This is a genomic window from Pandoraea sputorum, from assembly GCF_000814845.2.
In the GTDB taxonomy this organism is placed as follows: Bacteria; Pseudomonadota; Gammaproteobacteria; order Burkholderiales; family Burkholderiaceae; genus Pandoraea; species Pandoraea sputorum.
Genome location: NZ_CP010431.2, coordinates 4,429,837 through 4,487,507 on the forward strand (window position 1 = coordinate 4,429,837; position 57,671 = coordinate 4,487,507).

Sequence of the window (57,671 nt, forward strand, 5' to 3'; positions counted from 1 at the left end):
AGCCGATGTGATCGTCGAAGGGCTAAACGGTCCAAACCGTTCGAACGGTTCGAACGGTTTGGCGGCGGGTGACGGTGGCATCGAGGGGCCGTCGCAGACCGTCGCCGATGCCCTGACCGCCCGCTTCGCCCCGCTAGGATTGCGGTATGTGCGAGTGCTCAGGGTCACGGGCGAAACTCAGTCTTCGTGAGTGTAGTCGGCGAACAGCATGCCCTGCTTGTCCTTGTCCGAGACGATCGGCGTGATGCCGTCCAGCGGCCAGGGAATCGCCAGCGTCGGATCGTCCCAGCGAATGCAGCGCTCGAATTGCGGCGCCCAGTAATCGGTGGTCTTGTACAGCACCTCGGCCGTCTCCGACGTCACCACAAACCCGTGGGCGAAGCCCGCCGGAATCCACAGTTGTCGCTTGTTCTCGGCGCTCAGCACTTCGGCGACCCACTTGCCGAACGTCGGCGATCCTTCTCGAATATCGACGGCGACGTCATAAATCTCACCTTGCAGCACACGGACCAGCTTGCCCTGCGGCTGCTTGACCTGATAGTGCAGACCGCGCAGCACGCCGCGCGCAGAGCGCGACTGATTGTCCTGCACGAACGTGAGCGTCTCGCCAAGACCGTCGTTGAAATTACGCTGGTTGAAGCTTTCGAAGAAATGACCGCGCGAGTCGCCGAACACCTTGGGTTCGATCACGCGAACGGCCGGAATGGCGGTGGGAATCACTTGCATATTGAGGTACCGGTAAAAATCTGAGACGGGGAACTGGGACAGAAGCGCGCCGAGCTTAGAACACGCGCTCGCGCAGCATGGATAGGAGGTACTGGCCGTAGCCCGTCTTCGCCAGCGGTTGCGCCAGCTTTTCGATGGCCGCCGCATCGATCCAGCCCCGGCGGTACGCGATCTCCTCCGGACAGGCCACCTTGAGCCCCTGACGCGATTCGATCGTTTGAATGAACGTGCTCGCTTCGAGCATCGACTCGTGGGTCCCGGTGTCGAGCCAGGCGTAGCCGCGTCCCATGATCTGCACGTTCAGCTTGCCGCGCTTCAGGTACTCGTTATTCACGTCGGTAATTTCCAGCTCGCCTCGTTTCGACGGCTTGATCGAGCGCGCGATATCGACGACGTCGTTGTCGCAGAAGTACAGCCCGGTCACGGCATAGCGCGACTTCGGCTCCGTCGGCTTCTCGACGAGTTCGATCGCCTTGCCGTGTTCGTCAAACGTGACCACACCGTAGCGTTCGGGATCGTGCACCGGATAGGCAAACACCGATGCGCCGTCCGTTTGCGCGTTGGCGGCCGAAAGCAGTGCAGCGAAATCGTGTCCGTAGAACAGGTTATCGCCGAGCACGAGCGCGCACGGATCGTTGCCGATGAAGTCGGCACCGATCAGAAAGGCCTGAGCCAGACCGTCCGGCGAGGGCTGAACCGCATACTGGAGATTCAGGCCCCACTGGCTGCCGTCGCCCAGCAGTTGCTCGAAACGCGGCGTGTCCTGCGGCGTCGAAATGATCAGCACGTCCCGGATCCCCGCGAGCATCAGCGTGGTCAGCGGGTAATAGATCATCGGCTTGTCGTAGACCGGAAGCAGTTGCTTCGAGACAGCCAGCGTCGCCGGATACAGGCGCGTGCCGGACCCGCCTGCCAGAATGATGCCCTTACGTTTGATACTCATACGTTGCCTCAGTCGTTCTTCTGATAATGCGTTTCGATCCAGCGCTGGTACTCGCCCGATTGCACCTGACGCACCCACTCGCCGTTGGCCAGATACCACTGCACCGTCTTGCGCATGCCGGTCTCGAACGTTTCCGCCGGACGCCAGCCCAGTTCGCGCTCAAGCTTGCGGGCATCGATGGCGTAACGGCGATCGTGTCCCGGGCGATCCGTCACGAACGTGATCTGATCGACATACGACTTGCCGTCGGCGCGCGGCGACAACTCGTCGAGCAACGTGCAAAGATGCTTTACGACCGACAAGTTGTTCTGCTCGTTCCAGCCGCCCACGTTGTAGACCTCACCCAGCACGCCCTTGGCAAGCACTTCGCGAATGGCCGAGCAATGGTCACCAACGTACAGCCAGTCGCGCACATTGCTGCCGTCGCCATAGATCGGCAGCGGCTTACCGGCGAGCGCATTGGCGATCACCAGCGGAATCAGTTTCTCGGGGAATTGGTACGGACCGTAGTTGTTCGAGCAGTTGGTCGTGAGGACCGGCAGACCGTACGTGTGGTGATACGCGCGCACCAGATGGTCGGAGCCTGCCTTCGAGGCCGAATACGGGCTGTTCGGGGCGTAGGGCGTGGTCTCGGTGAACGCCGGATCCGTCGGGCTCAGCGAACCGTAGACCTCATCCGTCGACACATGCAGGAAACGGAAGTTATCGCGCGCTTCGCCGTCGAGCGCTCCCCAATAGGCACGGGCCGCTTCGAGCATCGTGAAAGTGCCAACGATGTTCGTCTGCACGAAGTCGCCCGGGCCGTGAATGGAGCGGTCGACATGGCTTTCTGCCGCGAAATGCAGCACAGCACGCGGACGGTGTTCAGCGTACAGCTTGTCGAGCGCTGCGCGATCGCAGATGTCGACTTGCGCGAAATGGTGACGGGGGTCGCGCTCAAGGCTCGCCAGATTCGCCAGATTGCCTGCGTAGGTGAGCTTGTCGATCGTCACGACCGGTTCATCGTGTTGCGCGAGCCAGTCGAGAACGAAGTTTGCGCCGATGAATCCGGCGCCGCCAGTCACGAAGATCATAGGTATCGAAGTTTTGTGAGAAGTAGGTTTAACGGGTGCGAGGCACGCGCCCCATCAAGAAGAATTCGTCGTTAGGCCGCATCGAAATGGCATTGGCGATCCGGTTGGACATGCCGAAGAACGCCGTAATGGACGCAATGTCCCAGACATCTTCGTCGTTCAGCCCGTGGCGGCGCAGCGTAGCGTAGTCCTCGTCGCTCACTTCATGCGAGCGCTCACAGACCTTCATCGCGTACGCCAGAATCGCCTTTTGCCGTTCGGTCAGGTCCGCCTTGAGATAGTTGACAGCCACCTGATCGGCCAGCAACGGCTGCTTTTCGTAGATGCGCACCAGCGCACCATGCGCGACCACACAATACAGACATTGATTCGCCGCACTGGTTGCGACCACGACCATCTCGCGCTCACCCTGGCTCAAATTGCCATCTTTGAGCATCAAGGCATCGTGATATGCAAAAAATGCGCGAAATTCGTCCGGACGGTGCGCAAGCGTGAGGAAGACGTTGGGGATGAAGCCAGCCTTTTCATGGACCGCGTCGATGCGCGCACGAATATCGTCCGGCAACGCGGCGAGGTCCGGCACGGGAAAACGACTGATCGGCGGCTGGCTCATCATAGTCTCCTCAAATCCTCAAATGCAGGGGTATGCGATGTGGGGCATGACGTTGCGCCACCGCAGTGGCGCGCGTCAGGTCACGCTTCCTGCTGCTGTGCGTACTGAATGCGGTGCAAATGGGCGTAAAGGCCATTATGCGCCACGAGTGCCTGGTGAGATCCCTGCTCCGCTATGCGGCCGTGCTCGAGCACGACGATACGGTCGGCGCGTTCGATGGTCGACAGGCGGTGCGCGATCACCAGCGTGGTACGGCCTTCCATCAGCACTTCGAGCGCCGCCTGCACATGACGCTCGGATTCCGAATCCAGTGCCGACGTCGCTTCGTCCAGAATCAGGATCGGCGCGTCCTTGTAGATCGCGCGGGCAATCGCCAGACGCTGACGCTGGCCACCCGACAGGCGCATGCCGTTGTCACCCACCAGCGTGTTCACGCCATCGGGCATGGCAGCGACCGCATCGGCCAGATTGGCAGCACGCAGCGCTGCCTGCACGCGCTCGGCGTCGACTTCCTGACCGTAGGCGACGTTTGCCGCAATGGTGTCGTTGAACAGCACGACGTCCTGACTCACGAACGCAATCTGACGACGCAGGTCAGCCAGACGGAGATCATTGAGTGGAATGTCGTCGAGCAGAATGCGCCCGCCGGTCGGATCGAAGAAGCGCGGCACCAGATTGACCATCGTCGTCTTGCCGCTGCCTGAGGGGCCAACCAGCGCGATCATCTCACCCGGTGCAACCTCCAGCGAAATCTTGTCGAGCGTCGGACGCTCGCTCGCGCCGTAGTTGAAACTCACCTGATCGAACGTCACACGGCCCTTCGCACGCTCAAGCCTGCGCTCGCCACCGACCGGCTCGACTTCGACGTCCATCACTTCGAAGATCAGCTCGGCGGCCGTCACGCCGCGTTGCAACGGCTGATTGACGTCCATCAGATGCTTGAGCGGCGACACAACCAGCAGCAGTGCCGTGACGAACGCCGTGAAACCGCCCACGGTCATCTCGCCCGACGACGACTCGATCATCGCGACGGTAATCACGATGGCCAACGCCAGCGAGGCCAGCGCCTGCGTGACCGGCTGCGCGAGACCGCCCGAGACCGTCACGCGCATTGCGTAGCCGCGCAGCGTGCTGGTCATCTTGTCGAAGCGGTTCTTCTCGTACTCTTCGCCGTTGTGGATCTTCACGACCTTGTAGCCACCGACCGCCTCTTCGACCACGTACGACAGCGCGTTGGTCAGCGTCTGCTGCTCACGATTGAGGCGGCGCAAGCGGCGGTTGATCTTGCCGACCAGCCAGCCGATCAGCGGCAGAATGACGGCCACGACCAGCGTCAGACGCCAGTTCAGATAGAACAGATAGCCCAGCAGGCCGACGACGGTAAGCGAATCGCGCACAAGCGTGATCAGCACCGTAGTGAGCACGCCGAGCACCTGATTGACTTCGTAGACGATCGCATTGATGAGCGTGCTGGTCGTCTCGCGCTGGTAGTAAGCGGCCGGGGCGTGCAGCAGGCGCTCGAACATCTTCACGCGCAGGTCGAGCAGCACGCGGTTCGAGACCCACGACAGCATGTAGTTGGCCGAATATTGCGCCAGCCCCCGGATCACGGCCAGGCCGATCACGGCGGCCGGGACATACCAGAGCTTCCACGGATCTCCGCCCGAAAAGCCCTTGTCGAGCACCGGCTTGAGGACTGCCGGGATGGCCGCTTCGGTGGCCGCCACCAGCGCCATGGCGAGAACGGCCAGCAGGCCCATGTGCCAATATGGCTGGAGATAGCCCAGCAGACGTCGCAGAATCGGTCCGGTGGGCTTGTGCGGTGCGCTCATGTAAGTCGGGGACAGCGGGAAAACCGCTATTCTAACGTACCGGCCGGTCCCGTCGGGACGTGTCCGACGCGGACTCGGACCGCGCCCCAAAAATCGCCCTAACGCCGGATTTCCGGGGCTGTTGGCACGCCGGACGCCGGGTGGAACCGGTATACTCCGGCGCATGGCAAGCGCACTCGAAGTTCTCCGTACCGTATTCGGCTATAACGCATTCCGTGGCGATCAGGCCGCCATCGTCGACCATGTGGCCGACGGGGGCGATGCACTCGTGCTCATGCCCACGGGCGGCGGCAAGTCACTGTGCTACCAGATCCCTGCGCTGTTGCGCCCGGGCATCGGCATCGTCGTCTCCCCGCTCATTGCTCTCATGCAGGATCAGGTCGACGCTTTGCTGCAAGCCGGGGTCCGCGCCGCCTATCTGAATTCCAGTCTCGCCTTCGACGAAGCGGTCGATATCGAACGCCGCGCCGCGCGAGGCGAACTCGATCTGCTGTACGTCGCGCCCGAACGGCTGCTGACCGACCGCTTCCTCAATCTGCTCGACCGGCTCGACGAACGCGGGCAACTGGCGTTGTTCGCCATCGACGAGGCCCACTGCGTCTCGCAATGGGGGCATGACTTCCGTCCCGAGTACATCCAGCTCTCGGCGCTGCATGAGCGTTATCCGCGTGTGCCCCGCATTGCGCTCACGGCCACGGCAGACGCCGCGACGCGCGAGGAAATACAGACGCGGCTCGGCCTGACCGACGCGCGCTTATTTGTCTCCAGCTTCGACCGACCGAATATCCGGTACGAAATCGTCGACCGCGACAACCCGCGCAAGCAGTTGCTGGCCTTTCTGAGTCGGCATCGCGGCGAAGCGGGCATTGTCTACTGCCTGTCGCGCAAGAAGGTGGAAGAAACGGCCGCGTGGCTGGAAACGCAAGGCATTCCGGCGCTGCCGTATCACGCGGGGCTGGACGCCGAGGTGCGCCGCACGCACCAGCAGCGTTTCCTGCGAGAGGAAGGGCTGGTCATGGCCGCGACCGTCGCCTTCGGCATGGGCATCGACAAGCCGGACGTGCGCTTCGTCGCCCATCTGGACTTGCCCAAGAGCCTCGAAGCCTATTATCAGGAGACAGGACGCGCCGGGCGCGACGGCGAACCGGCCGAAGCCTGGATGACCTACGGCCTGAACGACGTGGTGGTCCACCGCAGCCGGATCGACGAGTCGAACGCGCCGGACCTTCAGAAGCGCATCGAGCGCCAGAAGCTAGACGCCCTGCTCGGCTACTGCGAAGCCCCGCGCTGCCGCCGCACGGTGCTCCTGTCGTACTTCGGCGAGTCGAGCGAGCCATGCGGCAACTGCGACGTCTGCCTGAATCCCCCGGAAGTCTTCGACGGTACGATCGCGGCGCAAAAGGCGCTGTCGGCGATCTTGCGTACGGGCCAGCGCTTTGGCGCAGGCCATCTGGTCGACCTGCTGCGCGGACGCAGCACGGACAAGATTCGTCAGTTCGGCCACGAAAGCTTGCCGACCTTCGGGGTGGGCGGCGAGATGGACGATCAGGGCTGGCGGGCGGTGTTCCGTCAATTGATCGCCCACGGCATCATCGAACCGGACAGCAGTCAGTACGGAGCGCTCACGCTTAATGCGGCGGCGCGTCCGGTGCTCAAGGGCGAGACGGTCGTGTCGCTGCGACGCCAGCGTCCCACGGCGGGCAAGAAGAGCCGGTTTGCCGGATATGCGTCGTCGCAGGCCATCGAACTGGATACGGCCGATCAGCAGTTGTTCGAGAAGCTTCGCACATGGCGTCAGGAAATGGCGAAGACGCAGGCCGTCCCGGCCTACGTTATCCTGCACGACCGTACGCTGCGAGAGCTCGCTCAGCGCCGCCCGCGTCACCGCGAAGGACTGGTCGATATCACCGGACTCGGAGAAGCGAAGATCGAGCGTTACGGCGAAGCGCTCGTCGAACTGTTGAACGCCTGAGGCCCACGCTCGCTTATGCCTACATTACCGCTGACCGTCACGATCCTCACACGCAACGAGCGTCACAACATTGCCGACTGCATTGCATCGGTGAAAGCGCTCTCCTCGCAAATCGTGGTGGTCGATAACGCGAGTACGGACGGCACCGCCGATATCGCGCGCGCCGCCGGAGCGGAGGTCCACGTCACGCCCGACTGGCCGGGCTTTGGGCCGCAGAAGAATCGCGCGCTGTCGTTCGCGACCCAACCCTGGGTGCTGTCGCTCGATGCGGATGAGCGCGTCACGCCGGAACTGGCCACCGAGATCGCGACGGCGATTGGAAGTGCATCCCACACCGGCTATCGCATGCCGCGCCTGTCGCAGTTTCTGGGGCACTGGGTGAAGCACTGCGGCTGGTATCCCGATTACGTGCTGCGACTGTTTCGCCGCGAAGCCGGACGCTTCTCCGACAATCTCGTGCACGAGCGCGTGATCGTCGACGGCGAGATCGGCACCCTCACCCACCACCTGCTCCATTACAGCTACACGGAAGTCCGTCAGGTCGAGGACAAGGTGCAGCGATACGCACGCGCCGGCGCCAGGGAAATGTCGTTGCGCGGCAAACGCGTCTCTGCGCTCAAGCCGTGGATCAATGGCGGTTGGGCGTTCGTTCGGACCTACGTATTGCGCCGAGGCTTTCTCGACGGCGCAGCCGGTGCCGCGATTGCCCGCATGAACGCTCGCAGCGCGTTCCTGAAGTACGCGCTGCTACGACGCGGCGAAGTCTGACAACCGCCCCAAAGCAAAACGGACGCCTTGACGTCCGTTTCTCATTCGGCGCTTACTTCGCCAGTGCCCGTTTGATACGCGAGCGGAACAACTGCCAGCGCAGTTTGCTGTCGTCGACCGGCTCGGCGAGACGACCGTCGCTGCCCGACGGCACCGGCGTGCCGCGACGCAGATAGTAACGATCGAAGATCGACTGTGTCATGCCCCACTTGCGCAGGAATTGCGTGCGCCCGTCGTTCTTGACCACCTTGCCGGTGCTCTTGCACTGGAAGTGATAGACGAGACTTGCGCCCACGCCGACGAAGCGGCGCGCGCCTGCGCTCCACATCTTCATCGAGAAATCGTTGTCGCTGCTCATGCCAGGACTCAGTTCCGTGCTGTAGCCGCCGACAAGGAACCACCAGTCGCGATGCACGAGCGTCGGCGGCCACGTCGCGCCGAACCAGTCGGGCTTCTTGTACGTCGGCACAGCGGCAAGCAGCGCCGCCTCGTCGAACGTATCGACGTCACGGCCGAAGTCCTGCACCAGCACACAAGGATTGCCGGTATCCACCGGCTCGATCATCGTGCCCGACAGCATGAAAGCCTTGTCCGGTTGCGCCTCGGCCCGCTCGATTAGCGTCGTGTCCCAACCGGGGCAGCAATACATGTCGTCATTCAGATAGACGATGTACTTCTCACGCGCCAACGCTGCCGCCTGATTCACGGCGTAGCAGATGCCGATGTTATCGGGCGACGCCGTATGCTCGATCCCTTCGGCCCGGACCCAGTCGAGCGAACCGTCGGAACCGTCGTTGATGTGCACGATGATCTGATGCGGGTAGCGCGAGTTCTGTCGGATGCTGCGCACGCACAGTTGCAGCAAGGCGAGGTTGTTCCAGGTCGGAACGATGATGGAGAACATCCGGATTTCCTTGTGATATCGAACGGCAGGCGATGGGCGCAATGAGGCAATGCGCCACTACACCAACGCGCCGGTTAGCGAAAGGCAGCCAACCGGTGCCGCCTTGCGCGCACCGATGCATCAATAGACGACTTGTACCGAGTCGGTGGTGAGCCACTGACGGAGCTCGCCCAGCAACTCGTCGCCAGGCTGTACCTTCCACTCCTCGCCGAGACGCGACTCGCACTCGGCGTCCGTGCGGCGATAGACGATATGCACCGGCAGGCCGTTTTGCTTATCCGCGTCGCCATCGCCGTTGCCGTTGCGTCGGCCGAAGCCTCCACCTCCTCCACCATTAAACCCACCGCCACCATTGAAGCCGCCACCACCGCCCGCGCCCGCCGTGGCGGCCACGCGGTACATCGTGCAGTGCGGTTGCAACGTGGCGCGAAGACGCGTCCAGTCGGCGTTGCCGTTGAACGACAGCTTAAGCGCCCGGGCGAAGCGCGCACGCGCGCGGCCGAGGTCCATCAGGCTTTCGACGGTGAAACGCAGGCCGCCCGTAAAGCTGTCCGGTCGCGCATTGCCGTGCACGATCAGCAGTTCGTCTTCCTTGAACAGGTGCTTGTTCGCTTCGAACTGCTCGTTGAAGATCGTGACTTCGAGCGTGGCCGTACCGTCGTCGAGTTGCACGATCAGCATCTTGCCGCGCTGCGTCATCATGGTGCGCATGCTGGAGATCACGCCTGCAACGAGGCGATCACGCCCTTCGGACAGATCACGAATGCGCGTGCGCACGAAGCGGCGCACTTCGTCCGAATACGAATCGAACATGTGACCCGACAGGTAGAAGCCGAGTGCCTGCTTCTCTTCCTGCAACTTGCGTTTGTCGGTCCACGCCGGTTCGTCGGCCAGTTCCAGCGGTGCTTGCAGGCTTTCGTCGCCCAGATCGAACAAGCTGACCTGATTGGCGGCAGCACTCGCCTGTTCGGCCGCTTCCATCGCCATCGGCACCGACGCCATCAACTGCGCCCGGTTGTCGTGGATCGAATCGAACGCGCCTGCGCGAATGAGCGCTTCAATCGTGCGACGGTTCACCACGCGACGGTCGATCCGTGCGCAGAAGTCGAAGAGGTCGGTGAACGGCTTGCCCTCGCGGGCGCGCAGAATTTCCTCGATGGCCGACTGACCGCTGCCCTTGATGGCACCCAGACCGTAGCGCACGGTCTTCGAGTCCGCCGGTTCGAAGCGATACGCCGAGACGTTGACGTCCGGCGGCAACACGCCCAGCCCGTTGGCCGTGGCCAGACAATCTTCGTAAAGGATCTTGACCTTGTCCGTGTCGTCCATGGCCAAGCTCATGTTGGCGGCCATGAACTCGGCGGGGTGATGGGCCTTCAGCCACGCGGTGTAATAGGCCAGCAGCGCATACGCTGCGGCGTGCGACTTGTTGAAGCCGTAGCCCGCGAACTTCTCCATCAAGTCGAAGATTTCGTCCGACTTTTCGCGCGTCAGGCCATTCTCGGCAGCACCCTTGGCGAAAATCTCACGGTGCTCGGCCATTTCCTCGGCCTTCTTCTTACCCATCGCGCGGCGCAGCAAGTCGGCGCCACCGAGCGAGTATCCGCCGATGATCTGCGCCATCTGCATCACCTGCTCCTGGTAGACCATGATGCCGTAGGTCTCCTGAAGCACCGGCTCCACGCGCGGATCCGGATATTCCGTTTTCTCTCGACCGTGCTTACGTGCGCAGAAGCTCGGGATCAGATCCATCGGGCCCGGACGATACAACGCCACCAGCGCGATGATGTCCTCGAAGCGGTCAGGCTGGGCGTCTTTCAGCATGCCCTGCATGCCGCGACTTTCCAGCTGGAACACGGCGACCGTGTTGGCCTTCTTGAGAATGCTGAACGCGGCCGGGTCCGTGAGTGAGACCTGTTCGAGCGACCAGTCCGCCATCTCCGGATGCAAGCGCTTGATGTAGCGCTCAGCCCAATTCAGGATCGTGAGCGTGGTCAGGCCCAAGAAGTCGAACTTCACCAGACCGACGGCTTCCACGTCGTCCTTGTCGTACTGACTCACCACACCGCTGGCGTCTTCGCCACTGCCCTGCGTGTAGAGCGGGCAGAAATCGGTGAGCTTGCCTGGGGCGATCAACACACCACCCGCGTGCATGCCGACGTTACGCGTGAGCCCTTCCACCCGCTGCGCCAGTTCGATCAGCTGCTTGACTTCGTCTTCCGTCTGGAAACGTTCGGCGAGTTGGGGTTCTTCCTTGAGCGCGTCGTCGATGGTGACGTGTTTGCCCGGCTTGAACGGGATCAGCTTCGAGATGCCGTCAACAAAGTTGTAGCCGAGATCGAGCACGCGGCCCACGTCCCGCACTGCTGCCTTGGCGGCCATCGAGCCGAAGGTGGCGATCTGCGAGACGGCGTCCGCGCCGTACTTTTCCTTCACGTACTGAATGACGCGGTCGCGGCCGTCCTGACAGAAGTCGATGTCGAAGTCGGGCATCGACACACGTTCCGGGTTCAGGAAGCGCTCGAACAGCAGGTTGTACTTGAGCGGGTCGAGATCGGTAATGCCCAGCGCATAGGCGACGAGCGAACCGGCCCCCGAACCACGGCCAGGTCCTACCGGCACACCGTTGTTCTTCGCCCACTGGATGAAGTCGGCCACGATCAGGAAGTAGCCCGGGAAGCCCATCTTGATGATGGTGCCGGTCTCGAAATCGAGCCGCTTGTAATATTCGGGCCGCTGCTTGTCGCGCTCCGCTTCGTCCGGGAACAACTGCGCGAGACGCGTCTCCAGCCCTTCCTTGGACAACTGGACGAGATAGTCGTCGAGCGACATGCCGTCCGGCGTGGGGAACAGCGGCAGTTTCGGCTTGCCGAGTTCGAGCGTCAGGTTACAGCGCTTGGCGATCTCGACGGTGTTCGCCAGCGCGGAAGGCACATCCTCGAACGCGGCAAGCATCTCCTCTTGCGTACGGAAACACTGGTCCTGCGTGAAACGGCGCACCCGGCGGGCGTTGCCCAGCATCTCGCCTTCCGAGATACACACGCGCGCCTCGTGCGCCGTGAAATCGTCGGAGGTCATGAACTGGATGGGATGCGTTGCGACGACCGGGAGCCCGGCCTTCGCCGCCAGTTGCACCGCCTGCTGCACGTACGTCTCCATGCCCTGCTGGCCAGTGCGTTGCAGTTCGATGTAGAAAGCGCCCGGGAAAACGCTCTCCCAGTGTTTCGCACATTGCAACGCCAGATCAGGGTTGCCTGCGGCCAGCGCTGCACCCACGTCGCCCATCTGCGCGCCGGAAAGCGCCAGCAGGCCACGGGCAAGACCGTCGGGCTGTAACCACGAAGGTTCGATCTCCGCACGTCCCCGGTACTGGTTGCCGAGCCAGGCCTTGGACAGCAACTGGCACAGGTTCAGATAGCCTTCCCGGTCGCGCGCGAGCAGCAGCAGGCGCGAGGGCTTGTCGCGGTCGGCCGGATTCGTGATCCAGGCGTCGCAGCCGATGATCGGCTTGACGCCCTTGCCACGGGCTTCCTTGTAGAAACGGATGGCTCCAAACATGTTCGCGAGGTCGGTGAGCGCGAGCGCGCCCTGACCATCCTTGGCGGCGGCCTTGACGACGTCGTCGAGCCGCACGATGCCATCGGCGATCGAATATTCGGAGTGGAGACGGAGGTGGACGAAGCGAGGTTCTGACATGGGCCGTATTGTAACGCGGCGTCGCCGGATTTCGCCGCGCGCGCGGGCTGTCTCGCGGCGTCCCGCGCGCGGAGCCTGCGTCACACCTCATTTGCCCGGCTTTGTCCTGAATCAAGCGCGAACTTGCACCGAATCGGCGATAATGGCGGTTTATTGCTTCACGCTTTTGCGGAATTTCGTTGCCATGTCTATCGTCAACATCGCTGCGTACAAGTTCGTCACGCTCGACGACATCGCGACCCTGCGCCCGGCCCTGCTTGAGCGCTGCAATGCGCTCGACCTGAGGGGCACCATCCTGCTCGCGCCCGAAGGCATCAACCTGTTCCTCGCGGGTTCGCGCGAGTCGATCGACGCCTTCCTCGCGGGCCTGCGCGCCGACGCCCGGTTCGCCGATCTGGAAGTCAAGGAAAGCCTCTCGGACGATCAGCCGTTCCGCCGGATGCTGGTGCGCCAGAAGAAAGAAATCATCACCATGAAGATGCCGGTCATCAAGCCGGCAGACGGACGTGCGCCGGGCGTCGATCCCGCCACGCTCAAGCGCTGGCTCGACGCCGGACAGGACGACGAAGGCCGTCCGGTGGTGATGCTCGACACGCGCAACGACTTCGAAGTGGACGTGGGTACGTTCGACAACGCCGTCGACTACCGTCTCACGAAATTCTCGGAATTCCCTGACGTCATCGCCGCACATCGCGCAGACTTCGAGGGCAAAACCATCGTGTCGTTCTGCACCGGCGGTATCCGCTGCGAGAAGGCCGCCATCTACATGCGCGACATCGGGCTTGAGCACACCTATCAGCTCGACGGCGGGATTCTCAAGTACTTCGAAGACGTGGGCGGCGCGCATTATCAGGGCGACTGCTTCGTGTTCGACTACCGCACGGCACTCACGCCGGACCTCGCCCCGTCGACGACCAGACAGTGCTTCGCCTGCCGCGCCGTGGTGACGGCCGAGGACCAGCGCAGCCCCGATTACATCGAGGGCGAGCAGTGCCCGGCGTGCGTGGGTGACAAGGCAGGTGCCATCGCCGCTGATACCGCTCATACCGCTGCGGCTGTCACGGCAACGTCGGCCTGAGCCCCCGGGTGACGCAGGCTTCGGCGCACGGCGCCAACGGACCCACCGACGCGCCGACATCGTCGGCTCGCCCACGCGTTGGCGGCTACCGCGGACGCTTCGCTCCTTCCCCGACCGGGCCGCTGCATCGCGGCTCACTCGTCACGGCACTGGCCAGTTGGCTCGACGCCCGCGCGCACGGCGGCGTCTGGATCGTCCGCATGGAAGACCTCGACGAACCGCGCAGCGTGCCCGGTGCGGCAGACGACATTCTCGACACGCTAGCGCGTCTCGGCCTGCATTCGGACGAACCGATCGTCTGGCAAAGCCGTCGTCATGCGCTTTACGAGCAGGCGCTCGCGGCGCTGACGGCAAGCGCACACGTCTATCCGTGCGGATGTACCCGCCGCGAAATCGCGGACTCGCTCACGCGCGTGCATGCGCGTCACAGCACACTGGCTTACCCGGGTACCTGCCGCGACGGCCTGCACGGCAAGACGGCCCGCGCATGGCGGCTTCGCGTGCCGGATGGCGACGCCGCGTGCATACATTTCGAAGACCGCTGGATGGGATCGCAGACGCAGGATCTGGCGACGGAAGTCGGGGATTTCGTGCTCAAGCGTGCCGATGGACAGTGGGCCTACCAGTTGGCGGTCGTCGTTGACGATCAGTTGCAGGGCATCACGGACATCGTGCGCGGGTCCGACCTGCTCGACTCGACCGCGCGTCAGATCTACCTGCAAGCCTGCCTCGGCGCACCCACGCCTCGCTATCTGCACGTGCCGCTCGTCATGGCCGACGACGGCCAGAAACTGAGCAAGCAGAACGGTGCTGCGCCGCTGTCGCTCGATACACCCGACGCGGTCCTCGCATCCCTCAAGGACGCGGCCTCGCACCTCGGGCTGCCAGCGGCACTCGCCGACATCTCCCATCGCGACGACTTCTACGCGGCGGCCACGCTCGCGTGGCAAGCGCAACACGCAGGCTGACATTGTCGGCTGACTGTCCTGCGCGATCTGAATATGGCCGCCCAATGAAAAAAAGCCAGCGTGTGTACGCTGGCTTTTTTACGACCACTGCAGGGTACCTGAGACTACCGCACCCGGCACTTGGCTTTAGATTAGCGGTCCTGTGCCTTGCGCGGGAAGCCTGCGAGCAGTGCCGCGACCTGACGCTTAGGGGCCTTCTCCGACGGCGCACCGAAGGTCGTCGGTGCAGCAACGTCGTGCGACGCAAGATGGTCGCGCTGCGACTCACCGGCCGACGGCGACGGCTCGTACGGCTTGTAGAAGAATTCATCTTCCGGACGCACGCGACGCGGCGTGCTGCCACCGCTACGGCCAGCGCGCAGGCCGTCGTGACGGCTATGGCGCTCACCACGATCACCACGCTCCGCACGCTCACCGCGGTCGCTGCGCTCATAGCGATCACCACGGTCGTCACGCGACCGATTGCGGCGCTCCATTACCAATTCGCCACGCTTGAGTTCGCGCTTGATCAGCTTCTCGATTTCCACGAGTTGCTTGCGCTCGTCCGGTGCACACAGCGAGATCGCTTCCCCCGACGCGCCGGCACGACCCGTACGGCCGATGCGGTGCACGTAGTCCTCCGGGTTGTACGGCAGGTCGTAGTTGATGACGCCCGGCAGATCGGTGATGTCCAGACCGCGTGCGGCGACATCGGTCGCCACGAGCGCGCGGATGCCGCCCTGCTTGAACGCCTCGAGCGCCTGCATGCGCTCGTTCTGCGATTTGTCGCCGTGAATGGCGGCCGTCACGATGCCGTCGCGCTCAAGCTGGCGCGCCAGGCGGCTCGCGCCGATCTTGCTGTTCACGAACACGATGACCTGCTTCAGGTCGCGTTCGTTAAGAATCTGGACCACGGCCGCGCGCTTGTCGTCTTCATCCACTTCGTAGACGACTTGCTCGACCGTATCGGCCGTCGCATTGCGACGCGCCACTTCGATCGTGACCGGGTTCGTAAGGTAGCTCGATGCGAGCCGCTTGATGTCGTTCGAGAACGTGGCCGAGAAAAGCAGCGTCTGGCGCTGCTTCGGCAGCAAATTCAGAATGCGCTGGAGATCCGGCAAGAAGCCCATGTCGAGCATGCGGTCGGCTTCGTCGAGCACCAGCATCTTCACCTGGCTCAGGTTCACCGTTTTCTGTTCGACGTGGTCGAGCAGACGGCCCGGCGTAGCGATGAGAATTTCGACGCCGCGGCGCAGCGCGTCTTTCTGCGGATTCATGTCGACGCCGCCGAACACCACCGTATTGCGCAGCGCCGTGTGAGCGGCGTACAAACGGACGTTGTCAGCCACCTGATCGGCGAGTTCGCGCGTCGGCGTGAGGATCAGCGCGCGCACCGGGTGACGGGCGGGCGATGCACTCGTATTGGCCTCGGGCAGCAAACGCTGGATGATCGGCAGCGAGAAGCTGGCGGTCTTGCCGGTCCCCGTTTGTGCCGCACCCATGACGTCGCGACCGGACAGCACGACCGGAATGGCCTGTGCCTGAATCGGGGTCGGTTGGGTGTAGCCCTGCTCGGCGATGGCCCGCAAGATGTCCGCATGCAGCCCAAAGCTATCGAAGCCGGGGGTCGGAACAGCATTTACATCAGCCATGATGAAGGGACATCTCTTTTAAAAAAACGGGGGCCGCCACGCGGAAGGGTTTCCGCATCAAAGCTCACTCGCGAAGATTCAAGGGGCGCTGCGCGCCATGCTCAAGGCTGGCGCGAGAGGGGTCTGTCATGTAACAGATGCGTCGGGCGCCGCCGGACCGGGGTGGTCGTCAAGAAGCGAAACAGACGCAATTCTAGCACTTGCGCACGACCAACGTGTGACAACGGCCCTTGCCGGGCCGTGTTCGTCGAATAACGCGAGAGGTTACACGCAGGCGAATGCGCCGAAGAACGCGCAGTTCGGGCGCTTTGGGCGTTCAGCGGCCCGCACCTGCATTCGCGCTGCCGCTCTCCGGCTTGCCGGGATTGGCACCGGGCGCGGCCTTACCGGCCACGGCTTTCGCGGCCTGAGCGGCACGTTGACGATTGGCATAACGTGTCGCCAGCACGGCACACACCATCAGTTGCATCTGATGGAACAACATGAGCGGCAGGACAATCGCGCCGAGCGGGCCAGTCGCAAACAGCACCTTGGCCATCGGAATGCCGCTCGCGAGACTCTTTTTCGAGCCGCAGAAGACGATGGTGATCTCGTCTTCGCGCGAAAATCCGAGCCAGCGTGCCGAATACGTCGTGATTGCGAGCATGATCGCCAGAATGACTGCGCAGCAGCCCAGCAGCCCCAGCAGCGCCAGCGGGGGAATCTGATGCCACAGCCCCGTGTTCACGGCTTCGCTGAACGCGGTATAGACAACCAGCAGAATCGAGCCCTGATCCACGATCTTGAGCAGCCCGCGGTTGCGCTCCACCCATTTGCCGATGGCCTTGCGCGACAACTGCCCGGCAATGAACGGCACGAGCAGTTGCAGCATGATGTTGCCAATGGAGTCGAACGGCGACGCGCCGCTGTTGCCATCGTGATGGATCACCACCAGACCAACCAGCAGCGGCGTAATGAAGATGCCGAACAAGCTGGACGCCGACGCGCTGCACACCGCGGCGGGCACGTTACCGCGCGCTATCGACGTAAAGGCAATGGCCGACTGGACGGTGGCGGGCAGCGTGCATAGGAAGAGGATGCCCAGATACAGCTCGGGGTCACCATCCACGACAGCACGGGCTTGAGCGCCACGCCAACGATCGGGAAGATAACAAACGTGCTGGCGAACACCAGCAGATGCAAACGCCAGTGGGTCGCACCGGCAAGCACGGCTTCGCGCGACAGCTTCGCGCCGTGCAGGAAGAACAATGCGGCAATCGCCACGTTGGTCAGCAAATTGAAGGCGACTTCGCCCTCGCCGTGCGCAGGCAGAAAACTGGCCAGCGCAACGGTAGCAACCAGCATCAACGTGAAATTGTCGGGAAGGAAACGCGGTCTGGCCATCGTTGCTCTTGAATACTCTCTCGGATACGTCTGAAATGACAAAGCCCGTTCCGCCCGAACACGGGACGCGACGGCCTTGACGGGCCGTCGCGAGGTCGACTGTCGATCCTGAGGCCCCAGGCGTCAAAAAGTGACAGGAAAGTGACCGGAAGTGTGCGCTCGCGCTACGGGTTTTTACGTATTAGAGCGCAAGGGTAGTTAAAATACAAATTCATTTAAAAATTTTATTCATACCAAAGACGCATGAATATCTCGCTGCGCCAGCTCAAAGTGTTCCTCGCAGTGGCCGAACACGGCAGTTTCAGCCGCGCGGGCGAGGATATTGGCCTGACGCAACCGGCCGTGAGCCGCTGCATCCGGGAATTGGAGCAAGAACTCGGGCTCAAGCTGGTGGACCGCACCACGCGGGAGGTCACGCTGACCGAAGTGGGCGCTAGCCTCTCTGCCACCCTCGCCCGGGTGCTCGACGAACTGGAGAGCGCTCTGCGCGATACGCACGGGTTGGCGGAAGAGCGTCGCGGCCGCGTACGCGTGGCCAGCGCGCCGACCATTTCCGCGAATCTCATGCCCGAGTGCATCTCGGCGTGTGCCGCCCGTTATCCCGATATCACCCTGATGCTGCGCGATCAGGTTCAGACGCTCGCCACAGACAGCGTGCGACATGGTGAAGTCGACTTTGGCGTGATTGTCGCCTCGGAGGGCACGGACGATCTGGTGGGCGAGCCCATCATGGTCGAGCCGTTCCTCGTAGTGTGCGACCGTTCACATCGCTTTGCGAAGCAAACCGAGGTGACGTGGAACGAACTCAATGGCGAGAAGCTGGTGTTGCTTGACTACGCGTCCGGCAGCCGACCGCTGATCGACCGCGCATTGGCCGAACATGGCGCCTACTGCCAGGTGGCACAGGAAGTCGGGCATGCGATCACCGTCTTCCGGATGGTCGAAGCGGGTATTGGCATCAGCATCATGCCTGCGCTGGCGTTGCCCGCCATGCCCGGACTGTCGGCGAACGGCCCGGAAGCGGACAGCCGCCTCGTGGCCTTGCCGCTCACGCCGCAGATCGACCGGACCATCATGCTGGTGCGCCGCAAGAACCGAACGCTCTCCCCCGCCGCGCAATCCGTCTGGGAATTGATCCAGCAGATCACGGCCAATACGCCGCACTCGCTCGCGTCGGGCAAGCCACGCAAGTGACACGCCAGGCCACCGGCCCTGACATGATGGGAATAACCAACGGATACCAGGCTTTTGTGCACCATTGAGCGAAATTCAGCAAAAAACCGCCTGATCGGGATGGGTCTCGACACATCAAAGTAAGTGAGCGCCTGCTACAATGCGGGTGCGTCGACTCCCCCCAAGTGCGTGACTGTGCCATCGGGCGTCTGCCCCGCCATCGTGCCTCGACGACATGCCCGCGCCCTGCGGGCATTGTGCTTCCGGTACGGCGTCATGGACTTGTTCATCAAATACTTCAGCCCGCTGTGGCTCTTCCACGCGGCAGCCGATCTGTCTTTCTGGCAGCGGCATCAACTCGACGCGCGCATGCAGATCGTGAGTCGCTTCATGTGGCGCTATGTCATGCGCTGGTGCGTCGTAAGCGCCACGCTGCTCGTGCCTGCCGCCGTGATGGCGCATGGGCTCGCGGCCACAGGACTCGCTCTGGCTGGCGGTGTTTCGGCGAGCGTGACGGTGCTCATGGCCGCGCTGGCGCTGGGCTGCCTTATCGGATCGCGACTGCGCTGAAAGGGTCGCGGTTGCGCTGAAGCGTGCCACGTCTGCGCTAAAGCGTCATCCGCGTCGACTATGATGGAACGGCTCGCCTCGCGCGGCCGACGGTCCGCGACGCCGGCATCTTTCGACCCCAAAGGAGAATCCCATGGCCAACGCCAAGATCCTGGTGGTGTTCTATAGCATGTACGGGCACATCTACAAGATGGCCGAAGCGGTCGCCGAAGGCGCGCGCAGCGTCGCCAGCGCCGACGTCACTGTGATGCAGGTCCCTGAACTCGTCCCCGACGATGTGCTGGAAAAAAGCGGCGCAAAGGCCGCACGCGCTGCCTTTGCCAGCGTGCCCGTCGCGCGCGTCGACCAGTTGCCCGAGTACGACGCGATCATCTTCGGCACCCCGACGCGCTTCGGCAACATGACCGCGCAGATGCGCAACTTCCTCGACCAGACCGGAGGCCTTTGGGCCAAGGGGGCGCTTGCAGGTAAAGTCGGCAGCGTGTTCGCAAGCACCGCGACGCAGCACGGCGGGCAGGAAACGACCATCACGAGCTTCCACACCACGCTGCTTCACCACGGCATGATCATCGTCGGCGTGCCATACACCGAGCCTGCGCTCACCAACATGAAAGAGATCACCGGCGGCTCGCCCTACGGCGCCACGACACTCGCCGCCGCCGACGGCTCACGTCAGCCGAGCGAGAACGAGTTGACGATTGCACGGACGCAAGGCCGTCACGTCGCGGAAATCGCCGCAGCGCTTAAGCACGGACGCGCTCTGTAAAACACGTCGGCAAATTACCGGCAACACGCGCGACGCGACGTCATTCGACGTTCGCGTCGCACGGTATCGCGTTCAGATCAACTTCAGGTTCTTCAGCACCTCACGCACGATACGCGCGCGCTTCGGGCCGTCGGCGTCGCCGTTCATGTCGATGTTCAGCGCGATCATCGTCAGATTGCCGTCACGCTCCAGCCAGCCCACCCACCAGCCGATATCCGGCTTCTTGTCGACGAACCAGCCGGTCTTGCCGTGCAGCACATAGTCGGCGTTCGCTTCGACGATGGAAATCTGCCGGACGATGTCCTGCGAACGCGCGGAGAACGGCAACGTGCCACGCGCCAGACGCTGCAGGAAGTCGACTTGCTCGCGCGCTGAGATCTGCAAACTGTCGTCCACCCAATAGGTGTCGTTCACCCGACCGATGGTCCGGTTACCGTACCCGACGGCGTCGAGCTTCGCCTGCGCATACGCACGCGGAATCTTGTGCGAAACGACCTGATAGCACGGGTAGCAAGACACGCGAAACGCGTCGCGCAGATTCAATTCTGCATTCCACGCCTTAATCCGGCGCGGTTTGCCGTCCCACGGAATCGTCTCGCGCTCGTTGTCCAGCGCACCCGATTCCAGCGCCAGCAGACTGTTGAAAATCTTGTACGTCGACGCCGGGGACATGCGCCGCTCGGCGCGCGCCGAGTCGTACGCCTGATACGTCTGTGTCTTGCCGTCGAGCACGACGACCGTGCCCTTCACGTTTTCCGCCGCAAAGAACTTGCCCCAGTCGGCACGCTCGGTCACGTGGACGGGCGCTGCCACGGAAGGTGCTGCCGCGGCTGACGCGCGCGACAATTCCAGCGCGTGTGCTGGCGAGGGCAGCAGACCATGCGCGACGACCGCCGACGCCAGACGCAGCACGACAGCCGCGCGACACCAGTGAGAGAGAATTCGTTTCATTTCGTTATCCTTATTTTTAAGAAGATAGTGGGTGACATGGGGATGACACGCCGGGTGTGGCGGCGACGTCGAAACGTCGTCGCTGCCGATACGAGTCGCGCTGGCCAGGCACTCTTTTTTTCGAAAGCGTTTGCAGCTTAGTGTGCGTTTCGGCAGCTGCAAAGCAAAGCTACCGTAACCGACGTAACCGCCGTATCATCGGCTCGCCCCTTGCGCAAGTTCGTGGAACGTGCGCACGCCGTTCGCGCCACAACGTGCGCCTCCGGTCCCTGCCAAGCTTGCTGCCCGAGTCACTCAGTCAACATGAACGACACCACCGAATCGTCGCTCGCTCCCGCACTCGTTGTGCGACTCGACGCGCCGCAGAAAATCGACGGTCAACCGGTGCGATACCAAAGCCTGTGGTTGCTGATGCGCGTCTATTACGCGGCGCATTTCGAGGCATCGCCGGTGACGCTTGCGTCGCTGAAGGTCCGGTTCGGTCAGGCAGGCCTCGGGGTGACCTGCGCATGCTCATCAGCCGCGCATTTTCGGACTTTGCGCGATGGGACGTCGCGGTCGGCTGGGGCGATGACCGCCATGCCGATGTGCGTCTGCTGCCGACGCGCGGACGTGGCAAAGGCCCCTTCTGGCTCGCCGCGCACGAGATGTCGCGCATCAAAGTCGTCATCGGCGACACGACGCCCGCCGATCCGCGCCGCGCAATCGCTGCCTTTCTCGGTTTGCCGCAGGACAGCACGCCCGACGCTCAGTCACCCGCACTCGATTACGTCATGCAGGACATTGCGTTCTGGCATCACCTGACGCTCGGCAAGCGCGACATGCAGGACGGCGTGTTCTTCGCGCCGTCGCCGCCTACGACGCACAGCGAAGCCAGACGCCAGCGCACGGGCGCGATCCCGTCGTTCCATGCGGCGCAGGTGTGCGCCGTGGACGACGTACAGCGTGGCATTGCGCTGCTCGCCGAGACCATCGTGTGGCGTCGCATGGGAGACGCCGCGCGCACGAAGCAGACTTTGGCCACACTCGCGGCCACCTTCGGCGCGAGCCAGCCCGGCTCACCGACGTTACGCGCCATGCACTGGATCGTGCAGGCATGGCAGGCCTACGCATTGCGTGACGAGCCAGGGGCGTTCGCGCATCTGCAACGTATCAGCGACGACGCATCGCTCGCCCCGTGCCTCATCTACAACCCGCGTATTCGCTTCGAGAGCCGCAATCTCCAGGCGTTGCTGCACAAATCGCACGCCGCGCGCAATGGCCCAATGCCTGCCCGCGCGCAATCCGCCGCCGACGCGCTGGCCGCCTTCTCGGACGCCCTGCAAGCGGCGTTCGAAGCCGACTCCATCGAGCTGGCGCAGCACGTCGCCGCCAACATCGGCCTGTCGCTCTGGCTGTTCTGGCAAGGGGCGCTGATCGATCCGGGCAGAAGACTCGCCGCGGCCGAGGTTCAGCGCCAGGCATTGCGGTGGATCGGTTTGTCGGAGTGGATTTGCGATCGCTTCGGCGTCGGCGGGAATTCCGTCTGGAATACGGTGTTCCTGCTGCGCATTGCGCGCGGTGCCGTTCCCGTTCGACGCGATCCCGATCTGGAAACGCTGCGCGCGAGTACGCCCCTCGCGGTCGATGCGTTTCTCGATGCCGTCCAGCCGTTTGGAGCCCCCTTCTCGCGCGCCAAGGGTTTCCTGCGCTGGACCGATGTCGTGGCCACCACGCTCGCCGACCACGAGGAGGGACGCGTTCGCTTCGAGCCGCTGCAGCTTGCCAACCTGTGGTTCGAAATGCTCTGGTTCGCGCTGCATCAGGACGGCGACTCGCCGCAGGCATTCCACGCCGCGCAATCGCTCGGTCGTGTACTGCCGATGCTGCCACCGCCCGACCGGCGCTTTTTCCGCGATGCGCTACGTCTGATGCCGCGCGACTTTCAACGCGAGGTGCGGATAGCGCAGGACGGTTGAAGCGCCCGTCGGAATGTCGCACCGCACCATTTTCAGTTCACGTTTTTCGGGACACATCGTGCTTGTTTTGCCCGGCAGGTCGGTGTATCGTTGCCGCAAAGCTAAGCGCAGGGGTCCTGCAACGTGAGTTGTGGGTGAGAAATACCCTTAGAACCTGATCTGGATAATGCCAGCGCAGGGAGCGTAGAAATTCCTCGCCCCCGTTCATGCTCCTGAGCCGCTTTGCGCCGAAATTGTCGGCGTCAACACGTGCCCCGCCAGGAGACATTGCATGAACGCCAATCCGAAGTTCCTCTCAGCCAACGCGCGCGTGGACGAAGCTGCGATCGCACCGCTGCCCAATTCCCGCAAGATCTACGTCGAAGGCTCGCGCCCGGACATTCAGGTCCCGATGCGCGAAATCTCGCAAGCCGACACGCCGACGAGCTTCGGCGGCGAGAAGAATCCGCCGATCTACGTCTACGACTGCTCGGGCCCGTACACCGATCCGAACGCAACCATCGACATCCGCTCCGGCCTGCCCGCGCTGCGCGCGAAGTGGATCGAAGAGCGCGGCGACACCGAAGCCCTGCCGGGTCTGAGCTCCGCCTATGGCCTTGAGCGCGCGAACGACAGCGCTACCGCCGACCTGCGTTTCCCGGGCCTGCATCGCACGCCGCGCCGTGCCAAGGCGGGCAAGAACGTGACGCAGATGCACTACGCACGTCAGGGCATCATCACGCCCGAAATGGAATACATCGCGATTCGTGAAAACCTGCGCCGTCAGGAATACATCGAAAGCGTACGTGCCGCTGGCCCGCAAGGCGAGCGTCTCGCGAAGTTGCTCACGCGTCAGCACCCGGGTCAGCATTTCGGCGCCAGCATTCCCGCCGAAATCACGCCGGAATTCGTGCGCGAAGAGATCGCACGTGGCCGCGCCATCATCCCGAACAACATCAACCACCCGGAATCCGAGCCGATGATCATCGGCCGTAACTTCCTCGTGAAGATCAACGCGAACATCGGCAACTCGGCCGTGACGTCGTCGATCGGCGAAGAAGTGGACAAGATGACGTGGGCGATCCGCTGGGGCGGCGACACGGTCATGGATCTGTCGACCGGCAAGCACATTCACGAAACGCGCGAATGGATTCTGCGTAACAGCCCGGTGCCGATCGGCACGGTGCCGATTTATCAGGCGCTCGAAAAGGTCAACGGCAAGGCCGAAGATCTGACGTGGGAAATGTTCCGCGACACGCTCATCGAGCAGGCCGAGCAAGGCGTCGACTACTTCACGATCCACGCCGGCGTGCGTCTCGCGTATGTGCCGATGACGGCTAACCGCATGACGGGTATCGTCAGCCGCGGCGGCTCGATCATGGCCAAGTGGTGTCTCGCACACCACAAGGAAAGCTTCCTGTACACGCACTTCGAAGAGATCTGCGAAATCATGAAGGCCTATGACGTCGCGTTCTCGCTGGGCGACGGTCTGCGTCCCGGCTCGATCTACGACGCCAACGACGAAGCGCAACTCTCCGAACTCAAGACGCTGGGCGAACTGACGCAAATCGCGTGGAAGCACGACGTGCAGGTCATGATCGAAGGCCCGGGCCACGTGCCGATGCAGCTCATCAAGGAGAACATGGATCTCCAGCTCGAGTACTGCGACGAAGCCCCGTTCTACACGCTCGGACCGCTGACCACGGACATCGCCCCGGGTTACGACCACATCACGTCGGGGATCGGCGCAGCCACCATCGGCTGGTACGGCACGGCCATGCTGTGCTACGTCACGCCGAAGGAACACCTTGGCTTGCCGAACAAGGACGACGTGAAGGAAGGCATCATCACGTACAAGCTCGCAGCCCACGCGGCTGACCTCGCCAAGGGTCACCCGGGCTCGCAGATTCGTGACAATGCGCTGTCGAAGGCACGTTTCGAATTCCGTTGGGAAGACCAGTTCAACCTCGGTCTCGATCCGGACAAGGCGCGTGAATTCCACGATGAGACGCTGCCGAAGGATTCGGCCAAGGTCGCTCACTTCTGCTCGATGTGCGGACCGCATTTCTGCTCGATGAAGATCACGCAGGACGTGCGCGATTACGCCGCCAAGCAAGGGCTCACCGACGAAGCCGCCCTCAAGCAAGGAATGGAGGTCAAGGCCGTCGAGTTCGTAAAGAGCGGTGCCGAAATCTATCGTCGCACCTGATTAGCGCGTGCACGATGGCAGCATCAACGCCGCTGTCGTGTACGGCAAATCGTCGCTTAGCAAGCAGAACGCGCCCGGGTAAAACCGGGCGCGTTTTTTGTTGCGCTGGCGTCTCGACTGCTGTTGCCCAAGTCAGGCTGACGGCATTGTCGACAGGTTTGACACCGTCGTTATGCGACGGAAGGCGACTCGCTGGAGATGGCGGCCGGCGCCGTGGGCACGCCACGCTGCGTCAGATAGTTGCGCAACCGCTCTGTGGCGATGTGCTTGGCCACCGAAGACATCGACGTTGCGAGCGCCGTGAACGCTTCCGTGTTGGTCGCGGGCATGGCTGCGGCATCCATCACTTCGGTGTGACGCATCTCCCAGTGGCGCTCGCCCAGTTGTTCGACGCCGAGCGCGAGCTTCGCCCATTCGTCCGTCCCCAATCCGATGGACGCGGGCAGATCGCCGCGCACGATCGCCTGATGCATCGGCAAACCGGCGGCAAAGCCCACACGAAGCATCCACTCAGTGCTTTCGCTCGCAGGCATGGGACGCGCGCCGGCGTGCAGGCGCGCGTTCAGCTTGCCGATGAATTTGTCCGGCGTCTCGCGCACGAGACATGCCGTCGACCACTCCTTCTTGCCTGCCAGTGCGGGCTTGCCGGTCCATCGACGCGCCGTGTCCGCCACCGTCTTAGTCACGTCGGCACGCGTCGGCTCGAACGGTACCGTACCGTTGCGACCGTCCGTGCCGAGCAACGAACCGTTGACGATATCGCGACAGACTTGCGCGCGCTCGCTGCGTCCATCCGGCATGACAACCGGGTGATTGCGCCCGTCCAGCGAGGCAACATGGGTGCTCACCTGACGCGAACTGGCGCAGATATGCAGCGTTGCCAGCGCTGCCGGTGGGAGGACAGGTTGCGCGACACGCGGCGCAAGTAAGGACGCCAACGATTCGCCGGTCATGGGTGCTTCGAAAACATCCCCATCGTCGACGCCCACGAATCCAGCCCGGAGCGCGCCGCCCCAGGCTTCATCGGATCGATCCTCTTGCGACGATACGCTCGCGAAATCGGCCTCGAAGCGAATACGCCCCTGATCGCGATTGGCGTGCCCCGACGATTGCGCTACAACGCTTGCCGGTGAATCACGCGGGGTCCGGGGAGGGGCCGGGAGAGCGCTTCGTACGTTTGCGATGCGCATGAGCGGCATGTCTACGGGATGATTGCGTCCGACGGGATGAAGTGTGACGGGTATTGCGGCAAGGTCGCCCGTGACGGGTGCGTGATTCGCGAACTGCATACCGAACATCATCGATAAGTCCTCACATAAGGGAAAAGGGAGAAGCGTGGTGTGCACCACAGTCTCGACGTCGCCTGCGCCGTGCCCCACAGCCTCCCGACAAAGCTCGGATGTCGCCATGGGGTGTCGTCAAGACGGCGTCCACGATGCCCGAACGGTCGTTCGGTAATTTTCGATTCTGCACGCGGACTCTCGCAGCTCGTGCAAGCGACCGCCTCGGAGTGGACAGCCGGGCCGCCTGAATGCGTCCGGTATGCATCGGGTACGCGGGGATCGCGCTGTCGGAGTGCCCCGAACTTATGGCATGCTATCGGACAGCGGTACAGCCGACGCGGCTGACGCGGCCCGCCCTGCGGGTACGCTGCTCCTGCGCTCCAGCCCGAAGGCATCTCAAAATGATGGCCCGCCGGCCTTGTTTTGAAATGTCTCCCTGCTCCCGGACCCACTCCCGTGCGAACCGGTCCGGCCTGCGTCGCGGCTATGTATCCGCACTCGCACTTACAGGGACAACAATATGAGTGGTTACGGTTTTCTTTTCAGTATTCTTTTGCTGGTGCTGGCAAGCGCCTTCTTTTCCGCTGCCGAAATCTCGCTCACTGCGGCCAAGCGCACCAAACTCCAGGTGCTCATGGAAAAGGGCGACGAACAGGCGGTCAAAGTGCTCGCGCTCAAGGAGCAGCCGGGCAACTTCTTCACTGTCGTGCAGATCGGCGTGAATGCCGTCGCCGTGCTCGGCGGCGTGCTCGGCGAGAGCTTCCTCACCGGCTACATCTTCGATTGGCTCTCGCCATTCACCGACGAGGCGCTCGCGCTGCGACTGGCCGGTATCGGATCGTTCCTGTTCATCACGATCGCCTTTATCCAGTTCGCCGATCTGATTCCGAAGCGTCTCGCCATGGTCAATCCGGAGCGCGTCGCGATGGCCATCATCGATCCGATGCTGCTTTGCCTGAAAATCCTGCGTCCTTTGGTCTACATCTTCAACGGCGTAGCGAACCTGTTTCTGCGCATGTTCAAGCTGCCCACCCATGCGATCGACAACATCACGTCGGAGGACATTGCTGCGATGGTCGGTGCCGGCGCGCAGGCCGGTGTGCTACGCAAGCAGGAACTGCATCTGATCGAGAACGTGTTCGAACTGGAGTCGCGCACCGTTGGCTCGGTCATGACCTTCCGCGACGACGTGGTGTACTTCACCATCGCCGAAGACGAACGCAGCATCCGTCAGAAAATCACGGAAAGTCCGCATTCGAAGTATCTCGTGTGCCGCGACGAAATCGACAACGTGCTCGGTTACGTCGACTCGAAAGACCTGCTTCAGCGCATTGCAAGCGAGGATCTTTCCAGCGTGATCCGCAATCTGGATCGTCTCTACGCGAAGAAACTGCTGGTGATTCCGGACACGCTCAACCTGTCCGAAGCGCTGGCACGCTTCAAGGAAACCCGCGAAGGCTTCGCCGTCATCATCAACGAGTACGGTCTGGTGGTCGGTGTAGTGACGCTTAACGACATCGTTGGCGCCCTCATGGGCGATGTCGTCCACCCGGCCGACGAAGACCAGATCGTGCAGCGTGACGAGCACTCGTGGCTCGTTGACGGCGTCACGTCGGTCGAGGACGTGAAAAAGGCGCTCGACATCGACGAACTCCCCGGTGAGGGTGAGTTCGAGACCATCGCCGGATTCATGATCTATCAGCTCAAGCGTATTCCGAAGAAGTCGGAAGCCACCGAAGCGGCGGGCTACAAGTTCGAAGTGGTCGACATCGACAACTACAAGATCGACCAGTTGCTTGTCACTCGCATCGGCGCTGTTGCCGAAGCCGCTATTGCAGCGGCAAAGCTGAACGCGAATTCGTCGGCAGATCGGACATCGTAGTCAGCACCTCCTTCAGACGGTCGGTCAGACCGCCATCGCGCTGCGTCGGGCGCGCGATGGCCGAGGCGATCACCGGCCACGGCGCATATAGCCACGCCTCCCGGCGCGCACGCGTAACCCCCGTATAGATCAGTTCTCGCGATAGCACCCGGCTCGCCTGCTCGGGTAGCACTATTGCCACACGCTCGAATTCCGATCCCTGCGACTTGTGAATCGTCATCGCGAACGCCGTTTCGTGCGCGGGCAAGCTCGCAGGCGAATAGAGGCGATAGCCGCCGTCCGGCGTAGCAAACGTCACACGCAACGTGCCGGATGGCCCCAGCGGCAACGCAATGCCGATATCGCCATTGAAGAGGTTCAGCGCGTATTCGTTCTGCGTCACAAGCACCGGACGCCCCGCAAACCATGCGCCGCCCCCCGCGCCCAACGCCACACCGGCACGACGCGCCAGCAGCGCCGTCAGTTGTGCGCCCAGAAACTCGACGCCTCGTCGCCCGCCCCGCGTCGCGCACAGCACGCGGAACTTGCCAAAAGCAGCAAAGACAGGCTGAGCGACCATCGCAATGTCTGCCGTCGTGGCCGCAGCGGGATCGCCTAACTGTTCTATCGTCGTAAAAGCCTGAGCGAGCGCATCGAGGTATTCGCCGTAACCGTCGGCCAGCGCGTTTAGGGTGGCTGGCGACAACTGGATTCCGCCATCTTCGCTTAACAGCACGCGGTCCACGGGGTTGGCTTCGGAAGATGCGCTGCCCGCCTCACCTCTGGTAGTCATGCGGCCGGACTCGCTCTCGGCAACAGTGAACTCCTTGCGCGCATCGATGACCTTTCCTGTCTTGATGGCCGTGGCCAGACGGCCAATCGCCGAGTTCGCGCCAAAGCGATAGGTGCGTTCCAGCCAGACGACGGCGTCCTCCAGGCCACGTGACGCTCGAGCCTGCGTCGTCTGCGCAGCACTCGCTTTCGACACGCTGGCGCTGCTCACGGCCAGCGGGCCCGAGGTAGGTAAGTCGCTTGACGGCCAGCCGAGTGCCGACAGCAATTGCATGCGCATCGATGGCGAAAACACCCGTTGGGCGCTCAGTTCGCCGAACACCGCCCCCGCCTCGACGGCCGCCAACTGGTCCTTGTCGCCCAGCAATACCAGACGCGCGCCCTCCGGCACCGCTTCAAGCAATTGCGTCGCCATCGACAAATCGATCATGGACGCTTCGTCCACCACGATCAGGTCATAGGGCAGCGGGTTGCCTGCGTGATGACGAAAGCGTCGCCCGACCTGCTCCGCCGATTCCGGCAATACACCGAGCAGTCGATGCAACGTCACCGCCGCTTCGGGGAGCGCGAGTCGCACGGCTTCCGGCAAGTCCTGACGTGCCGTCAGGGCCTCCTGCATACGCTGTGCCGCTTTGCCGGTGGGTGCCGCCAGCGCAACGCGCAGGTTGGCATCGCGCTCCAGCAGACACGCGATCAGACCGACGACCGTGGTCGTCTTCCCCGTCCCCGGGCCGCCGCTGAGCACGACCAGCGAGCGTTGCAATGCGAGCGCCGCCGCCGCCATCTGCCAGTTAGGCTCGCGCTGGCCTTCGGGCGAGAGCAGCACGCCATCGCGGAAGTAGCGTTGCAAGCGCTTACGGTCGTCCTCCGTGATCGCAGAAGTCGGTGCAGTCGATGCCGACATTGCCGTGCCGCTCAGGGTCAGTTTTCGCCCAAGCGCGAGGGCAAGGCGCGCTTCATAGTGATAGTAGCGAGCCAGATACAGACGGTCCTGATCGTCTAGCAAGAGCGGGTAGGCGCCTGCCTGTCCATCGCCCGCGAGTACGTGCGCGAGGCTCGCCGGTGCACACAAGCCGCTTGCGAAGAGCGCCTCTCGCCAGACCGACAACGCAGGCGCGTCACCGGGAAACAGCTCGCCGCTGGCCTGTGCGTCGAGCAGGTTGTCGAGCGGCACGCAAACGTGACCTTCCGACGTGGCCAGGCTCACTTCGAGCGCCGCCCGTCGAACGTAGCGGCAAGTGACCTCATCCGCACCGTTGCCTCGCGCGAGCAATCCCATGCGACGCGCGAAACCTTGCGCAAGTCGCACCACGCCGCTGTCCGCCAGTGGTGCACCGGACGCATCGCCCATATGGCGTCTGTCGCTCATGCGCCCTCCTCGCGTGCCCCGACCGAAGCACTACTCGTGTCCAGCGAGAGCGCCTGAGCCAGTGCCGCGTTTTCACCTGCGGCGAACAGTCCATCGAGCGCGTCGACCATTTCGCGCGAAGGCTTGTCGAAGAAAACCCCCGGAACTTCATCCCCGGCAAGATGCGCGCTGGCCCAATCCGGGCGCACGCCTCGCACAAACAAATAGAGGCTGCCACCCATATCGCGGTCGTAATCGTAATCGGGTAAGCGACGCCGCAAATAGCGATGCAGCGCCAGCGTGTAAAGCAAGTACTGGAGGTGATATCCGTGTTCGGCCATGGCCTCGCGCAAGCCGTCGCCACCGTAATTCTCGGGGGCGGTCCCAAGGTAGTTCGACTTCCAGTCGAGAATCCACCACTGGCCGCTGTGTCGGAACACAAGATCGATGAAGCCTTTGAGATAGCCCCGCAGGACCGTCGCATCCAGCGGCAAATCGGGATATCCGAATTGGCGCAACAGGCCGCGCAGCGCGTCGAGCGACACCGCATCCGCCGGGTACGTGAACTCCATCTCGGTAAGACGCTCAGCCAGCGAGACATCCGCCAGTTGCATGCCTGGGCGCAACGGCGTGGCGAGCGTGTCGCTCAACATGTTCGTCATCATGGCGCGCCATGCGTCGTTTTGCTCCGCTCCGCGTCCCGGTGGACGCTCGCGCAGCGCCCGCGACACGGCATGCGACCACTGTGCACGCGACTGGAAGTCGGCCAGCTCGAATACTCGGTGCAAGCTCTCCCCCGCGGCCGGGCCACGCGGAAAGCGAAGAATGTCGTCGGCAGGCGGCCAGGTGTCGTCGCCTTGCGGCGGCAGCGCAAACGTCGGTCCCGCATTGGCTTGCGCGTCGTAATCGGGACGCGTGCGTTCCGGTGCACTCAACTGCCCGCCGCCGAGTTGCGGTCCGGTGTGCATGCCTGCAAGCAACCCGGAGAAGCTGCCGATGCGCCATGCTTCGCGCAAGGCTCGCGTACTCACGCGCGTGGTCAGTTCCGGTGCCGCATCATGCAAGACGCGCGTGTCGCCGTCGAGCGCATCGCCCACGGGCAACGGCACGACGTCGAGCGGTCCGCCAACGAGCGCCCTCCACGCCGAGCGAATGGACTCGACGCGCTCATCGGCATCGATGGTCGAAGCAATCCAAACGTCGAATGTCGTCCCTTGCCCGGCCGCTAGCCAGTTGAGCATGCCGCCGCACGCCTCCTTCACACTACGACGCGACGAATAGATGCCCGCCGCGAGATAGCAACGGTACACCGCGCGCGTCAGCGCGACGTAAAGCAGGCGCACCTGCTCCGCCGATTGTTCCTGCCGCAACGCGGCAACAGCAGGCGAGCCCTTGCCAGCCGCGTCGGTAAAGTCGATGACGGCCGTCGCACCGTCGTGGTACTCCAGACCTTCGAGACCGCCGCCGTCGCGCACGGATCCGTCCCAAAGAAACGGGCAGAACACCACGCCGTACTCAAGGCCCTTCGATTTGTGAACGGTCACGATCTGGACCAGATTCTGATCCGACTCCAGGCGCAGTTGCGCCTCCTCGCCGCCGCTCGCATTGCGCTGCGACGCCAGCCAGCGCAGCAGCGCAGGCATGCCCGGCTGTTCTGCCCATCGCGCTTGTGCAAGCTCGGCCAGATGCATGAAGTTCGTCAGACGACGCTCTCCACCGGACTGCGCAACCAACCGTGCCGCAAGTCCAAGCTCGCGCATAAGCGTGCGCCACATCGCCGAGAACCCGCGATCCGTCCACAACTGACGATACCGTTGCAGGCGCTCGATCCACGCGATCGCCTCCGCATCCGAGGCATCGCTTGTCTGCATGCGATATAGCGCCGTGGCATCGAGTCCGAACAACTCTGTCGCGAGCGCGGCGCGAAGGGCTCGAACGTCACCCGGCGCCTCCACCGCGCGAAGCACACGCAGCAAGGTTTCCGCCTCTTCGCTCGCAAATACCGAGTCTTGCGTCAGCTCCACGCTCCCTACCGAATGCTCGGCGAGCATCGACTTCATCAGCGCGCCCTGACGGTGCGTCTGCACGATCACGGCAATATCGCCAGGTGCGAGCGGCTCGTCGCCGACAAGGACTTCGCCGCGCGACGCCCCTGCCAGCAAGCGCGCCACTTCGGCCGCCGTTGCGCGGGCGCACGCTTGTTGGGCCTCGTCCTTGGGCAACGGTTCGTCGGCGTCGGGCAGCCACCAGACGGTAAAGTCAGCCACGTCCCGAACGTCCGACAGCGGAGGACGCCGACGTGTGCCCGGACGCACCGGCGGGTACTCCAGCCCGTTCAGCACGAACGCGCGATCGTTGGCACCGAACAAGCGGTTGCCCGCGTCGATGATGGCTGGCGTCGAGCGCTGATTGACAGCAAGCGTGTACGCCGCGTCGGCGTTCGCGCGCGCGGCCAGATAAGTGTGCAGATCCGCCGCACGGAAACTGTAGATGGCCTGCTTGGGATCACCAACCATGAACATCGGACCGCGCCCGCTCGCCGCCAGCATTTGTTCCGTTGCTTCGTCCGAGGGGCCCTCCGAAGCGTCCTCCGACGCCGCAGACCGATGTCCGTACACGGCACTAAAAATGGCGAATTGCAGCGGATCGGTATCCTGGAATTCGTCGATCAGTGCGCACGGATAGCGCTCGCGCAACGCGTCCGCCAGATCGGGATGTTGATGCAGCGCGCGCGCAATATTTCCAAGCAAGTCGTCGAACGACACCACGCGCAGTTCGCGTTTGCGCAGCGCCAGCTGTTCCGGCGCCTGGATCAACCACTCACGCAGGATTCGCAGCCACTGCATCGCATAGCGCTCGTCAGCATCGGCGCGCGCACGAACGAGTACGTCCGCCATCTCGAAGAAGCGGTGGTCCGGGGGTGTCTCCCCCTTCTTGATGTCCTTGGCGAGCCGCGTCGTCGTCAGCAACTCTGCCTTCGGCCCCAGCAATGCTCCGGCATCGCGTGCGCCAAGATATCGCTGCCACGCCGAGACAGCCTGCGGGAGAGACGTCTCGTTGTAGATATTCTTCTTGTAGGAAGGCAGTACTGCGCGCATCAGGTCGGCAATCACCGATGCCTCGGCTTCCCAGCAATCGCATGCCGCCAAATATGTCGCTAGCAACGCCGAGTCCGGCGACGCCTGCACATCGCTTTGCACGGCATCCGGCCAACGCAACTCGGACATCGGCTTCTTCAGACGGCGCGCCAATTGATCCGTGAGCGTGCCCGGTGAACGCTTGCGGTCCACCAGCCATGCGGCGAAGCTGTCATCCTGCGCCGCCATCGGTTCAACAACGCGACGCCAGAACTCCACCGCCAGATCGTGACGCACGCCGTTATCGTCCGGCACCAGCTCATAAGCGAATGGTAGCCCGGCAGCAAACGGCACTTCGGCGAGTGCCCGCTGGCAAAAGCCGTGGATGGTGTGAATCGACGCCTGATCGAAACCGCGTAACGCGCGCTGGAGGCATTCGCGAATGGCCTTCGGCGACATCTCTGCGCGCTCGATCAGCCCGGCGATCATCACGTTGAACAGGGGATCGTCGCTGGCGTCCGGGTCGAAGTCGGGGAAGTCGTCTCCGTCATCATCGCCCCCTTCGCCGTCGTCCTCATCGAAGACCGGGGCCATCGCTGCGACCAGTCCGGCGAGTCGTCCACGAATCCGCTCACGCAATTCTGCCGTCGCGGCATTCGTGAACGTCACGACAAGAATCTGCTCGACGGTCAGTTGCTTCTCAAGCAACAACCGTACATAGAGCGCGCAGATGTTCCACGTCTTGCCCGTACCAGCCGAGGCCTCGATCAAGCAGACGCCATCGAGATCGCAACCGAAAACATCGAGGTCGATGAGCTGCGTCATGCGCCCTCCACGATTTCAAGGTGTTGCACCATCGGTCCGAACATCGTGTTCGCCAACAAGTCGAACGGCGACGCCAGCGGGTCTTCCACACCCCGCCAGATCAGCTTGGTATAGGGATCATCGGCATCGCCGCGAGCGAATGCAGAGCCGGACCATGCGCTTTCGGTATCTGTCATTTTCCCAGTGCTCGCCAGCTTCCATGCGCTCCGCACAAAGAACGGTAACGGCCGGGTCTGCCCCAGGCGATACAACGCCACCCATTGCGCGAGCAGTGCCGCCGCATCGTCCACGGGACGCAGCGCAAATGTCTCGTCCTCTCCATACCAGAGTGTTCGTGGCGCGACCTCAAGCCCCGCATGTTCCGGTTGCTGCAAATGTGCACATAGCGCGAGGTGGGCGAGCCAGGCCGCAAGCAGATCGCTCGGACGCATGCTGCCATAGCGATACATGACGAGTCCGTGGCGCGAAACCGGCGCCAGACGCCCTTGCAGCAAGCAGTCTGCGCACAGCGTCGCATCGCCGTGCCAGATCGCATCCGTCGATCCCGTCCACGACGGTGGGAGCGCGGGCTTGAGCGGCAAGGTCACCAGCAATTCCTGTGTGCCATCTGCCTGCGCTTGTCTCACTTGCGTGGCCAGTGCGCGCAGTCCACCGAGTTCACGTCGACGCCATACCGCACCCGTCGCACCTCCTGGCAGCTCATGACTGACGTTCGCAATGCGCTCGATCGCCGCCGCCTGAGCCTGAGGATCCCGACCGTCATCGCGCAACAGTCGCGGCAGCAACCGCGCGGCGAGCGCGTCGCGCCCCGACCAGTCGAGTACGAACGGCTCTTCGTCTTCGACTTCGGTGAGCATGTCACCGAGCGACAAGCCCAGCCGGTCGCGTGCCCACGCCCGCCCCGGGTGACGCCAGAAGCGTAGCAAGTCGTCCAGCGTCAGATGCGTCTGCGCAATGGCGGGCAATGGCTCATGGACGAACGGCAATTCGGCTGCGTCCGGTGCAGGCGATGCCAATTGGCCAACCAGTTGCTGAGCCGCCTCGCCGTTAGCAACGTCATAGCTGTACAGCGACGGCTTACGCCCGTCAAAGTACGCGGGCGAGAACGGTTGAAGCGGATGCAGTACGACAAGCGTCTCACGGGCTTTGCGTTGCTCATCGAGGTCGAATCCCTGCGATGCCGGCGCGAGCAATTGCCCCGTGAAGTCCAGCAATTCGTCCACGACCGTAGACGGCGGCAACGGCGCGTTATCGCGAACGCTTCGCCCCGTATAGGTGATGAGAAAGCGGTCCTGCGCACTCAGCATCAGATCGAGGAACAGATTGCGCTCGTCATCGCGACGCTGACGGTCGCCACGTTGTGGCAGCGCACGCATGAGATCGAACTCGTCGGCGCGCACGCGCCCGGGCAACACGCCATCGTCCATGCCGATCATGCAGACCACGCGGTACGGCAACAGACGCAAGCTTGGAATCGCGGCAAACGTCACGCGTCCCGACGGCACCCCACCGCGCGTCGGATCGTCGAGCGCGTCGGCCAGCACGCGCGCCACCACTTCCACCGGCACGCGCACCTCAGGCGCGCCGTCGGCAATGGCCGTACCGATCTGTTCAATGGCCATACGCACTTCGGCGACGTCATCGGCGAAACGCGGCTCATCCGAGAAGAACAGTTCCAGCATTGCCAGCAACTGATCGCGCCACGCGAGGCCAGTACGCTCAGTCTGGAGTGACACCGCCGTCATATCGAGATCGTCGATCAGCCGCGCCAGTTGCCCCAGCAACTCGGCCCTGCCGCCTTCGATCCCGCCGACAGGCAACCAGTCGTCGACCGGCATGGCGTCGTCCGGCAAGGCGTAGCCGAGGAACAGGCGCATCATGGCGTCGCCCAGCGTGTGGCGCTCCAACGCAGGCGGTATGTCCGCACCGGCGCGGGTCATCGTGCGATCGCTTGACTTCTGTCCAGTGCCGTCAAGCCGCAGCAAGGCGTCTCCGCGCCAGCCCCGGCGTGCGCCAGCACTGTGCAACCAGTTCTGAATGGCGTCGAGCACATTGCCGCCCAGGTCGTAACGCTGGGCTACCGCCTCTGTACGCGCGAGTTCGACAAGGCTCGACGCCGCCACCCGCTGCTGCGGCAATGCAAGAATCGACGCGAAGGCACGTGCGACAGGGTTGGTCCGCGTCGGCGGCAAGCCGGTTACCAGATAAGGAATACGAGGCGTTGCGGTGCCGAACACTGCATCGATGAGCGGTGCCGCACGACCAAGGTCCGGCACGGTAATCAGCACATCGTCCGGACGCAGATCGGGAATTTCGTCGAAGCACGCCAGCAGGCGGTCGTGCAGCACCTCGATCTGACGCGCAAGGCTATGGCAGACGTGCACCTGCACCGAGCCATCGGCCGCGACGCCGTCGGGTGCGCCATGACGACCATCGTCCAGGGAAAGAATGCCGTTCTGCAAGGCGGCCAGCAGTGTGGGCTCCGGATTCGGCTGAAACAGCGCCCGGTCTTCCACCGCTTGCGGCGCAAGGTCCGCGTACAGCGCATCGATGTGCGACTGCGTCTGCCGTCCCCATTCCGCCAGTAAGGGGTGCCCCACCTCGCGGTGTGCCTTGCCGTCGCGTTGGGTCAGATACGACAGCCGCGACGGCGGCACGATGTCGAACCAGTAGCTCTCGCAGGGATTGAGGACATAAAGATGCACGTCGATCAGGCGAGACATGGCCTTGAGCAACGCCATCGAAAGTGGCGGCATCGACGACAGCGCGAACACGCAAACCCGGGACGGCCAGCCGACCGGAACCGTCTCCGGAGTGAGCTGTTCGATTCGGTCGATGGCCCGCAGCGTCGGGTGGCGCTCGCGAATCTCCAGATGCGCCAGTACCTGCCGCCACAAGGCGCTTTGCCAAGCCTCGTCGGCACGCTGGACTTCGCCCCAGGTCGTCGACGCCCCCGGCGAAATGAATTCACCGGATTGCCACCGCTCCAGCCAGTCCGGCCGGTAAGTCAGGTATTGATCGTAGATGTGGGCCAGTCGATCGGCCAACTCGAATCGCATGACGTCGTCTGCCCCGGCCAGATAACCCGCCAGCCGCGGCGACGACTCCCCCCACGGCTGCGCGAGACACTGGTACAGCGGCCAGACCAGCCGGTCGGGCGCGAACGGCGAACTTTCCGGCACGGTGAGCAGTTTGCCTGCCATGTCCCAAAGCCATTGCGCCAGATACGTCAGGCGGACGTTTGCACAAACGCCGAAGACGTCCGCATAGTCCAGCTCGAGTCGGCGGCGCACCGCCACGCTGGGCACAACAATGGTTTCCGTCTCAAAGGGATTCCCTGCCCCCGGCGACGCATCAGGGGCCTGTGCGATGTCGCGCAACAGGGCGGCTTCGAGCGTGGTGAACCGGTTGGAGAAGAATAGATGGAGCATGCGGGCGTGGCGGCTTAGCGAGACTGTTCGCAAGCATAACAAATGCCCTGCGCCAAAGCCCATCGGACAGATCCGAAAGCTCACCCCGTCATAGGTAACGGCAGGGGGGCGGTGACCCGACACCATGCCTGGCGCGCATGCCTGGCCCACATCGGCGCCCCGCGTGTAACCGGCGGTATCCCCACTTCGCGGCACGCCGGGCATCGGCTAGACTCTCACTGCGCCGCGCCCCACCCCATCGCGCGGCCAGCTTTGCCGCGGAACCCTCGCACCCGACGCATGGACTACCAGACCGATATCAAGAAGTTTCTCTATAGCCACTACTTTTTCAGCGGCACCCGGCAGGCGGTCGGCGTCATCCTGCCTGCGCTCGTCCTGTTCTGGGGGATGGATCAGCACCTGCTCGGCATCGAGGTCGCCTCCGGCGCGCTCTGCGCGAGCGTGGTCGACATCAACGGGCCGCTGCGTCACAAGCACACCGAACTGCTGAGCTGCACACTCCTCGGTGCGCTGACGGTCCTGATCACTGGCATGGCGACGGCCGCACAGCCGTGGCAACTCTGGATCACCTCGCTGATTCTGACGTTCGGCCTGTCGATGCTCGTGGTCTATGGGCTGCGCGCGTCGCTCGTCAGCTTCGCCTGTCTCATGATGATGGTCCTCAACGTCGAAGCGGACCTCACACGTCATCAAGCGGTGCTCGATGCCGGGGCCGTGCTCGCCGGGGGGCTTTGGTACACCTATTTCAGTCTGTTCGTCTGTCGTATCTGGTGGTTTCGCATCGAGCAGCAAACGCTGGCGGAGTGCTTCTTCGTCACGTCCGAGTATCTGGAAGCCAAAGCGGCCTTCTACGATACGTCGACCGATATCGACGACTGCTACCGCCGTCTGATTGCTGCACAGGTCAATGTGGTGGAAAAGCAGCAGGCAGCGCGCGAGATCATTCTGCGTAACTTGCCCCGGCTGCGCATCGGTGCGCTGGAACCGCGCCGCACCATGCTGTTCAATCTGTTCATCAACATCGTCGATCTGCATGAGACGGTGGTGTCGGTGCATACCGACTATCCGATGTTGCGCCGCGAGTTCGCCAACAACGACGTGCTGCTGTTCTTCCGCGACATGATCCGCAAGATCGCCATCGAGGTGGACGCGATTGGCTATGCCATTGCGACCAACGAGCCCTCGCGGGCACAACGCAGCTGGCGCGCAGAATTTCGTGCCATCGAGTACGAAATCGAACTGATGCGCAAGCAGTCGCTGCAACAGAAATCCCCGGAGGCCTATCAGGCGCTCACCAGCACGTTCCGCCGCGTGTGGAGCACCACGCGTATCGTCGAGCGTATGCACCGCAACACCGACGTGAGCACCGCAGGCAACGCGACCGAAGTGCAGATCGACCAGGCCCTGCAACGCTTTACCTCGCGCCAGAGCTTTTCTCCGAAACTCCTCTGGAAGAATCTGACTTTTTCGTCGCCGAGTTTCCGTCACGCATTGCGGGTGACGATCGCCATCGCGGCCGGGCTGCTCATCTGCGAAAACTGGTCGTTGCTCGCCGGGCAGGATCACAGCTACTGGGTACTGCTCACGATCATCGTGATTTTAAAGCCGGGGTTCAGCCTGACGAAGCAGAAGAACGCGCAGCGTCTGACCGGCACGTTGATCGGCTGTGTGAGCGTACTGGTGATTCTCTCCTTCGTTCACAAGGCCTGGGTTCTGCTCGCGCTCATGTTCTTCTGCATGGTCATGGGCAACAGCCTGTCGTTGTTCAACTACGGCTTGTCGGTTGTCTTTATGTCGTCGTACGTGCTGCTGCTGTTCCATTTCCTGTTGCCAGGCTCTCTCTCGGTGATCGGCGAGCGCGCCATCGACACACTGATCGGATCGGCCATTGCGCTGGTGTGTTCGTATCTGTTCCCGTATTGGGAATACCGGTTGATGGGGCCGCTGATCCGCAATGCAGTGCAGTCCACGCGCACCTATCTCGAATCGAGCGCCGCGCTGGACGGCAAACGCGACGACTTCGCCTATCGCATGGCGCGCAAGGACATGCATATTGCCTTCGGGAATTTCGGGGCCGCCTTCAAGCGGATGATGCTGGAACCGAAGTCCAAGCAGGTCGCTGTTGCAGAGCTGAACGATTTGCTGGTGCAAAACCACGTGATGGCGTCGTACATTACGGGCCTGTCGGATGTGCTACCGCGGCAGATCGCGGCAGACAAGAGCGGGGAGTTAGGGCAGGTGGTTGCCGCGATCAGCGACCTGCTGTCGCAAGCGGTCGCCGCACCGGCGGCATCCGTGCCGACGGACACACAAGCCGCCACCGAGGCGATGCGCGATTATACGAAGCGTCTTGATGCGCTGGTCGTCGCGCAGGAACAGCAACCCGACGCTGTCGACGCGCACGTGCAGGAGATCAAGCAGGTCGTGCATCAGCTCAAACAGATGTTGCGCGCGGGTGAGCTGATCCTGCGTGATATGCGGGCGATTCGTCTGCCCGCTTGAACCCGTGCCGGTCCCCGTGCTTGAACTCGTCATCCTGCGCGCCGGACCGGCTTGCCTGTGCTTCAGGTAATGCCCGTTCGCGTCGCGTAGTGATAGAGATCGACATCCCGATCCAATCCCAACTTGCGCATAGCGTTGGTCTTCTGAGAGCTCACGGTCTTGACGCTGCGACTCAACTGGAATGCGATCTCGCTGATGGTCAGCCCGGAGACGAACAGGCGCACCACTTCGACTTCGCGCCCCGAGAGCTTCGACGCGTCGATTTCGAGGTCGTCGATCGCGGAGTCGTGCAAGCGCGTTGCCAGGCCAGCGGGAATGTAACGACTGCCATCGGCCACCACACACACGATGTCTGCAATCGAACTCTGTTCATCGAGCTTCGAGAGAATCGAGTGCACGCCAAGCTTGAGCATGCCGCGCAGAATGGCGAGATTCTCCAGCATCGTGACGACGATGATCTTGATGTTGGGGAAGTAGCGGCGCACATAGCCGATGAGAAAGAGTCCGTCCTTGAAGTTGCCCCCGGGCATGGAGAAGTCGGTAACGAGGATGTCGCACGGCGCCTTGGCCAGCAGATTGACCAGCTCCGACGAATTCCCCGCCTCCCCGACCATGTGGATCATGTCCCGCTCTTCGAGCAGACGACGTATTCCAAATCGCACAATCGGATGGTCGTCAGCGACCACGACATTGATCGTCATGTTGTCCCCTCTTCTCTTCGTTTGGCAGACCGTGGTGACCGCGCGACGCACGCGGTGCTTCGCGTCGGCCGTCACAACGAAGCGGGTCCATTCTGGCAAAAAGGGAACGAGGCGACAGGATGGGAAACGTCACATAGTCATATCGAACACAGCGGCATGCCACGCGGTGTGCGCCATCCACAAGAAGCCCGCATGCAGCCTGATAGAGCGGGTACTGCATGCTAACTACTTGAAGTGGCTCGCACGGACGTGAAATTGCACAGCCACATAACGCAGGAGTTTGTGCTACTCGCGTCACCGGAATGCGGAGGATTCGCAGCGCGGGTTTCCGGCATTCCGGTTGCGAAAGTCGGAATTACCTTAAACACCTGCGCTGAATTTGATGGTCGGCGCGTTGCGCACCTCCCGAGATGCGTAGTTATTCCTGCGCAGAAGGCGCCGACGCGTTGCCGCCGTTCGGCGCATCGGTCCCGCTGCTGGCCGCGCCGCTCGCTGCCGCACCGTCATTCGGCAGTCCATGCCAGCCACCGCCGAGTGCCGTCACGAGCAACACGTTCGCCGTGAACTGTCGGCCGAGAATGGTCAGGGCTGTACGCTCCGTGGTGTATGCAGTCGCTTGCGCCGTCAGCACATTCTGGAATCCTACGGTCCCTGCCTTGTACTGGTTGAGGATCAGTTGCGCCGCTTCCTGAGCAGACTGCACCGCCTGATTCTGTACGGCCGCCTCGCGGCCCAGATAGTTAAGCGCCGCCAGATTGTCCTCGACGGCCTGGAATGCCGTGAGCACGGTCTGGCGGTACGTCGCGACTTGCGCGTCGTAGGCGGCAATCGCCGCGTCGGTCTGTGCGCGACGCAAGCCGCCATCGAACAATGTGGCCGCCAGCGCCGGGCCGACCGACCAGAAACGGCTCGGCAATGTCAGCCAGTCGGCAAAGCTGTTGCTCTGGAAGCCCCCCGTTGCCGAGAGGGAAAGCGTCGGGAAAAATGCAGCCTTCGCCACACCGATCTTCGCGTTTGCCGCGACCACAGAACGTTCCGCAGACGCAATGTCGGGACGACGCTCCAACAGTTTCGACGGCAAGCTGACCGGCACAGGCGGCAAAGCGGCACGCAACGGTGCAGGCGTCAGAGAGAACACCGCCGGGGCCTTGCCGACGAGCAACGCGATGGCGTGCTCCAGTTGGGCGCGCGTCACTTCGATATCGAGCGCGGACGCCTGTGCCTGTTGCAGTTGTGTCTGCGCCTGAATGACGTCCGAGCGTTGCGCGACGCCCACGGCATATTGATTCTGCGTGAGTTTCAGCGTCTGCTCATAGGCTGCGACGGTGCGCCCAAGCAGCGCCTTTTGGGCATCCGTCACGCGCAGATCGAAGTAGTTTTGCGCGAGCAACGCCTGCGCCGACAGACGTGCGTTCGCCAGGTCCGCCGCACTGGCCTCGGCGCTCGCATTCCCGGCTTCCACCGACCGGCGCACGCTGCCCCAGATATCGAGTTCCCAGCTTGCCGTCCCCGACAAGCTGTAGCTGTTGGAAATCCCACCCACGCCCGATCCGCTAACGGCCGTATTGCTCACGCGCGAACTGCTGCGCGTCACACCGGCATTAGCACCGATCGTCGGGAAGAAGGCCGCGCGTGCCTGTCCCGCCACCGCCAGCGCCTGACGATAGTTCGCCTCGGCCAGCTTGATGTTCTGGTTGTTGATGTCGACCTGTGACATCAGATTGGCCAGCACCGGATCCTGATAGATGGCCCACCAATCGCCCTTGTCGGCCGCATCGTTCGGCTCGGCCAACTTCCAGTCACCGGTTTCCTTGAACGCTGCGGGCGTGTCGATTTCCGGGCGAACATAGTCGGGTCCGAGCGCGCAGCCCGCAAGCCACAATACCGCGCTCGCCGCGAGGAACGTTGCCGAACGACGCACGCGCGGCGACATTCTCCCGCCACGCCCTTGTCCGCTCGCAACGCTCACGGCAGCGGCGTGGAAACGAACGTTGGAAACTTGACGATTCACGATACGGAGCATGGCAGACATCGGCCCTTCGGCCGCAACAGAGGTCACTGAATTAACGGGGGCAGCAGAGGCTTCAATCGGTGAGGAGGCCCCGCGAGACACGGCAGCCTTCGGCGAGCGCCCATCGCGCATTGCATCAGCCATGGCCAACCTCCCCAACATCGCTGTGGCCCGTCTGACCACGTGCACGCCAGCGCATCCAGCGTAGCCGCACACGATCGAGATACAGGTACACCACCGGCGTCGTATAGAGCGTCAGTACCTGACTCACCAACAGGCCACCCACAATGGAAATGCCGAGCGGCTGGCGCAGTTCAGCCCCGTCGCCTGTGCCCAGCGCCAGCGGAATCGCGCCAAGCATGGCGGCCATCGTCGTCATCATGATCGGACGGAAGCGCAGCACGCACGCCTTGAAGATCGCCTCGCGCGGCGGCAGATTCTGACGCCGCTCCGCATCGAGCGCGAAGTCGATCATCATGATGGCGTTCTTCTTCACGATGCCGATCAGCAGAATCACACCGATGAGCGCGATGATGCTGAACTCGGTATTGAACAGCAGTAGCGCCAGCAAGGCGCCAACGCCCGCCGACGGCAACGTCGACAGAATCGTGAGCGGGTGGATGTAGCTCTCGTAGAGTACGCCCAGCACGATATACACCGTCAACAGCGCGGTCAGAATCAGGATGGGCTGCGAGGACAATGCGGACTGGAACGCCTGCGCCGTACCCTGGAAGCTGCCCTGCACCGACGTCGGCATGCCAAGACGTGCCACCGCATCGTTGATCGACGCCTGCGCCTGCGAAAGCGAGACGCCCGCCGGCAGGTTGAACGAAATCGTACTCGCGGCGAACTGGCCCTGATGCGAGACGCCCAATGCCGTATTCGTCGGACGATAACGTGCGAAGGCCGAAAGCGGCACCTGAGCCCCCGCCGACGTCACCACGTAGATGTCCTTGAGCGACTCCGGACTCTGCCACCATTGCGGGGCCACTTCCATTACGACCTTGTACTGATTGAGCGGATTGTAGATGGTCGAGACCTGGCGCTGACCGAACGCGTCGTTGAGCACGTTGTCGATCTGACTCATCGTCAGACCGAGCCGCGACGCCTGATCGCGATCGACGTCGAGCGTGGTCTGCAGGCCCTTGTCCTGCTGGTCAGTGTTCACGTCGGTGAGATTCGGCAGACGCGAAATCGCGTTGCGCACCTTCGGCTCCCACTCCCGCAACTGCTGAAGGTCGTCCGCCTGTAGGGTGTACTGATACTGCGCATTACTCGAACGCCCGCCCACGCGGATGTCCTGCACGGATTGCAGGTACAGCATCGCCCCCGGCTCCTTGGCCAGTTTGCCCCGCAGACGCGCAATCACCTGATCGGCCGTAATCTTGCGCTCGCCCAGCGGCTTGAGCGTGACGAACATCGAACCGCCGTTGCGATTCGAACCGCCGGTGAAGCCCGTGACCGTTGCGACATCGGGATCGGCCTGCACGATCTTGATGAAGTCTGCGAGCTTCTTCTCCATGGCCTGGAACGAGATCGCCTGGTCGGCCTGAATGAAGCCGATCATGCGCCCGGTGTCCTGCTGCGGGAAGAAGCCTTTCGGCACCACCATGTAGAGCCAGACGTTCAGACAAATCGTCGCCAGCAGAATTAGCAACATGAGCGGACCGTGGCGCAGCGCCCAAGCGAGCGAGCGCTCGTACTCGCGCAGCATCACCTCGAACATGCGCTCGGTCCAGTTGCCCATGCGCATCCAGACGGACGGTGGTTTGGGCGGTTCAGGCGCAAGCGGCGCGGTGCCAGCAGGCACACCCGGCGCGGCCCGCCCCTTGAGCAGCCGTGCGCACATCATTGGTGTGGTCGTGAGCGAAACGACGAGCGAGACCATGATCGCCGCCGACAGCGTGACGGCAAACTCGCGGAACAGGCGGCCGACGATGCCCCCCATGAGCAGCAGCGGGATGAACACCGCCACCAGCGAAATGCTCATCGAGAGCACGGTAAAGCCGACTTCACGCGTCCCTTTGAGCGCCGCCGCGAACGGACTTAAGCCCTCTTCGATATGCCGGGAGATATTCTCCAGCACCACGATGGCGTCATCGACAACAAAGCCGGTCGCAATCGTGAGCGCCATAAGCGACAGATTGTCGAGACTGAAACCGCACAGATACATGATCCCGAACGTGCCGATCAGCGAGACCGGCACGGCCACGCTCGGAATCAGCGTGGCGCGCCAGTTCCGCAGAAACAGGAATACGACCATGATCACAAGCGCAATCGAGATCAGCAGCGTGCGCTCGACTTCCTTGAGCGACGCCCGGATCGTCGGCGTCCTGTCCATCACAACGTCGAGATTGATCGCCGCCGGAATCGAAGCGCGCAGGTTCGGCAGGATCTTGTTGATGCCGTCGACCGTCTGAATGATGTTCGCACCGGGCTGCGTCGTGATGATGAGCAGCACCGATGGTTTGCCGTTGGCGGAACCGGCATTGCGCACATCCTGCACCGAGTCGACTACATCCGCGATATCGGAGAGTCGAACCGGACGCCCGTCCTGATAGGCAACGATGACCGGCAGGTATTCCTTGGCCGTCTTCGCCTGATCGTTGGCAAGAATCTGCCAGCGGCGGTCGCCGTCTTCAAGTGCACCCTTTGGTCGGTTCGCATTCACTGCCTGAATCGCCGTACGCACCGTTTCAAGCGGGATCTGATACTTGTTGAGCGCCGTGGGATTGAGTTCGACGCGCACTGCCGGCAGCGAGCTGCCGCCCACCGTCACATCGCCCACCCCTTCGAGTTGCGAGATCTTCTGCGCGAGGATGGTCGATGCCGCGTCGTACATCTGGCCACGCGTCATGCTCTCGGACGTCAGCGCGATGATCATCACCGGCGCACTCGCCGGGTTCACCTTGCGGTAGGTCGGATTGCTCGGCAATCCCGTCGGCAGCAAGCTGCGCGCCGCATTGATGGCCGCCTGCACGTCGCGTGCCGCGCCGTTGATATCGCGCGAAAGGTCGAACTGCAGAGTGATGCGAGTTGAGCCGAGCGAGCTGTTCGACGTCATTTCCGTCACACCGGCGATGCGTCCGAGCGAACGCTCCAGCGGCGTGGCCACGCTGGCCGCCATCGTTTCCGGACTCGCGCCGGGGAGCGACGCCGACACCGATATCGTCGGAAAGTCCACTTGCGGCAACGGCGAGACCGGCAACAACCCGAAGGCAACGATGCCCGCCAGCGTCACCCCGATGGTGAGCAGAACGGTCGCGACCGAGCGCTTGATGAAGACAGCCGACAGGTTCATCGTGCCGGGCCGTCCGTTGTCACCGCACCAGCGGGACCGGAATCACCCGGGCCGCCATGACCATCTTGACCGTCGTGATTCTCGCTATCCGACGGTCCGAAGCGGCGCTCGCGCCACGCCCGCGCCCGCATCGCCCAACGGTCGAACCACAGGTAGATCACCGGCGTAGTAAAGAGCGTGAGCACCTGACTGACCATGAGACCGCCGACCATCGTGATACCGAGCGGCTGACGCAACTCGGAGCCGACACCGGAGCCGAGCATCAGCGGCAGCGCGCCCAGCACGGCGGCCATCGTCGTCATCAGAATCGGCCGGAAACGCAGCAGGCACGCCTGATAAATTGCCTCGCGCGGTGCTATGCCGTGTTCGCGCTCCGCTTCGAGCGCGAAGTCGATCATCATGATGGCGTTCTTCTTCACGATACCGATCAGCAGAATGATGCCGATGATCGCGATGATGCTGATGTCGTTGCCCGAGACCATCAGCGCAAGCAGCGCGCCCACGCCGGCCGACGGCAGCGTCGACAAGATGGTAATCGGGTGGATGTAGCTCTCGTAGAGCACGCCCAGCACGATATACATCGTGACAACCGCCGCGAGAATCAGCCACAGCGTATTCGAGAGGGACGCCTGGAACGCCTGCGCAGCCCCCTGGAACGTCGTCTGCGTGCTCACCGGCAAGCCGATGGACTGTTCCGCTTCGGTAATCGCTTTCACCGCTTCACCAAGCGATGCCCCCTTGGCCAGATTGAACGAGATCGTCGCCGCCGGGAATTGCGCCTGATGGTTGATCGCCAGCGGCGTGGGTTTCTCGATAATTTTCGCGAAAGACGTGAGCGGCACCTGCACGCCAGTCGTCGACGCGACGTAAATGCCCTTGAGCGCATCCGGCCCGCGCTGGAAGTCGTTGGCTACTTCCAGCACCACGCGATACTGCGACGCCTGCGTATAGATCGTGGAAATCAGACGCTGACCGAAAGCGCTGTATAGCGTCTGATCGACGGCCGCAGGTTTCACGCCCAGACGACTCGCCGTATCGCGATCGATCTCCACATACGCCTGCAAGCCATTGACCTGCAAGTCGCTCGTCACATCGGCCAGTTGCGGCACGTGTTGCAGCTTGTCGACGAGCTTCGGCACCCAGACGCTCAGCGTATCCAGACTCGGATCCTGCAACGTGAACTGATACTGCGTGCGGCTGATACGGTCTTCAATCGTCAGATCCTGCACCGGCTGCATATAGAGCGCGATGCCGGGAACCTTCGCGACTTCGGGCTGAATGCGGCGAATCACCTCGGAGGCGTCGATCCCGCGCGTTGCCTTGTCTTTCAGGTTGATGAGCAGACGCCCGCTGTTGAGCGTTGCGTTCACACCATCCACGCCGATGAACGACGAGACCGACTCGACTGCGGGATCCTTGATCACCTCCGCGACCAGCGCCTGCTGACGCTCGCCCATCGCCGCAAACGAGATGGACTGTGGCGCTTCGGAAATGCCCTGAATCACACCGGTGTCCTGCACCGGGAAGAAGCCCTTGGGCACCCACATATAGAGCAGCACCGTCAGCACCAGCGTGCCGAGCGCGACGAGCAGTGTGGCCGGCTGACGGTCGAGTACCCACGTGAGCCATTCGCCGTACTTCGCAATAATGCGGTCGAACAACTCGCCGGTCTTGCGATAGAACTTGCCCTGCTTCTCATCAGGCACGTGACGCAGCAACTTCGCGCACATCATTGGCGTGAGCGTCAACGACACCACGGCCGAAATCAGAATCGATACCGCCAACGTCACCGCGAACTCGCGGAATAGGCGTCCCACCACGTCGCCCATGAACAGCAGCGGAATCAGCACCGCGATCAGCGAGAACGTGAGCGAAATGATAGTGAAGCCGATCTGCTCGGCCCCCTTGAGCGCCGCCTGCAACGGTTTCTCACCCTGCTCCATATATCGGGCGATGTTCTCGATCATCACGATGGCGTCATCGACCACGAAACCGGTCGCAATGGTCAGCGCCATGAGCGTCAGGTTATTGATCGAGAAGCCAGCGAGATACATGACGCCGAAGGTACCGATCAGCGAGAGCGGCACGGCGACACTCGGAATAATGGTGGCCGATACGTTGCGCAGGAAGACGAAAATCACCATCACTACCAGAGCGACGGCAAGAATCAGCTCAAACTGAACGTCTGAAACCGACGCACGGATCGTCGTGGTGCGATCGGTCAGCAGTTGCACGTCGATGCTGCCCGGCAGCGCCGCCTGCAATTGCGGGAGCAATGCTTTGACCCTATTGACGGTCTCGATCACGTTCGCGCCCGGCTGGCGTTGCACGTTCAGCACGATGGCCGGGGTGGTGTCTGCCCACGCGGCGAGCTTGGTGTTCTCCGCGCCGTCGATCACATCGGCAATGTCGGACAGCCGAATCGGCCCGCCATTCTTATAGGCGATGACGAGATTTCGGTATTCGTCTGCCGACGCCAACTGGTCGTTTGCGTCGATGGTCGACGCGCGCAGCGGACCGTCGAAACTCCCCTTCGCCTGATTGACGTTGGCGGCCGCAATCGAGGTACGAACGTCTTCGATGTTCAGCCCATAGGAGGTGATGGCGCGCGGGTTGACCTGAATGCGCACGGCCGGGCGCTGCCCGCCAGAAATACTCACCAGACCGATGCCCGGCAACTGTGAAATCTTCTGCGCCACGCGCGTGTCGACCAGGTCCTGCAGCTTCGGCAGCGGCATGGTCTTGGACATGATCGCCAGCGTCAGGATCGGGGTGTCCGCCGGATTGACCTTGTTGTAGATCGGCGGCATCGGCAGATCGCTCGGCAGCAGATTGCTGGCGCTGTTGATCGCGGCCTGCACCTCCTGCTCGGCCACGTCGAGGCCGAGGTCGAGCGAGAACTGCAGCGTAATCACCGACGCACCGCCCGAGCTGGTCGACGACATCTGGTTCAGCCCCGGCATTTGCCCGAACTGCCGCTCCAACGGCGCGGTCACCGATGAGGTCATCACATCGGGGCTCGCGCCCGGATAAAGCGTGACGACCTGAATGGTCGGATAGTCGACTTCCGGCAGTGCCGAGAGCGGCAACAGCCGGTAAGCGACGAAACCGGCGAGCAGAATCGCCAGCATCAGCAACGATGTGGCGACCGGTCGGAGAATAAACTGACGTGACGGATTCATTAGCGACGTTAATCTAGCTCACTGCGCCTGACGGCGATGTCCGCCGCCGTTGCCGTTACGCTTCTCGCCCGAGGCGCGCGGCGCCACCGCAGCGGCTCGGCTCTCTGCCGTGATCACTTCGACCTTCGCGCCATCGCGCAGCTTGTCCATACCGTCGATCACGAGCTTCTCGCCAGGATCGATCCCGGACTCCACCGCCGTGTTCGTGCCGTCGGTCGGTCCGAGCTTCACCGTCTTGAGCTTGACCGTCTGATCCGGCTGGACGGTGTAGACAAAGCTGCCCTGCGTGCCGCGCTGAACTGCCGCGCTCGGGATGAGCGTCACGCCCTTGAGCGTGTCCACCAGCATCTTCACGTTGACGAACTGATTCGGGAACAGCGTGCCGTCGGCGTTGGCGAACTCAGCCTTGAGCTTGACCGTGCCCGTCGTCGTATCGATCTGGTTGTCGATGGAGGCGAGCTTGCCGTCGGCCAGCTTGGTCTTGCCTGCCCGGTCGAACGCCTCGACGGGTAGCGTCTCGCCGCCGCGTGAGCGCTTGACGACTTTCGGCAGATTGTCTTCCGGAATGGTGTAGACGACGGTGATCGGCGTGACTTCGTTGATGATCACGATCCCGTTGGTATCCGAAGCGTGGATGATGTTGCCCGGATCGACCTGACGCAGGCCTGCGAGGCCGGAGACCGGTGCCGTCACACTTGCATAGTTCAGTTGCAGGCGGGCATTGTCGAGCTGCCCCTGATCGGACTTGACGGTCCCTTCGTACTGCTTGACGAGCGCGCGCTGCGTGTCGACCGTCTGCGTGGCAATCGAATCCTGCTTGAGCAGCGTTTCGTATCGTGCGAGGTCGAGCTGCGCGTTCTTGAGCAGCGCCTGATCGCGCGCCAGTTGGCCTTCCATCTGGGTGACCTGCACCTGGAACGGACGCGGATCGATCTCGGCGAGCAATTGGCCCGCCTTGACGAGATCGCCTTCTTTGAAATGCACCTTCATGAGCTGGCCGTCCACGCGCGAGTGCACAGTGACGCTGCGTGTCGGCGTAACAGTGCCCAGCCCGTTGAGGAATACCGGAAGATCGCCGGTCTTCGCCGCGACTGCCGTGACCGGTGTAGCCGGTGCACCCGCGCCTGCCATGCCTGCTGGCGGACCGCCCCGGCGTCCACCGGCCTGTGCCGGTCCCTGCGCGTTCTGCGAGTGCAGACGGTAGTAGACACCCCCGGCGATAAGCACGACGATCAGTCCGAGGATGCCCGGCACAAACCAGCGGCGCTTACGCGACGGCTCGGTGGATGTCGGCGAAACCGGTGGTGTCTGCGGCACCTGCGGGGCAGGCGAGCGCTCAGAACCGTTCGGTTTTTCGGAACCGTGGGGACCGTGCTCGGTCATGACTTCCTCGTAACAGCGGAGTAGTTAGCGGATTCGTCCAATGCGGACGACGTTCTTTTCTTTGGTTTGCTGCGGCGCGGCAAACTGCCCGGGAAGCCCCGAAACAGCGGCATGCACCTCATTGGCTGACCAGCATAGCAGACGGTTGTAACAGCTCGATGGGATGGCTTGTTACAAGAGTTTTCTCTGTGCCGTCGATCAGAATTGTCCGACGCTGCTAAATGACCGGCCGGATGAACGATGGTTCGCACCTGCGCGCCGATCGTGTCCGCCGATGCCTTGCATCGCCTTACCCTGCATCGCTTTGCAGTGCCTTGGCGCAGCGTCCCGTGAGGTGAGACGTGCGATTGGGTGTGCGATTTGCTGCCAGACCGACCGCCTGGTAAGGATGACGCGATGACGCGCGACGAATCACTGTCAAAACCGATTCCGTCACGGCTAATCAGGCAGTCTGATTAAGAGACCGAAGCTTACTCGACGCGGGTGAAATTCGTGCGTGTTTCCTGCGTTATTGCGGCTCGCACTATTATTACGCATCGTTACAGGCGACCAAGACTGTAATTTCCGGAAACAAAACACGTGCAAAGCCGCGCAGCGAGGCCACTATCATGACGACACAACCTGTCCGAGCGAATATGAAGATTCTTGTTGTCGACGACGATCCCGATCTGCGTGACCTGCTGCGCGAGTATTTGAGCCGCCACGGCTTCTCCGTTGCAGTCATGCACGACGGCGAGGGGCTGGCCGCACGCCTTGAGCGCGAGCGCCCCGCCCTGATCGTGCTTGATCTGATGATGCCCAAGGTCGATGGCCTGACCGCACTGCGCGACCTGCGCGCGCGCAACGACGACGTGCCGGTGATTCTGCTCACCGCACGCAGCGACGAAATCGACCGTATCGTCGGGCTGGAAATCGGGGCCGACGACTATCTGGGCAAGCCCTTCAGTCCGCGCGAACTGCTCGCCCGTATCAACGCCGTGCTGCGCCGTCGCAAGACGCCCGACGCCGCAGTGCCTGAGCAGCGCGAAAATTACGCGTTCGGCCCGTTCATGCTCGACTTCCGTAGCCGCACGCTGACCCGCGATTCGCAGTTGCTCACGCTCTCGGATGGGGAATACGGCCTGCTGCGGCTGCTGGTGAATCACGCGATGCAAGTTCTGTCGCGCGAACGCATCATCGAATTGCTTTACGGCGCCGACAGCGACGTGAACGATCGCGGCATCGACGTGCAGATCTGGCGCCTGCGCCGTCTGCTCGACGAGGACGCGCAAAGCCCGCGGTTTATTCAGACCGTGCGCGGGCGCGGCTATATCTTTGTTCCCGACGGCCAACGCGCCGACATGGCCACCGCATGAAAGGCCGTTTTGACACGCTGTTCGGCCGGCTCGCGGTGCTTATCATCGCGGCGCTGGTCATCAGTCACTTCTCGTATCTCACGATCCTTCGCAGCGATCACGACGAGATGCGCGTGCAAAACGCCGCCGAACAGATGGCGTTCATCATCAAGGCGGCGTCCGAAGTCCACGAAGGCAATTCGACGCTCACGCTGCCCGATCTCGTTCAGGTCGTGCCCGTCTCGTTCGCGCATGGCGATGTCTTCGAGCCGGCCAGCAAGAGCGCGCGCCTGACGACCGAACTCGCCCGCCGTCTGCCCGCCGGTACGCAATTACGCGTGGAGCGCACGCCGCCGCCACGGATCTGGGCGCGTCTGCCGGGCCGTGACTACTGGATCGCAACGCCCGTATTGTCCGTACGAAATCCGCCGGGGACGGCGACGATTCTGCCGGGCCTGGCTGCCGTGCTGGGGATTACCGTCATCTTCGCGTTGTTCGCAGCGTGGCAATTGCAGCGCCCGGTGCGGGACATGGCGGCCGCCGCCGAACAACTGGCGACCCACCGTGTTCGAACACAGGTCAAAGAGCGCGGCCCGCTGGAGCTGCGGCAATTGACGGAGCGTTTTAATCGCATGAGTCAGGACATCGTGCAGACCGACCGTGAGCGCAATACGATGCTCGCCGGTATTGCACACGATCTGAAAACGCCGCTCGCACGGCTACGTCTGCGCGCGGAGATGCTTGACGACGTGCAGATGAGCGAAGGCATCACCCGCGACGCCGAATCGATGACGCGCATCGTCGACCAGTTCCTGCTGTTCGCGCGTGGCGTCGAGCTCGACAGTGCCGCCTCGCCGGTCGAAGCGCGTATCCCGTCGCTGATCGCGCCGTTCCTCGATCTGGGATACACCATCGACCTGGACTTGCAGGCGGGCCCTGGCTTCAAACTGCGCCAGACGTATCTGGAGCGCATCGTGAACAATCTGCTCGATAACGCCGTGACGTACGGTCGCGCGCCATTGACGATCCGCACGTCGCAAGACGCAAGCGGCTGGCGTCTCGTGATCGAGGACAGCGGCCCGGGCATTCCCAACGAAGACATCAATCGCATCGTGCGCCCGTTCGTGCGCCTCGATCCGGCGCGCGGTGGCAATGCCCATTGCGGCCTCGGTCTCGCCATCGTCGATAAGCTTACCCAGCAACTCGGCGGACGCGTCTCCTTCGCCAACCGCGCCTCCGGTGGCTTGCAAGTCACGTTGATGTTCCCGCCGGACGATCGCAGCGCTGAGGGATAAGAGGACAAGGGACAGGGGACAAAGCGCTTTGAATTGCGCTACGCCCGCGCCAATTCCCAGCCAATGAAAAAACCCGCCGTCGATTAACGAACGGCGGGTTTTGACTTTTACGGCACTGCATCACATCAAGCCACAGCCAGGCGATCCGGGTTGGGGGGCAATGCGACTACTGGGCTGCGCTTTACTGCTCACAGGGACACGATGGAGATGGCAAAGACTGTGCGAGTGAGGCACAGCCCTATTGACTCCCCAACCTCCCTGGCATGTGACCCGCAATGCCAGTCCGGCTAACGCCGGCGAATTACTTCGCGATCAGGAATTTCTCGCGGCTCTTGCCAATCCACTTCGGCGCGCGACCACGGCCCGACCAAACTTCGCCGGTCTCGGGGTTGCGGTACTTCGGAGCGATGGGTGCACGGGCCGGGCGGCGGCGGCCGTCCGTCGTAGCAAGACCGAGATCCTTCGCGGTGAGCTCGTATTCCTCGATCTTCTGTTTGACTGCGGCAATGACCTGAGCCACTTCACGGGCGCGGGCCTCTTCGATCTGCTTTTCGATTTTGTCGCGTTGCGCGACGAGTTCCTTATAGCTTGCCATCTGGCGTGTCCTTACCTTGTTAAAAATGGATCGCCACTTAAAATAGCACGAGTTTTAATAATTTGAAAACCGCATTTCCATCAAATGAGTCTGTGCGCGCAGAAATTGCATTGAATTGTCCGAGGGACACTTCAGAAAATGCACAGAATCGGGGCATATATCCGGGATTTCCGTCACAGTCCTTCGCCCCATAATCCCTCCGAAAACAAGTTGGGGTCACCGTCAATTCCCTCGGAATATGAGATGAATCCTCTGACCAGTGATGAGGACTCCACACAGCACTATTGGTTCACGCTTCATGCTGCAAGGGTTAGAAAGCTTTCCCCGCGCATCCCCTCGACTCACCCGGCGTATCGCGTTTTCACATAAATCGACGCATCGAAATATACGATCACAAATATTTAAGCGCAATCCGATCATTCTGTTATCCGAAGCACTGTAATCATTCGGACAATTCTCAACCGGCTGCCGCAATTTACGGATAAGTTGAGTTGAGGATTTAGCAAAATACGTCCACTCATTGGCCGCACTTCAGGCGAAGAGCGTCCACAAGTCGGCATAGGGATAAATTGCGACGTGAGGCAAACTGTCATTTTTTTGTTGACGTATACGTCAAACCCATACGGGAATCTGATTTCACGAATCCGGGAAGTTTTCGTAAGATAAGCTAATTCGACAGCATCCCGATGCCCGCCAAAGCCAGTTCTGTCGGGCCAGTCGGACGAAATGCCATAACCCCAACGGTCAAATTAAGCTTTTGCTGATTAACCGAAATCGCCAATTCCCGAATTGAATTGGCGTCGACTTCCTACGGATTGGGACGCATGAAGGAACGCATGACGACATCGACGACGACCTCGGATTCACGCTCGCCTTTCGACACCGAGGCAACCACGATCACGACCGGCCGCACGATTCTGCGCCAGTGGCGCACCAGCGACCTGCCGCTGTTCGCCGCGCTCAACGCCGATCGGGAAGTCATGCGGCACTTTCCGACGACACTCGATCGAGCACAGAGCGACGCAGTCGCGCTCCGGCTGGCACAGCATCTGGACACCCACGGCTATGGCCCTTGGGCGCTGGAGATCCCTGGCGTCACGCCTTTCGCCGGATTCGTCGGGCTGATGCGCGTCGGGTTCGACGCGCCCTTCGTCCCGGCCGTCGAAATCGGCTGGCGGCTCGCCCGTGCCTGGTGGTCGGAGGGATATGCGACGGAAGCGGCCAACGCCGCAGCCCACTATGCCTTCGAGACGCTGGGCATGGACGACCTCGTCTCCTTCACGGTGCCGGGCAACATTCGCTCACGCGCCGTGATGCAACGTATCGGCATGCGCCACTGCCCCGACGAAGACTTTCTGCACCCGCTGATCCCGCCCGGCCACCGGCTGCGCCGCCACGTGCTTTACCGGCTGGACGCCGCCGATTGGCGGCAAACAAGGGATGAACGTCGCTTGCGAGATTGAAGCAAACGCTTAAATCGTGGGAGAATCCGACTCTTTGCGCCAGCCGTTCCCCCCATCGTGTCGCGCGCCGTCATTATCCCGCTCATCATCGCCTGCGCTTTGTTCATGGAGAACATCGACGCCACGGTGATTACCACTTCGCTGCCAGCCATGGCGCGCGACCTCCATCAGGATCCGATTTCACTGAAGATGGCGCTCACGGCATACGTGGTCGGCCTGGGCATCTTCATTCCGATCTGCGGATGGGTCTCCGACCGCTTCGGCGCGCGTAATGTGTTCCGCACCGCCATCGGCATCTTCATGGCCGGTTCGATTCTCTGCGCGGTGTCGTTTTCGCTGCCGACGTTCGTCTTCGCCCGCTTCCTGCAAGGCGTGGGTGGCGCGATGATGGTGCCGGTCGGTCGGCTCGTGATCTTCCGGGCGGTGCCCAAGCACGATCTGGTGAAAGCCATCGGGTATCTGACCATGCCCGCCCTGCTCGGCCCGGTCATCGGGCCGCCGCTCGGGGGCGCCATCACCGCCTATCTGCACTGGCGCTGGATCTTCTTCGTCAATATTCCGGTGAGTCTGCTCGGCATCTATCTCGCGGGGAAGTACATCGATAACGAGCGTGGTGGCGATGCAGGTCCTCTGGACGCGATCGGCTTTATCCTCTCGGCGCTCGGCAGCGGTCTGCTGATGCTGGGGTTGGCAATGATCGGCGAGCATCAGGTCAGCGACACGGTCGTGATCGCCATGTGTGTGCTGGGCGGCGTATTCGTCTACGCATACTGGCGACACGCTAATCGTGTCGAAACACCGCTGCTGGACTTCCGTCTGATGCGCATTCCCACGTTCCATGCGAGCGTGGTCGGCGGTTCGCTCTTTCGCATCGGCCTGGGGGCGGTGCCCTTCCTGTTGCCGCTGGCGTTGCAGGAAGGTCTGCACATGGACCCGTTCGAGTCCGGCATGATCACCTGCGCCTCGGCGTTCGGCGCGATTTTCATGAAGGCGATTGCCCAGCGGGTGCTGGCGCGATTCGGCTTCCGTCAGGTGCTTATCGTGAACGCCGCGCTGGCCGGGCTGGCGCTCGCCTCATACGGCCTCTTCACGCACAACACGCCAGTCATCGTCATGCTCGGCGTCGTGGCGTTCGGCGGCTTCTTCCCCTCGCTGCAATTCACCTGCCTGAACTCCATCGTCTACGCCGACATCGCGAGCGAGGATGCGAGTCGCGCCACCAGTCTCGCCAGCGTCGTTCAGCAACTGTCGCTGGGGCTTGGGGTGACGATTTCCGGGATGGTGCTTCAGGCGAGCAGCCGACTGGCCGGCCACACCGAACTGGTGGCCAGCGACTTCCTCCCGGCCTTCCTCGTGATCGGCCTGTTTTCGTGGCTATCCATTCCCGTCACGCGGCAACTGCCGGCAGACGCCGGGACGGAACTCGCACGCAAGCACTGAACGCGGGGGACGTTACTTCGCAGCTTTCTCGCTGGCAGAAGCGGCCGAATGGCCTGACGTGACCACGGCATGCACCGCCATGCCGACGACCATCGCCACGACAAACACCAGTGCCTTGCCCGATCCCGCGCCAAGCAGCACGAGCGCGGGACCGGGACAAATCCCGGCAATCCCCCAGCCGACGCCGAACAGCAACGCGCCCCCCACCAGCCGCTTGTCGAGCCCCTTCAAGGCAGGCCAGACGCGAGGCTCGCCGGTCCACGCCAGCGCCTGGGAGTGCGCAAGCCGAAACCCCACGAGCCCCACCGCGACCGCGCCGCCCATCACGAAGGCGAGCGACGGGTCCCACTTGCCTGCGATGTCCAGAAACCCGAGCACCTTCGCGGGATTCGCCATGCCCGCGAGGATCAGTCCCACCCCGAACACCAGTCCGCCGATGAGGGCAAAGAGAATCTTCTTCATGCGGCACCTCCGATGTGAAGCACATGACGCACGACGTACACCGTCAGGAATCCCGTCGCCATGAAGCACAGCGTTGCGACGAGCGAGCGCCACGACAGACGTGACAGCCCGCACACACCGTGTCCGCTGGTACAGCCCGAGCCGAGCCGGGTGCCGAAGCCGACCAGCAGCCCCGCAGCGACGAGCGTCGCC

At 62.7% G+C, this 57,671-nt stretch carries 37 protein-coding genes, 1 pseudogene and 1 riboswitch (2 of these 39 only partly in view); of the genes and pseudogenes, 16 read left to right on the plus strand and 22 right to left on the minus strand.

Going from position 1 to position 57,671, the window contains the following annotated elements; translation table 11 throughout:
- On the plus strand, nucleotides 1-190 hold the 3' end of the coding sequence (locus tag NA29_RS19500) for a cation diffusion facilitator family transporter (protein ID WP_052253074.1). 1,037 nt of this gene lie to the left of the window's left edge; only the last 190 of its 1,227 coding nucleotides appear in the window; its start codon lies beyond the left edge, outside the window; its stop codon occupies nucleotides 188-190.
- On the opposite strand, the gene rfbC is transcribed toward NA29_RS19500, so the two are convergent.
- The 5 genes from rfbC to msbA all read right to left on the minus strand — a co-directional run bounded on the left by rfbC (nucleotide 178) and on the right by msbA (nucleotide 5,187).
- Entirely contained in the window at nucleotides 178-726 is a 549-nt protein-coding gene (gene rfbC, locus NA29_RS19505) for a dTDP-4-dehydrorhamnose 3,5-epimerase (RefSeq protein ID WP_039400704.1), read from the minus strand. The two genes, NA29_RS19500 and rfbC, sit on opposite strands and share 13 nt — an antisense overlap.
- Before the next feature lie 55 nt (nucleotides 727-781).
- A complete protein-coding gene (rfbA, locus tag NA29_RS19510) occupies nucleotides 782-1,663 on the minus strand; it encodes a glucose-1-phosphate thymidylyltransferase RfbA (protein WP_039404041.1) in 882 nt (293 codons plus the stop codon).
- 14 nt (nucleotides 1,664-1,677) lie between these two features.
- Nucleotides 1,678-2,742: a dTDP-glucose 4,6-dehydratase gene (gene rfbB / locus NA29_RS19515; protein WP_039400706.1), complete on the minus strand. Its 1,065-nt coding sequence runs from the start codon at nucleotides 2,740-2,742 to the stop codon at nucleotides 1,678-1,680.
- Nucleotides 2,743-2,770: 28 nt separating this feature from the next.
- Nucleotides 2,771-3,355, minus strand: coding sequence for a peroxidase-related enzyme (locus NA29_RS19520; protein WP_039400707.1), 585 nt, complete (start codon nucleotides 3,353-3,355; stop codon nucleotides 2,771-2,773).
- Between the two features lie 80 nt (nucleotides 3,356-3,435).
- Entirely contained in the window at nucleotides 3,436-5,187 is a 1,752-nt protein-coding gene (gene msbA / locus NA29_RS19525) for a lipid A export permease/ATP-binding protein MsbA (protein ID WP_039400708.1), read from the minus strand.
- Between the two features lie 163 nt (nucleotides 5,188-5,350).
- On the opposite strand from msbA, the gene recQ reads away from it, so the two are divergent.
- Nucleotides 5,351-7,159 (plus strand): DNA helicase RecQ, encoded by a 1,809-nt coding sequence (gene recQ / locus NA29_RS19530; protein ID WP_039400709.1) that lies wholly within the window; start codon nucleotides 5,351-5,353, stop codon nucleotides 7,157-7,159.
- 15 nt (nucleotides 7,160-7,174) lie between these two features.
- On the plus strand, nucleotides 7,175-7,927 hold the full coding sequence (locus NA29_RS19535) for a glycosyltransferase family 2 protein (protein WP_039400711.1): 753 nt from the start codon (nucleotides 7,175-7,177) through the stop codon (nucleotides 7,925-7,927).
- Nucleotides 7,928-7,979: 52 nt separating this feature from the next.
- Here the strand turns inward: NA29_RS19535 and NA29_RS19540 are convergent, their stop codons facing one another.
- Nucleotides 7,980-8,831: a glycosyltransferase family 2 protein gene (locus NA29_RS19540; protein ID WP_039400713.1), complete on the minus strand. Its 852-nt coding sequence runs from the start codon at nucleotides 8,829-8,831 to the stop codon at nucleotides 7,980-7,982.
- Between the two features lie 120 nt (nucleotides 8,832-8,951).
- Nucleotides 8,952-12,536 (minus strand): DNA polymerase III subunit alpha, encoded by a 3,585-nt coding sequence (gene dnaE, locus NA29_RS19545; RefSeq protein ID WP_039404042.1) that lies wholly within the window; start codon nucleotides 12,534-12,536, stop codon nucleotides 8,952-8,954.
- A 175-nt stretch (nucleotides 12,537-12,711) separates the two neighbouring features.
- Between dnaE and NA29_RS19550 the strand changes: the two genes are divergently transcribed.
- Both NA29_RS19550 and gluQRS read left to right on the plus strand, forming a co-directional pair.
- Nucleotides 12,712-13,605 carry a sulfurtransferase gene (locus NA29_RS19550; protein ID WP_039404043.1) on the plus strand — a complete coding sequence of 298 codons (894 nt, stop codon included), beginning with the start codon at nucleotides 12,712-12,714 and terminating at the stop codon, nucleotides 13,603-13,605.
- Nucleotides 13,606-13,727: 122 nt separating this feature from the next.
- Entirely contained in the window at nucleotides 13,728-14,573 is an 846-nt protein-coding gene (gene gluQRS, locus NA29_RS19555; protein ID WP_052253319.1) for a tRNA glutamyl-Q(34) synthetase GluQRS, read from the plus strand.
- 131 nt (nucleotides 14,574-14,704) lie between these two features.
- Here the strand turns inward: gluQRS and NA29_RS19560 are convergent, their stop codons facing one another.
- Nucleotides 14,705-16,204, minus strand: a complete 1,500-nt coding sequence (locus NA29_RS19560) for a DEAD/DEAH box helicase (protein WP_039400717.1) — start codon at nucleotides 16,202-16,204, stop codon at nucleotides 14,705-14,707.
- Nucleotides 16,205-16,520: 316 nt separating this feature from the next.
- Nucleotides 16,521-17,515: pseudogene (locus NA29_RS19565) on the minus strand (bile acid:sodium symporter family protein).
- 315 nt (nucleotides 17,516-17,830) lie between these two features.
- On the opposite strand from NA29_RS19565, the gene NA29_RS19570 reads away from it, so the two are divergent.
- The 3 genes from NA29_RS19570 (at nucleotide 17,831) to wrbA (ending at nucleotide 20,096) form a co-directional block, all read left to right on the plus strand.
- Nucleotides 17,831-18,781: a LysR family transcriptional regulator gene (locus NA29_RS19570; RefSeq protein WP_039400721.1), complete on the plus strand. Its 951-nt coding sequence runs from the start codon at nucleotides 17,831-17,833 to the stop codon at nucleotides 18,779-18,781.
- 255 nt (nucleotides 18,782-19,036) lie between these two features.
- A complete protein-coding gene (locus tag NA29_RS19575; RefSeq protein ID WP_039400723.1) occupies nucleotides 19,037-19,330 on the plus strand; it encodes a hypothetical protein in 294 nt (97 codons plus the stop codon).
- Nucleotides 19,331-19,463: 133 nt separating this feature from the next.
- Nucleotides 19,464-20,096: an NAD(P)H:quinone oxidoreductase gene (wrbA, locus tag NA29_RS19580; protein WP_039400726.1), complete on the plus strand. Its 633-nt coding sequence runs from the start codon at nucleotides 19,464-19,466 to the stop codon at nucleotides 20,094-20,096.
- 72 nt (nucleotides 20,097-20,168) lie between these two features.
- Here the strand turns inward: wrbA and NA29_RS19585 are convergent, their stop codons facing one another.
- Nucleotides 20,169-21,047: an OXA-62 family carbapenem-hydrolyzing class D beta-lactamase OXA-154 gene (locus NA29_RS19585; RefSeq protein ID WP_063861062.1), complete on the minus strand. Its 879-nt coding sequence runs from the start codon at nucleotides 21,045-21,047 to the stop codon at nucleotides 20,169-20,171.
- 509 nt (nucleotides 21,048-21,556) lie between these two features.
- Between NA29_RS19585 and NA29_RS19590 the strand changes: the two genes are divergently transcribed.
- Together NA29_RS19590 and thiC are read left to right on the plus strand one after the other, a co-directional pair.
- A complete protein-coding gene (locus NA29_RS19590) occupies nucleotides 21,557-23,005 on the plus strand; it encodes a hypothetical protein (RefSeq protein WP_084103953.1) in 1,449 nt (482 codons plus the stop codon).
- A 99-nt stretch (nucleotides 23,006-23,104) separates the two neighbouring features.
- A riboswitch (TPP riboswitch) is annotated at nucleotides 23,105-23,203 on the plus strand.
- A 73-nt stretch (nucleotides 23,204-23,276) separates the two neighbouring features.
- Nucleotides 23,277-25,193 carry a phosphomethylpyrimidine synthase ThiC gene (gene thiC / locus NA29_RS19595; RefSeq protein ID WP_039400731.1) on the plus strand — a complete coding sequence of 639 codons (1,917 nt, stop codon included), beginning with the start codon at nucleotides 23,277-23,279 and terminating at the stop codon, nucleotides 25,191-25,193.
- 170 nt (nucleotides 25,194-25,363) lie between these two features.
- Here thiC and NA29_RS19600 read toward each other — a convergent pair whose 3' ends face one another.
- Nucleotides 25,364-26,146 carry a hypothetical protein gene (locus NA29_RS19600; RefSeq protein ID WP_150662375.1) on the minus strand — a complete coding sequence of 261 codons (783 nt, stop codon included), beginning with the start codon at nucleotides 26,144-26,146 and terminating at the stop codon, nucleotides 25,364-25,366.
- 850 nt (nucleotides 26,147-26,996) lie between these two features.
- On the opposite strand from NA29_RS19600, the gene paeA reads away from it, so the two are divergent.
- Nucleotides 26,997-28,358 carry a polyamine export protein PaeA gene (gene paeA / locus NA29_RS19605; RefSeq protein ID WP_052253076.1) on the plus strand — a complete coding sequence of 454 codons (1,362 nt, stop codon included), beginning with the start codon at nucleotides 26,997-26,999 and terminating at the stop codon, nucleotides 28,356-28,358.
- On the opposite strand, the gene recD is transcribed toward paeA, so the two are convergent.
- From recD to recC, 3 genes are read right to left on the minus strand one after another with little or no spacing between them, the layout of a single operon-like run.
- Complete coding sequence (gene recD, locus NA29_RS19610) at nucleotides 28,306-30,498, minus strand: exodeoxyribonuclease V subunit alpha (protein WP_224786962.1); 2,193 nt, start codon at nucleotides 30,496-30,498, stop codon at nucleotides 28,306-28,308. The two genes, paeA and recD, sit on opposite strands and share 53 nt — an antisense overlap.
- Nucleotides 30,495-34,379 (minus strand): exodeoxyribonuclease V subunit beta, encoded by a 3,885-nt coding sequence (gene recB / locus NA29_RS19615; protein WP_072633334.1) that lies wholly within the window; start codon nucleotides 34,377-34,379, stop codon nucleotides 30,495-30,497. The genes recD and recB overlap by 4 nt, the downstream gene beginning before the upstream one ends.
- On the minus strand, nucleotides 34,376-37,810 hold the full coding sequence (recC, locus tag NA29_RS19620) for an exodeoxyribonuclease V subunit gamma (RefSeq protein ID WP_039400736.1): 3,435 nt from the start codon (nucleotides 37,808-37,810) through the stop codon (nucleotides 34,376-34,378). Before recC ends, recB begins: the two co-directional genes overlap by 4 nt.
- Before the next feature lie 279 nt (nucleotides 37,811-38,089).
- Here recC and NA29_RS19625 point away from each other — a divergent pair, with 279 nt between their 5' ends.
- Nucleotides 38,090-40,312: an FUSC family protein gene (locus NA29_RS19625; RefSeq protein WP_039400739.1), complete on the plus strand. Its 2,223-nt coding sequence runs from the start codon at nucleotides 38,090-38,092 to the stop codon at nucleotides 40,310-40,312.
- Between the two features lie 62 nt (nucleotides 40,313-40,374).
- Here NA29_RS19625 and NA29_RS19630 read toward each other — a convergent pair whose 3' ends face one another.
- From NA29_RS19630 to NA29_RS19650, 5 genes are all read right to left on the minus strand, one after another.
- Nucleotides 40,375-41,013, minus strand: a complete 639-nt coding sequence (locus NA29_RS19630; RefSeq protein ID WP_039400742.1) for a response regulator — start codon at nucleotides 41,011-41,013, stop codon at nucleotides 40,375-40,377.
- Between the two features lie 418 nt (nucleotides 41,014-41,431).
- Complete coding sequence (locus tag NA29_RS19635) at nucleotides 41,432-42,946, minus strand: efflux transporter outer membrane subunit (RefSeq protein ID WP_039400744.1); 1,515 nt, start codon at nucleotides 42,944-42,946, stop codon at nucleotides 41,432-41,434.
- A 214-nt stretch (nucleotides 42,947-43,160) separates the two neighbouring features.
- On the minus strand, nucleotides 43,161-46,325 hold the full coding sequence (locus NA29_RS19640) for a multidrug efflux RND transporter permease subunit (RefSeq protein ID WP_039400746.1): 3,165 nt from the start codon (nucleotides 46,323-46,325) through the stop codon (nucleotides 43,161-43,163).
- A complete protein-coding gene (locus NA29_RS19645; RefSeq protein ID WP_039400749.1) occupies nucleotides 46,322-49,507 on the minus strand; it encodes an MdtB/MuxB family multidrug efflux RND transporter permease subunit in 3,186 nt (1,061 codons plus the stop codon). Before NA29_RS19645 ends, NA29_RS19640 begins: the two co-directional genes overlap by 4 nt.
- 18 nt (nucleotides 49,508-49,525) lie before the next feature.
- The gene (locus NA29_RS19650; protein WP_224786961.1) at nucleotides 49,526-50,890 is read right to left on the minus strand and encodes an MdtA/MuxA family multidrug efflux RND transporter periplasmic adaptor subunit; all 1,365 of its coding nucleotides are present in this window, start codon (nucleotides 50,888-50,890) and stop codon (nucleotides 49,526-49,528) included.
- Nucleotides 50,891-51,525: 635 nt separating this feature from the next.
- Here NA29_RS19650 and NA29_RS19655 point away from each other — a divergent pair.
- On the plus strand, nucleotides 51,526-52,245 hold the full coding sequence (locus NA29_RS19655) for a response regulator (protein ID WP_039400753.1): 720 nt from the start codon (nucleotides 51,526-51,528) through the stop codon (nucleotides 52,243-52,245).
- Nucleotides 52,242-53,519, plus strand: a complete 1,278-nt coding sequence (locus tag NA29_RS19660) for an ATP-binding protein (protein WP_039400755.1) — start codon at nucleotides 52,242-52,244, stop codon at nucleotides 53,517-53,519. The genes NA29_RS19655 and NA29_RS19660 overlap by 4 nt, the downstream gene beginning before the upstream one ends.
- A gap of 301 nt (nucleotides 53,520-53,820) precedes the next feature.
- Here the strand turns inward: NA29_RS19660 and NA29_RS19665 are convergent, their stop codons facing one another.
- Nucleotides 53,821-54,114: an H-NS histone family protein gene (locus NA29_RS19665; protein ID WP_039400758.1), complete on the minus strand. Its 294-nt coding sequence runs from the start codon at nucleotides 54,112-54,114 to the stop codon at nucleotides 53,821-53,823.
- Between the two features lie 824 nt (nucleotides 54,115-54,938).
- Between NA29_RS19665 and NA29_RS19670 the strand changes: the two genes are divergently transcribed.
- On the plus strand, nucleotides 54,939-55,577 hold the full coding sequence (locus NA29_RS19670) for a GNAT family N-acetyltransferase (RefSeq protein ID WP_084103955.1): 639 nt from the start codon (nucleotides 54,939-54,941) through the stop codon (nucleotides 55,575-55,577).
- Between the two features lie 105 nt (nucleotides 55,578-55,682).
- Nucleotides 55,683-57,017, plus strand: a complete 1,335-nt coding sequence (locus NA29_RS19675; RefSeq protein ID WP_052253322.1) for an MFS transporter — start codon at nucleotides 55,683-55,685, stop codon at nucleotides 57,015-57,017.
- Nucleotides 57,018-57,029: 12 nt separating this feature from the next.
- Here the strand turns inward: NA29_RS19675 and NA29_RS19680 are convergent, their stop codons facing one another.
- The gene (locus NA29_RS19680; protein WP_052253078.1) at nucleotides 57,030-57,479 is read right to left on the minus strand and encodes a DUF6691 family protein; all 450 of its coding nucleotides are present in this window, start codon (nucleotides 57,477-57,479) and stop codon (nucleotides 57,030-57,032) included.
- Nucleotides 57,476-57,671, minus strand: partial view of a YeeE/YedE family protein gene (locus NA29_RS19685; protein WP_039400763.1) — the 3' end only. 251 nt of this gene lie beyond the right edge of the window; only the last 196 of its 447 coding nucleotides appear in the window; its start codon lies beyond the right edge, outside the window; the stop codon is at nucleotides 57,476-57,478. The genes NA29_RS19680 and NA29_RS19685 overlap by 4 nt, the downstream gene beginning before the upstream one ends.

Bases quoted from the DNA above. Each gene is read 5' to 3' on its own strand.
- rfbC (WP_039400704.1), bottom strand. From the start codon at position 726: ATGCAAGTGATTCCCACCGCCATTCCGGCCGTTCGCGTGATCGAACCC.
- rfbB (WP_039400706.1), bottom strand. From the start codon at position 2,742: ATGATCTTCGTGACTGGCGGCGCCGGATTCATCGGCGCAAACTTCGTT.
- NA29_RS19520 (WP_039400707.1), bottom strand. From the start codon at position 3,355: ATGAGCCAGCCGCCGATCAGTCGTTTTCCCGTGCCGGACCTCGCCGCG.
- msbA (WP_039400708.1), bottom strand. From the start codon at position 5,187: ATGAGCGCACCGCACAAGCCCACCGGACCGATTCTGCGACGTCTGCTG.
- recQ (WP_039400709.1), top strand. From the start codon at position 5,351: ATGGCAAGCGCACTCGAAGTTCTCCGTACCGTATTCGGCTATAACGCA.
- NA29_RS19535 (WP_039400711.1), top strand. From the start codon at position 7,175: ATGCCTACATTACCGCTGACCGTCACGATCCTCACACGCAACGAGCGT.
- NA29_RS19540 (WP_039400713.1), bottom strand. From the start codon at position 8,831: ATGTTCTCCATCATCGTTCCGACCTGGAACAACCTCGCCTTGCTGCAA.
- NA29_RS19550 (WP_039404043.1), top strand. From the start codon at position 12,712: ATGTCTATCGTCAACATCGCTGCGTACAAGTTCGTCACGCTCGACGAC.
- NA29_RS19560 (WP_039400717.1), bottom strand. From the start codon at position 16,204: ATGGCTGATGTAAATGCTGTTCCGACCCCCGGCTTCGATAGCTTTGGG.
- NA29_RS19570 (WP_039400721.1), top strand. From the start codon at position 17,831: ATGAATATCTCGCTGCGCCAGCTCAAAGTGTTCCTCGCAGTGGCCGAA.
- NA29_RS19575 (WP_039400723.1), top strand. From the start codon at position 19,037: ATGGACTTGTTCATCAAATACTTCAGCCCGCTGTGGCTCTTCCACGCG.
- wrbA (WP_039400726.1), top strand. From the start codon at position 19,464: ATGGCCAACGCCAAGATCCTGGTGGTGTTCTATAGCATGTACGGGCAC.
- NA29_RS19585 (WP_063861062.1), bottom strand. From the start codon at position 21,047: ATGAAACGAATTCTCTCTCACTGGTGTCGCGCGGCTGTCGTGCTGCGT.
- NA29_RS19590 (WP_084103953.1), top strand. From the start codon at position 21,557: ATGCTCATCAGCCGCGCATTTTCGGACTTTGCGCGATGGGACGTCGCG.
- thiC (WP_039400731.1), top strand. From the start codon at position 23,277: ATGAACGCCAATCCGAAGTTCCTCTCAGCCAACGCGCGCGTGGACGAA.
- NA29_RS19600 (WP_150662375.1), bottom strand. From the start codon at position 26,146: ATGACCGGCGAATCGTTGGCGTCCTTACTTGCGCCGCGTGTCGCGCAA.
- paeA (WP_052253076.1), top strand. From the start codon at position 26,997: ATGAGTGGTTACGGTTTTCTTTTCAGTATTCTTTTGCTGGTGCTGGCA.
- recD (WP_224786962.1), bottom strand. From the start codon at position 30,498: ATGAGCGACAGACGCCATATGGGCGATGCGTCCGGTGCACCACTGGCG.
- recB (WP_072633334.1), bottom strand. From the start codon at position 34,379: ATGACGCAGCTCATCGACCTCGATGTTTTCGGTTGCGATCTCGATGGC.
- recC (WP_039400736.1), bottom strand. From the start codon at position 37,810: ATGCTCCATCTATTCTTCTCCAACCGGTTCACCACGCTCGAAGCCGCC.
- NA29_RS19625 (WP_039400739.1), top strand. From the start codon at position 38,090: ATGGACTACCAGACCGATATCAAGAAGTTTCTCTATAGCCACTACTTT.
- NA29_RS19630 (WP_039400742.1), bottom strand. From the start codon at position 41,013: ATGACGATCAATGTCGTGGTCGCTGACGACCATCCGATTGTGCGATTT.
- NA29_RS19635 (WP_039400744.1), bottom strand. From the start codon at position 42,946: ATGTCGCCGCGCGTGCGTCGTTCGGCAACGTTCCTCGCGGCGAGCGCG.
- NA29_RS19640 (WP_039400746.1), bottom strand. From the start codon at position 46,325: ATGAACCTGTCGGCTGTCTTCATCAAGCGCTCGGTCGCGACCGTTCTG.
- NA29_RS19645 (WP_039400749.1), bottom strand. From the start codon at position 49,507: ATGAATCCGTCACGTCAGTTTATTCTCCGACCGGTCGCCACATCGTTG.
- NA29_RS19650 (WP_224786961.1), bottom strand. From the start codon at position 50,890: ATGACCGAGCACGGTCCCCACGGTTCCGAAAAACCGAACGGTTCTGAG.
- NA29_RS19655 (WP_039400753.1), top strand. From the start codon at position 51,526: ATGAAGATTCTTGTTGTCGACGACGATCCCGATCTGCGTGACCTGCTG.
- NA29_RS19660 (WP_039400755.1), top strand. From the start codon at position 52,242: ATGAAAGGCCGTTTTGACACGCTGTTCGGCCGGCTCGCGGTGCTTATC.
- NA29_RS19665 (WP_039400758.1), bottom strand. From the start codon at position 54,114: ATGGCAAGCTATAAGGAACTCGTCGCGCAACGCGACAAAATCGAAAAG.
- NA29_RS19670 (WP_084103955.1), top strand. From the start codon at position 54,939: ATGAAGGAACGCATGACGACATCGACGACGACCTCGGATTCACGCTCG.
- NA29_RS19675 (WP_052253322.1), top strand. From the start codon at position 55,683: ATGGAGAACATCGACGCCACGGTGATTACCACTTCGCTGCCAGCCATG.
- NA29_RS19680 (WP_052253078.1), bottom strand. From the start codon at position 57,479: ATGAAGAAGATTCTCTTTGCCCTCATCGGCGGACTGGTGTTCGGGGTG.